The sequence below is a fragment of the Gardnerella sp. DNF01198P genome (assembly GCF_049244165.1).
GTDB classification, from domain to species: Bacteria; Actinomycetota; Actinomycetes; order Actinomycetales; family Bifidobacteriaceae; genus Bifidobacterium; species Bifidobacterium swidsinskii.
Window position 1 is genome coordinate 1,499,454 of sequence record NZ_CP058382.1, and the last position, 57,671, is coordinate 1,557,124.

The 57,671-nt window shown below is 43.6% G+C and carries 38 protein-coding genes, 3 rRNA genes and 1 other RNA gene (2 of these 42 cut by a window edge); 7 read left to right on the forward strand and 35 right to left on the reverse strand.

The window, feature by feature from the left end:
- The 20 genes from HXT44_RS06265 to HXT44_RS06360 form a co-directional block, all read right to left on the reverse strand.
- Positions 1-66: the beginning of an anchored repeat-type ABC transporter permease subunit gene (locus HXT44_RS06265; RefSeq protein WP_064340515.1), read on the reverse strand. Its footprint begins 798 nt before the window's first position; only the first 66 of its 864 coding nucleotides appear in the window; its start codon is at positions 64-66; the stop codon falls past the left edge of the window.
- Positions 66-854 carry an anchored repeat-type ABC transporter ATP-binding subunit gene (locus HXT44_RS06270; protein WP_004109106.1) on the reverse strand — a complete coding sequence of 263 codons (789 nt, stop codon included), beginning with the start codon at positions 852-854 and terminating at the stop codon, positions 66-68. Before HXT44_RS06270 ends, HXT44_RS06265 begins: the two co-directional genes overlap by 1 nt.
- 20 nt (positions 855-874) lie before the next feature.
- On the reverse strand, positions 875-2,623 hold the full coding sequence (locus tag HXT44_RS06275; RefSeq protein ID WP_410309330.1) for an anchored repeat ABC transporter, substrate-binding protein: 1,749 nt from the start codon (positions 2,621-2,623) through the stop codon (positions 875-877).
- A gap of 18 nt (positions 2,624-2,641) precedes the next feature.
- Entirely contained in the window at positions 2,642-4,807 is a 2,166-nt protein-coding gene (locus HXT44_RS06280; RefSeq protein WP_421783223.1) for a choice-of-anchor M domain-containing protein, read from the reverse strand.
- Between the two features lie 13 nt (positions 4,808-4,820).
- The gene (locus HXT44_RS06285; protein WP_421782831.1) at positions 4,821-6,020 is read right to left on the reverse strand and encodes a choice-of-anchor M domain-containing protein; all 1,200 of its coding nucleotides are present in this window, start codon (positions 6,018-6,020) and stop codon (positions 4,821-4,823) included.
- A 34-nt stretch (positions 6,021-6,054) separates the two neighbouring features.
- Complete coding sequence (locus HXT44_RS06290) at positions 6,055-8,373, reverse strand: choice-of-anchor M domain-containing protein (RefSeq protein WP_421782833.1); 2,319 nt, start codon at positions 8,371-8,373, stop codon at positions 6,055-6,057.
- 228 nt (positions 8,374-8,601) lie between these two features.
- Positions 8,602-9,156, reverse strand: coding sequence for a cysteine hydrolase family protein (locus HXT44_RS06295; RefSeq protein WP_004106205.1), 555 nt, complete (start codon positions 9,154-9,156; stop codon positions 8,602-8,604).
- A 594-nt stretch (positions 9,157-9,750) separates the two neighbouring features.
- A 5S ribosomal RNA gene (gene rrf, locus HXT44_RS06300) occupies positions 9,751-9,867 on the reverse strand.
- Between the two features lie 178 nt (positions 9,868-10,045).
- Positions 10,046-13,105: ribosomal RNA gene (locus HXT44_RS06305) — 23S ribosomal RNA — on the reverse strand.
- 376 nt (positions 13,106-13,481) lie between these two features.
- Positions 13,482-15,008 (reverse strand): 16S ribosomal RNA (locus HXT44_RS06310).
- The 16S, 23S and 5S rRNA genes sit together here, the layout of an rRNA operon.
- Positions 15,009-15,200: 192 nt before the next feature.
- A complete protein-coding gene (locus HXT44_RS06315) occupies positions 15,201-15,347 on the reverse strand; it encodes a hypothetical protein (RefSeq protein WP_162720529.1) in 147 nt (48 codons plus the stop codon).
- A gap of 143 nt (positions 15,348-15,490) precedes the next feature.
- Entirely contained in the window at positions 15,491-16,306 is an 816-nt protein-coding gene (locus HXT44_RS06320) for an HD domain-containing protein (RefSeq protein WP_004107986.1), read from the reverse strand.
- A 23-nt stretch (positions 16,307-16,329) separates the two neighbouring features.
- Positions 16,330-18,963, reverse strand: coding sequence for a KUP/HAK/KT family potassium transporter (locus HXT44_RS06325; RefSeq protein WP_415685023.1), 2,634 nt, complete (start codon positions 18,961-18,963; stop codon positions 16,330-16,332).
- A gap of 164 nt (positions 18,964-19,127) precedes the next feature.
- Positions 19,128-20,108, reverse strand: coding sequence for a TatD family hydrolase (locus HXT44_RS06330; RefSeq protein WP_421782835.1), 981 nt, complete (start codon positions 20,106-20,108; stop codon positions 19,128-19,130).
- A 54-nt stretch (positions 20,109-20,162) separates the two neighbouring features.
- Positions 20,163-21,959 (reverse strand): ABC transporter ATP-binding protein, encoded by a 1,797-nt coding sequence (locus HXT44_RS06335; protein WP_421782837.1) that lies wholly within the window; start codon positions 21,957-21,959, stop codon positions 20,163-20,165.
- Between the two features lie 2 nt (positions 21,960-21,961).
- Positions 21,962-23,776: an ABC transporter ATP-binding protein gene (locus tag HXT44_RS06340; RefSeq protein ID WP_033888404.1), complete on the reverse strand. Its 1,815-nt coding sequence runs from the start codon at positions 23,774-23,776 to the stop codon at positions 21,962-21,964.
- A 179-nt stretch (positions 23,777-23,955) separates the two neighbouring features.
- The gene (locus tag HXT44_RS06345; RefSeq protein WP_004107996.1) at positions 23,956-25,698 is read right to left on the reverse strand and encodes an ABC transporter family substrate-binding protein; all 1,743 of its coding nucleotides are present in this window, start codon (positions 25,696-25,698) and stop codon (positions 23,956-23,958) included.
- A 323-nt stretch (positions 25,699-26,021) separates the two neighbouring features.
- Positions 26,022-27,911 carry an ABC transporter ATP-binding protein gene (locus HXT44_RS06350; RefSeq protein WP_064621661.1) on the reverse strand — a complete coding sequence of 630 codons (1,890 nt, stop codon included), beginning with the start codon at positions 27,909-27,911 and terminating at the stop codon, positions 26,022-26,024.
- Between the two features lie 21 nt (positions 27,912-27,932).
- The gene (locus tag HXT44_RS06355) at positions 27,933-28,880 is read right to left on the reverse strand and encodes an ABC transporter permease (protein WP_064621662.1); all 948 of its coding nucleotides are present in this window, start codon (positions 28,878-28,880) and stop codon (positions 27,933-27,935) included.
- 24 nt (positions 28,881-28,904) lie between these two features.
- The gene (locus HXT44_RS06360) at positions 28,905-29,888 is read right to left on the reverse strand and encodes an ABC transporter permease (RefSeq protein ID WP_033888405.1); all 984 of its coding nucleotides are present in this window, start codon (positions 29,886-29,888) and stop codon (positions 28,905-28,907) included.
- 563 nt (positions 29,889-30,451) lie between these two features.
- On the opposite strand from HXT44_RS06360, the gene HXT44_RS06365 reads away from it, so the two are divergent.
- The gene (locus HXT44_RS06365; protein ID WP_102703489.1) at positions 30,452-31,894 is read left to right on the forward strand and encodes an aminopeptidase C; all 1,443 of its coding nucleotides are present in this window, start codon (positions 30,452-30,454) and stop codon (positions 31,892-31,894) included.
- A gap of 332 nt (positions 31,895-32,226) precedes the next feature.
- Here the strand turns inward: HXT44_RS06365 and metG are convergent, their stop codons facing one another.
- Complete coding sequence (gene metG, locus HXT44_RS06370) at positions 32,227-34,098, reverse strand: methionine--tRNA ligase (protein WP_004108005.1); 1,872 nt, start codon at positions 34,096-34,098, stop codon at positions 32,227-32,229.
- Positions 34,099-34,387: 289 nt separating this feature from the next.
- On the opposite strand from metG, the gene HXT44_RS06375 reads away from it, so the two are divergent.
- Positions 34,388-35,014, forward strand: coding sequence for a hypothetical protein (locus tag HXT44_RS06375; RefSeq protein ID WP_012914503.1), 627 nt, complete (start codon positions 34,388-34,390; stop codon positions 35,012-35,014).
- Positions 35,005-35,268: a hypothetical protein gene (locus HXT44_RS06380; protein WP_004108011.1), complete on the forward strand. Its 264-nt coding sequence runs from the start codon at positions 35,005-35,007 to the stop codon at positions 35,266-35,268. Before HXT44_RS06375 ends, HXT44_RS06380 begins: the two co-directional genes overlap by 10 nt.
- Positions 35,269-35,299: 31 nt before the next feature.
- Here the strand turns inward: HXT44_RS06380 and rsmI are convergent, their stop codons facing one another.
- On the reverse strand, positions 35,300-36,202 hold the full coding sequence (gene rsmI, locus HXT44_RS06385; RefSeq protein ID WP_004108018.1) for a 16S rRNA (cytidine(1402)-2'-O)-methyltransferase: 903 nt from the start codon (positions 36,200-36,202) through the stop codon (positions 35,300-35,302).
- A gap of 129 nt (positions 36,203-36,331) precedes the next feature.
- Here rsmI and HXT44_RS06390 point away from each other — a divergent pair, with 129 nt between their 5' ends.
- A complete protein-coding gene (locus HXT44_RS06390; protein WP_410311048.1) occupies positions 36,332-37,174 on the forward strand; it encodes an alpha/beta hydrolase in 843 nt (280 codons plus the stop codon).
- Positions 37,175-37,348: 174 nt separating this feature from the next.
- On the opposite strand, the gene HXT44_RS06395 is transcribed toward HXT44_RS06390, so the two are convergent.
- The 7 genes from HXT44_RS06395 to ptsP form a co-directional block, all read right to left on the reverse strand.
- Positions 37,349-38,866: a formate--tetrahydrofolate ligase gene (locus HXT44_RS06395; RefSeq protein ID WP_004108022.1), complete on the reverse strand. Its 1,518-nt coding sequence runs from the start codon at positions 38,864-38,866 to the stop codon at positions 37,349-37,351.
- A 272-nt stretch (positions 38,867-39,138) separates the two neighbouring features.
- Complete coding sequence (locus HXT44_RS06400; protein ID WP_004108025.1) at positions 39,139-40,746, reverse strand: C69 family dipeptidase; 1,608 nt, start codon at positions 40,744-40,746, stop codon at positions 39,139-39,141.
- Positions 40,747-40,857: 111 nt separating this feature from the next.
- The gene (locus HXT44_RS06405; RefSeq protein WP_004108030.1) at positions 40,858-41,409 is read right to left on the reverse strand and encodes a YbhB/YbcL family Raf kinase inhibitor-like protein; all 552 of its coding nucleotides are present in this window, start codon (positions 41,407-41,409) and stop codon (positions 40,858-40,860) included.
- Positions 41,410-41,631: 222 nt separating this feature from the next.
- Positions 41,632-43,164 (reverse strand): PTS ascorbate transporter subunit IIC, encoded by a 1,533-nt coding sequence (locus HXT44_RS06410; protein WP_421782841.1) that lies wholly within the window; start codon positions 43,162-43,164, stop codon positions 41,632-41,634.
- Between the two features lie 116 nt (positions 43,165-43,280).
- Positions 43,281-43,550 (reverse strand): PTS sugar transporter subunit IIB, encoded by a 270-nt coding sequence (locus HXT44_RS06415; RefSeq protein ID WP_004104746.1) that lies wholly within the window; start codon positions 43,548-43,550, stop codon positions 43,281-43,283.
- 63 nt (positions 43,551-43,613) lie between these two features.
- Positions 43,614-44,063: a PTS sugar transporter subunit IIA gene (locus HXT44_RS06420; protein WP_004108034.1), complete on the reverse strand. Its 450-nt coding sequence runs from the start codon at positions 44,061-44,063 to the stop codon at positions 43,614-43,616.
- 104 nt (positions 44,064-44,167) lie between these two features.
- Positions 44,168-45,826: a phosphoenolpyruvate--protein phosphotransferase gene (gene ptsP, locus HXT44_RS06425; protein ID WP_033888406.1), complete on the reverse strand. Its 1,659-nt coding sequence runs from the start codon at positions 45,824-45,826 to the stop codon at positions 44,168-44,170.
- Between the two features lie 274 nt (positions 45,827-46,100).
- Between ptsP and HXT44_RS06430 the strand changes: the two genes are divergently transcribed.
- Complete coding sequence (locus HXT44_RS06430; protein WP_004108039.1) at positions 46,101-46,367, forward strand: HPr family phosphocarrier protein; 267 nt, start codon at positions 46,101-46,103, stop codon at positions 46,365-46,367.
- A 99-nt stretch (positions 46,368-46,466) separates the two neighbouring features.
- A complete protein-coding gene (locus HXT44_RS06435; RefSeq protein ID WP_004108041.1) occupies positions 46,467-47,546 on the forward strand; it encodes a LacI family DNA-binding transcriptional regulator in 1,080 nt (359 codons plus the stop codon).
- Positions 47,547-47,558: 12 nt separating this feature from the next.
- On the opposite strand, the gene HXT44_RS06440 is transcribed toward HXT44_RS06435, so the two are convergent.
- From HXT44_RS06440 to HXT44_RS06465, 6 genes are all read right to left on the reverse strand, one after another.
- Positions 47,559-48,737, reverse strand: a complete 1,179-nt coding sequence (locus tag HXT44_RS06440; RefSeq protein WP_064621982.1) for a DNA polymerase III subunit delta' — start codon at positions 48,735-48,737, stop codon at positions 47,559-47,561.
- Positions 48,738-48,791: 54 nt separating this feature from the next.
- Entirely contained in the window at positions 48,792-49,496 is a 705-nt protein-coding gene (tmk, locus tag HXT44_RS06445; RefSeq protein WP_421782843.1) for a dTMP kinase, read from the reverse strand.
- Between the two features lie 47 nt (positions 49,497-49,543).
- On the reverse strand, positions 49,544-52,390 hold the full coding sequence (gene topA / locus HXT44_RS06450; RefSeq protein ID WP_116432079.1) for a type I DNA topoisomerase: 2,847 nt from the start codon (positions 52,388-52,390) through the stop codon (positions 49,544-49,546).
- 131 nt (positions 52,391-52,521) lie between these two features.
- Complete coding sequence (locus tag HXT44_RS06455; protein ID WP_004108062.1) at positions 52,522-53,856, reverse strand: phosphatase PAP2 family protein; 1,335 nt, start codon at positions 53,854-53,856, stop codon at positions 52,522-52,524.
- Between the two features lie 45 nt (positions 53,857-53,901).
- Positions 53,902-53,998: signal recognition particle sRNA small type (ffs, locus tag HXT44_RS06460), an RNA gene on the reverse strand.
- Positions 53,999-54,039: 41 nt separating this feature from the next.
- Positions 54,040-55,182 (reverse strand): inositol-3-phosphate synthase, encoded by a 1,143-nt coding sequence (locus HXT44_RS06465; protein ID WP_033888408.1) that lies wholly within the window; start codon positions 55,180-55,182, stop codon positions 54,040-54,042.
- A gap of 172 nt (positions 55,183-55,354) precedes the next feature.
- Here HXT44_RS06465 and HXT44_RS06470 point away from each other — a divergent pair, with 172 nt between their 5' ends.
- A protein-coding gene (locus tag HXT44_RS06470; RefSeq protein ID WP_421782847.1) for a transglycosylase domain-containing protein crosses the window boundary here: on the forward strand, positions 55,355-57,671 show its 5' portion. The gene runs 8 nt beyond the window's last position; the window shows 2,317 of its 2,325 coding nt (coding positions 1-2,317); the start codon lies at positions 55,355-55,357; its stop codon lies off the right edge, out of view.

Here is a 57,671-nt window from a genome sequence, read left to right on the forward strand (position 1 = left end):
TGCTTTTAGCAAAAACCAAAGGTCTGGATTTGTTAAATCTTGTATAAATTCTATTGGAGATAACATTACTCTTTCACCACACTTTCCTTACCAATTACGCGCTCAACTGCTTTAATAAGCGGATTTTGCGGAGCTACGTGGAAGGTTCGTACCCACTGTTCTGTTTGCAAATTTTGCGGATCGTCGTCACCCACAATAGTGCCATCAAATAGCATTATTCTCGAGCATGAGTTAATTGAGCCAATAATATCGTGTGAGCTCATGAGAATTGCTTCACCAGAAGCAGACAATTTTAAGAACAAATCGGTAAGCAGCTCCTGAGTAGGCATATCAAGTCCAGTAAACGGTTCGTCTAGCAAAAGTAAACGCGGCTCTCCAGCCAATGCTCGCGCAACAAGAACGCGTTGCCGCTGACCTCCAGAAAGTTCACCAATCGTGCGATCTTGGAAATCAGCCATTCCTGTGCGTTCAAGCGAGTTTAATGCAATCTCGTAATCTTCTTTTTTAGCGCGACGAACGTAACCAATATGACGAATCCTACCCATCATCACTACATCTAAAACAGAAAGTGGGAAATCCCACGCAATATCGTGACGTTGAGGCACGTATCCAACGTAAGATACGCGAGAATTAAGTTTTGCACCTTCCATATGAGGAGCACGCACTTCGAGTTTTCCAGTATGCGGAATCAAACCCATAATTGCACGAAATAGCGTTGTTTTACCGGCACCGTTTGCACCAAGTAATCCCACGAATTCGCCACTATTAATGGTAAAAGAAACGTCTTTTACAACAGCGCGATTCCCGTACGAAATATTCAAATTTTGTGCGCAAATTACTGCATTTTCTTCCATATTTATTACCTTTAACACTTTCACTTCAAACATTTCGCTAAAGAATCCGCGTTAGCTCGCATCATATCCGCGTAAGTTCGCACATTCGCGTCGAAAGCGTCACCATAAATTGGACAAACTTTCACATGCGCTTCAGATGCAAGCTCTTTAAGCACAGACGAGCGCGAAATTAAATTTGGCTCTAAAAACACTGCAGGGATTTCCAAGTCGTGTAAAATTTGCGAAAGCCTACGCCTATCTTGCACGCTCGGTTCGCTTGAAGGATTGATTGTTACAAATCCCGCAATATTTACGCCATAAGCTTTACCTAAGTATGCAAAAGCGTCATGCGTTGTAACCAAGTTGCGACGCTCTTTTGGAATTGACGCAACTTTTTTACGCATATAAGCGTCTACGTCGAGAAGTTTATTAATATATCGATCCGCATTTGCGCGATATTTGCGAGCATTTTTAGGATCGACTTCGCACAAGCGGTCAGCTATTGTGCGCACATAAGCAATTCCGTTTTTCACTGACTGCCATAAATGCGGATCAATATCTCCGTGAACATGTTTTCCAAGAACAGCTTGAGGAAGTTGATAAATTTTCTGCCTTGCAAATCCAAGGAATCTATAGCCTTGTTCAGCTGGAATTTCTTTTAAAGCATTAGTCGGCACTTCTACTACTACGTCTCGCGGCTCATAGTATACGCGCTTTGGCGCAACTGACCGCTTTTCTTGCAAAGTGTCAACTCTGTACAAAAATCCGCGTTTAGCTAAATCGTAAGCCAAATCTGCATGACCTTGATTCAAAACTACGCTAGCTCCACGCTTTTTCGCTAATTTCTGCGCGTTAATGCCAACAGCAAAACGCATAGTTGCGTTTCCTAAACTTGCAACTCTTTCGTTTTGAGCATTGAGCATATCTGCGTGAAAACCGAGAGTGTATTCTCCTGGCTTACTAAAAGCCCAACTTAAATGCGTGTGCGCGTCCGCAGGCAAATCCACATGATCTTCATCGTTAATTCCGTTTGCTGAATTAACGTAAGTTTCTACGCTTCCAAAAGTGCCAGTAAGGTAAGCAAAAAGCGAACCAGGACCGGTTACTTTAGTTGCAGTTAAGCGGATCCTGTCCGAACGCTTCATGTTGTATGCTTTTGGCTTTATTACAGTAGCGCGTCCTTCTTTCGTTACAGTTGAAGGCGCGTTTGATTGTGAAGATTGAGAAACCTGAGAAGACTGCGACTTATCAGATTTCTCTTGAGATTTTTGTTGCTCTCTAGCACCTTTAGTTTCCTTAACCTGCTGCAAAGTTTGACGTTCTGTAGCAAGACCAAGCCAAATAGTGTCCAACGACACATCTTCGACCATTGGAATAATATCCGCCGCATGTTTCACGCTTTCTTCAGCAAGTTGCACATTTGGCACGCCTTTTCGCAAATTTGCGTCTAAAGCAGTAATAACACCATGCTCCTCAAGCATCATGTAATTACTAAAAGCCACATCCGCATACACAACGTCTCGAATTGAACGCAATCGCGGCTCGTAAGAGTGCGGATCTGCATTATCAGGCACGATTGAACTCACATTTGCGGCATCCCCTGCTACATTCGCCACCATATCGCGCAAAACGCCTGTAGTTGTAACTACATTAATGCGACCATCGCGATGTCCTGCACGATTCCCGTTAGCACTACCACAAGCAGAAAGCGGCAAAATAAGCGCAACGGCTGCAATTACAGCAAGCGAAGAGAACAAAGTTTGCTTTACTTTTTTGGGCTTACGAATCACCCTTACACACTCCTACTACTAATAGCGCAACAGCCAGTTGAAGTTAATAAGTCCGCGCTTGTACAGATACCAAATTCCTGCACCCAAAACGCCAAGCACAGCAATAATTCCACCAGCAAGAAGCGAATAAGCAAGTAAAGGATTTCGCTTAAATAATCCTGTTACACCTTTTGCTTCAGACTTCGCAACATCGTCATTATCGTTCAATTTCTGTCGGTACAAACTTTTAGCGAGTCTCTTGTTACTAATTTTTGAAACAAGACCTTTATGCTTTTTAGCTTTTCTTGGCAATTGTTTTCCAGAGTGTGAATTGTTCAATCCTAAACCACGACCAACAAAAGGATTTCCGCCACCAACGGCACCGTTTCCATGACCGCCATTATTTCCGCCTAAACGAGGCAAATCAGTAGGTTTTGCTGGATTCTGAGGTGTAGAAGAACCATCCTTTTTTCCAGTACTTTCGCCGCCGTCAGCATACCCCATTGGTGTTTCTTGTGGATCTACACCAACAGCAACATGAATATTGCGAGTTACTGTAGAATTTCCGTCGGAAGCTTGGAATTGCAATGTGTAATATCCCGGTTCGTCGAAATCCCAATTCGCATGAGCATGCGTATTTGCAGGTATCGTATAATCTGTTGCTCCTTGAGTGGAGAAAATCTCTTGATCTCCACCGCCCAAACCGCCAAACATCCAAACGCGTACGTTTCCAGGACCTTCAACTCCTGTTAGGCTCAATTGAGTTGGCTTATGCGGATTCATAGACTGATTATTCCAACCCATCCATGGCACACCATCAATTTGTGTTTGCGGTATACGATACACGCCGTTAGTTTTACCAGCATCACCAACTGCGAACACAACTGTATCTGTGTCTCTAAATACGTGACTTCCTGTCACATCTTCTTGCACAGCCATATCAACTTTATTTGAATCGCCAGTATATACAGCAATATCAACATGACCGTGGTCTATAACGAGTTTGTCACCCTTGATGTCTTTGAACTTTGTCGCAGCAGATTGCTGACTTTGAGAATCTTGCTTTCCGCTTTTCGCGTTATGTTCCCCATGAATAAGACCACCGTTATTACTCCCAAAAAGTCCTTGTTGTTGCATTTTTGCTCCAGACCATGGAGTCACATACACAGTGTTGTTGTTACCGTTAATGAAGAAAGATCCGTTACTTTGTTGCACATTAATGCTGTGATCCTCACCTTGAGAATCATCATTATCATCTGAATCTTCTTCGTCATCTTCACCATCTTCATCACCGTCATCACCGTCAAAAGATACGCCATCATAATCAGCAAAATCCCCAGCTGTTACATCATGATTAGTGACGTGGAATGTATAGACTTGCTCAGAACTTTGCTCCTCGTCACCAACGGTAGTAGTAGCCTTCATTTTTAACTTGTACACACCAGGACGGTTAAAAGACCAATACATGTGCGAATGCTTGCCACCAGTCTCAGTGATGTCAACATCTTTCGGCCATCCGTCAACAGAACCAAGCATTTTCTCATAATCGTCACCGCTGCGAGTGTACATAAAAACTTCGCCGTTGTGGGGTGCTTCGATACCAGTTAGCGACAATTTAACTGTTGGATTAACTTTTGTTGTAGAACCAGCTCCCTTATATAACGGTCTAGTATCTAAACCAGGCCATAATGCACCAGTATTTCCAGCTCCAGATTGATCAAAGAACCAGACTACACCTTCGCGAGTTGTTGCGTAGATTTCTTTTATTATCGGATCGTTCTCATCTTTGGAAAACTGCATGATATTTTTAGAACCGACTTCAAAAATAAGCCGATTCGTATCGTAACGAGTGCCATTATGATCTTCACTTTCAAACGCATCTCCCAAGGTTCCTAATACCATGCGCCTGCTTGCACTATCAAAGAAAGTTGCAAAAACATCAGCATGACCTTTATATGCGTGGCACATTGCAACTTTACTATCAGCCGCAGGTTGTGAAGCAGTTTTATCTAATCTAGCAGCAGTACACGCTGCAAAATTGGCTTTTTTTATGGCAGTAAAATCTTTAGAAGATTTCTTTCCGCTTACAACAGTTGCGTCACTGCCATTGTCAGCAAAAGCCGTGGGAGTTCCCATCATCATGCCACACAAGCACACGCCCACCAACAAAGCGCGAGATAATTTCTTTATACTATTACGAACCATTTTCGTCACACCATTATTTCCACTGAGTGCCATCAGATTGCACATTGTCTGATTGAGAATATTGAGAATTATTAATTGGTGACATTACTGTCGTTTCTTGATCACGCACTAGATTTGGCAAGGTATTGTCACCATTTGCATTATTCACAGAATTTGCATTGTTTGCATACTGTTGATTAGCTTGTGCAGAAACTTGCTTAGCAAGCGCAAGATTTCGTGCTTTCTTGCTTTTAACTACAGCTATTAGTACAAAAATCACAATAATTACGGCAATAATAGCCACAAAAATACCTACAATTTGAAGAACTAAAGCTGTATCGTCACTTTTTTCAGATACTCTGTGAGAATGCTTATGCTTGTTGTGAAGGAGTTCGTGATGATGATTAGCTTCATCTTTTTCGGATTCATCGTTATCTTCTTCATCTTGACCCTCTTCGTCGCCCTCGTTGCCACTTGCTCCAGCAGCACCCGCACCTAAAGCAGCATTAGGATCGGTATTATCTCCAACCGCAAAATTAAGAACACGCGTATCGCTTACTGCGCGTCCATTTTTAAGCTTTCCTGAAAAAGTAAGCTTCACATGATAAATTCCAGGCTTAGAAAACACCCAATTCACGTGAGTATGAGCGTTGGCTTCAATCCAGCTGTTTTGCGGATATCCTTTAGTACTATCCCAAAGTTGCTGTGGATTGTTGTTGCCATTTTCTAAGTAAACATGCAGTTTACCCGGGCCGCTTACTCCTTCAAGAGAAAGGTTTGCACCGCGATCGAGCTCGTTAAGCACGCCACCTTCCTGCGTATTCCAACCAAGCCACGGCACATCAGGATTTTGAGTTTGTGGAATTACGTAAAGCTTGGTTCCAGGCTTTTCGCCAATAAAACTGTAGGCAGCATCATCAGGCATAGGAATTATTGAATTGCCACCTAATTTAAATACCACATTTTCTGGGTCTCGCCACACTGGTTCGTCACCAGTATCATCACGAATCTTCAATTTCCATTTGCCGTCGATTAGCGTTGGTCCAAAATCAGCATGACCTGCTTGAATCATAACTGGCTGATTGCCTTCATTAGCATAAGCAGTTTCCTGCATTGGATTTGGTGCACATAAAGATGCAACCAAAGTTACTAAAGAAAATATGAGCGCAAGCAGCGCAGTAGAATATACATGCTTTCGTTTTACTTGCAATGTTTCATTTTGTTTGTAATTCATTATTTAAACTTTCTAGTAATAATACGAATACCATTTACAACAATTTCAATTTAGAACGTATCAATGCTCCGCATGCGCCAGTTATTGTGCATAAGCCGACGCTCGCACCTGAAGCTGCAACCGCAACCCACTTAGTCGAGGAACCATCACCTTTTGTATCATCTGAATCATCTTCATACGCTTCATCAGATTCTTCGTTGTATTGCCTTGCACCTTGCAAAGCATGACGTTCAGTATTCTTAACAAAATCAGAGTTATTGACAGAACTATTTTTAGACTTATTGCCAGAATTATTATCTGTTCTTACGAAATTACGAATAGTCTGTCCACTTTTCTTAGAGCTCTTGTTCTTAGTATGAGTTCCGCCAGAAGTTCGTCGCGATGAATTATGTAACGATGTTCCGCTTGAATTTTCTGTTCTTGTAAAAGAACTAGAACCAGAACTAGCACCACTTTGCGTATTATTTTTAGAATTATTCTTACGATTAGTGCGGTTAGTCTTATTGCGATTCTTCTTTGTGCGCTTGAATTTTCTGTTGGATTTCTTAAAGAAATTAGATTCGAATTGGAATCCACCATTAGAACTAGATCCAAATAGTCCCGAATTTGCAGTGCCGCCGAATACACCTTTCAAAAAGTTCTTTCCACCAACAAAATGCTTAGTCTTATTTTTGCGCTTATTACGACGCTTCTCATGGTGCTTTTTCCCGTGAGAGTTCTCATCATCTTCAGAATCAGAACCACTTTGATCATCATCGCCATCATGGTTATGAGAGTGAGGAACACCTTTCATCTCAATAACATAATCGCAAAACTCATCAAACATTTTATTACGGTAAAGTTCACCGTTCTTTAAAACTAAGGAAGGACGAATCGTTGCACCTTGCATTGACGCATCAAGTTTTAGCTCCAACTTGCTGTTCATGGCACCAGGAATGCGCTTAAATTCGCTTTCTCCTTCCTTTTTTATCAACCAAACATAATCTTTAACAATGGAAGTTACTGGACTTGTCGGATCGTCAATTGGCGCACCGGTAACACCGTCGGTTGCAACATGAGGGTTAAGCAATACTGTTTTCGCGTGTAAAGTATCCCCTGGTTTGAAACGCTTATAAGGAGCAATTGCTTTTACTACAGGATGTCCGTCGGCACCGTGATCTTCAACGGCGATGGTTGCAGACGCAGTATCTTTGCCAACTTGCGTTTCACCTTCAGTTGCGTGAGCATACACTTTCATCTTGTTCATTGCAGGCTCAGCCGGAAGCTGCAATCTCTCAGCAAAAAGAGTGGTTCCATACGCGTCAGGACCTTCGTCAGCACGCACATATCTCCACTCAATACGAGCACCCTTTGGTTTGTTAACTACTTTTAAGTCTAAACCACCATAACCTTCGTATGAATGATAATGCGGATGAGGCCCGGAATCACGAATATTGCCGATGCGCATATCGCCGCCATCGTCTTTATCTGTGTCTTTATGATCTTTGGAAGCTTCGTGCGCTTCTTCATCATCGTCAGGATTAATAAAATCACCACGACGGTGCAAATCAAGCGTTTCCGTAATGCCAGAAGCAGGTACTTCGCCTGAATATGTATCTTCTACTTCAAAAGTGTATTCTGCAGGTTCGGTTGTAATCTGCTTCTTAGTGTTCTTATTTGTAATAGTTGCTGCTACTTTTAGCTTGTAAACGCCAGGCTGCGTAAATCCCCAGTTTGCATGCACGTGGCCAGCAGTATGTTGGTGAATTACGCCAGGTAGCATAAATCGACTGCCATCAGTATCAGGTTCGTCGTCTAAATCATTCTCTTCAAATGATAATTTCTTCGAATTTTTTCCAATGCCATCGGTAGTCCAAAGCAGAATGCGCCCGTTCATTGGTCCAGTAACTTGCTGAATTGCAATATCTGCTGTTGCATCATCTGCGTGAGATGCGCCAACTAAAGATGCAGCATAACCTGTGTCCCAACCCGGGAAAAGAGGGTTTCCTTTTTGATTTCCGGAACTATCGAGATAGTAGTATTCAGTAGCGAGAGCAGGAAGTTGCGATTTTGTAGTGTACGTGCTTTTAGCTACGCGCAAAGTAGTGTTTTCAGGCTTTAAGAAAGTAGCAGCGTCTTTTTCGACGGCCATAATGAATTTACCGTTGTATTGAATTGGGTAAAACACGTCTGTATGGCCGTGACTTAGCACTTCCTTTTTTGTAGGATCGTATTTTTCAGCAGGATTACCATTTTCTAATGCAACTGCCGGTAAAGCTGCACTAAATCCTGATGCGAGCACGGCAATGGCAAGTATTGCAACACTTGCCATTGCAAAAGCACGTTTCACAATATTCCTAATGACCTGAGTCATAATTACTATTTCGCTCTCTACACTTCATCTTCTTATCGTTATATGCGCTCTTCTTTTCGCAAATAATTATGGAAGATTTTTAACAACGTCTATTAATAATAATAATGATTCTCATTAATAGCAAGTCGACACTCCGAATACATAAAAACGCTGGCAGCTTAAAGCGACCAGCGTTTATTATTCTCAATAACTATTGAATACTTATTTAAATATTTTTAGCTAAAATTCTCAGCCTTCCACAATATCAGCATTAAGGCAAGTCTTAAAGTGGCGCAAAGCCCATTCGTGACCTGCAGGATCAAAACTTGCCACGGCATCTTTGTGAACCACAATCTTGAATCCAAGATTATACGCATCGACAGCAGTGTGAAGCACGCAAATATCCGTGCAAACTCCCACCAAATGCAGCTCCTCAATATGGCGTTCGCGAAGCTTAATCAGCAAATCCGTGCCATTAAACGAAGAGTAGCGAGTTTTATGAATGTAATACACGTTGCTTTTATCTTTATTTGCTTCGTAAAAATCACCAAGCGCGCCGTATAACTTCTGGCCGTGAGTTCCTGCGATATTGTGAGGTGGGAAAAGCTTAGTTTCAGGATGATACGGATCATTCAAATGGTGCGTATCAATCGCAAAAACCACAAACTCACCAGCGTCAAGAAATTCCTGCGAAATCTCAGTAATACGCTTTTCAAGCTTTTGCGCAGGCTCACCTACAGTCAGAGAGCCATCGCTTGCCACAAAATCATTCGTATAATCAATGTTAATAAGGGCTTTATTCATACCTACTCCTTGTATGAAATTTACAGAATAATCGCAAATAGCATTACTGCTAACAGCATTATTGCAAATAGCTCTACTGCAATAGCATAATCGCTTTAGTTACAATATTCCGCATTCTTAATTGCTTGATTTTATTTCAATTGATAGCCCAATTATCAACTCAATTGCTGGCCCAATTGCAATCGGCGCAATACCTTAATATTCAAAGAATACTCAAAGCTCACTTGCTTCTGCACCGACTATCATCATTTAATCACTACCTTGCGGCAAATGATGCTACAAAACGTTTGCCGGGAATTTTTCGTTACTGGTGCAGTACAGTTTCTGCGCGCGTGTCTCTGTTGTCTGTTTTTAACTACATTTGCCGTAAGTTTTCCTCGCGTTTGCGCGACGACCTGCTTGAGCGCAGCATTGCGCGCGCGAAAGCAATTCGGAGCGTGAGCTTGCTCAGACGGAAAGTCCAGTGGACTTTCCGTGCAAGCTCAGCAGTGAGCGCTTATAGCGCGAGCGTTGTCCAGAGTTTGGAGGATTACAAAAACAGTAGTATACGAAAATAAAAAAAGCGGGGAGTGAAAACTCCCCGCTAGAAAAATAATGCGGCAGCGTGCTAGTCTCCCACACCCTATCGAGTGCAGTACCCTCGCCGTGTCAGGCCTTAGCTTCCGGGTTCGGAATGGGACCGGGCGTCTCACCTGAGCCATGACCACCGCAAAACTAGATTATACACTCACGAGCTGTGAGTGGCAACACGTGGCGGTTTGGGAACCGGACATGAACGCGAATAAAAACTCTCTTACCAACTGATCGTTAAGCAAAACATTCAGTACTCATTAACGCTAGAAGAATAATACTCACAGAAACTCACCCTCCCCACTCACAAAAGTGAGGAAGAATGTCACCATCGCCCGTTAGTACTAGTCAGCTCCACCCCTTACAGGGCTTCCACATCTAGCCTATCAACCACGTGTTCTACATGGGGGCTCACACACTAAAGTGCAAGGAATGCTTATCTTGGAGCAGGCTTCCCGCTTAGATGCTTTCAGCGGTTATCCCTTCCGAACGTAGCTAACCGGCAGCGCCACTGGCGTGACGACCGGCATACCAGAGGTTCGTCCACCCAGGTCCTCTCGTACTATGGGCAGGTCTCCTCAACATTCCAACGAGCGCAGAGGATAGAGACCAAACTGTCTCACGACGTTCTGAACCCAGCTCGCGTGCCGCTTTAATCGGCGAACAGCCGAACCCTTGGGACCTGCTCCAGCCCCAGGATGCGACGAGCCGACATCGAGGTGCCAAACCATCCCGTCGATATGGACTCTTGGGAATGATCAGCCTGTTATCCCCGGGGTACCTTTTATCCGTTGAGCGATGCCACGTCCGTACGCCGGCACCGGATCACTATCTCCGACTTTCGTCCCTGCTCGACCCGTCAGTCTCACAGTCAAGCCCGCTTGTGCGATTACACTCAACACCCGATTGCCAACCGGGCTGAGCGGACCATTGAGCGCCTCCGTTACTCTTTAGGAGGCAACCGCCCCAGTTAAACTACCCGCCAGGCACTGTCCCTGACACGGATAACGTGTCGAGGTTAGACGCCAGATATGGAAAGAGCGGTATTTCACCTGTCGACTCCACGCAAGCTAGCGCCCACGCTTCACAGCCTCCCGCCTATGCTACACGATCCACACCTAACGACAATACCAAGGTATAGTAAAGGTCCCGGGGTCTTTTCGTCCTTCTGCGCTTAACGAGCATCTTTACTCGTACTGCAATTTCGCCGGGCTCCTGGCCGAGACAGTGGGGAAGTCGTTACGCCATTCGTGCAGGTCGGAACTTACCCGACAAGGAATTTCGCTACCTTAGGATGGTTATAGTTACCACCGCCGTTTACCGGGGCTTAAATTCACCGCTTCACCGAAGCTAACGGATCCTCTTAACCTTCCGGCACCGGGCAGGCGTCAGAGCGTATACAGCGGCTTACGCCTTCGCACGCTCCTGTGTTTTTGGTAAACAGTCGCTACCCCCTAGCTTGTGCCACCCCCAACAGCTCCGCTTGTAAAAAACATCACCATCAGGGGTCTCCCTTATGCCGAAGGCACGGGAGTAATTTGCCGAGTTCCTTGGCCAGGATTCGCCCGATCGCTTCGGTATACTCTACCAGACCACCAGTGTCGGTTTAGGGTACGAGCGGAATCACACCTCACGTTGAAGCTTTTCTTGGCAAGCAGGATCACCGGAATCAGCCTTACAGCCTACCCATCACGCCTCAGCTTTAACATCCCCCGGATTTACCTAGGAGACAGCCCACACGCTTAGCCACGGAAAACCACCTCCGCAGCCGGCTACCTACCCGCGTCACTCCCACGCTAACCTACTACCGATACAGTCCCAACACAAACCAGCCAACAACCCCGAAAGGCAATCAACCAGCAAATGAAGGTTAGTACTCTCAGATTCAGTTCGAACGGTGTAACACCGGTACGGGAATATCAACCCGTTCATCCATTCGACTACGCCTGTCGGCCTCGCCTTAGGACTCGACTCACCCGGGGACGACGAACGTGGCCCCGGAACCCTTAGTCATTCAGCGGACGGGATTCACACCCGTCTCTCGCTACTCATGTCTGCATTCTCACTCCTGTAAAGTCCACGACAAGTTCACACTGCCGCTTCACCCCATACAGGACGCTCTCCTACCCCGCATGAAACAAATCATGCAGCCGCGTCTTCGGTGGCGTGCTTAAGCCCCGCTACATTGTCGGCGCGGAACCACTAGACCAGTGAGCTGTTACGCACTCTTTCAAGGATGGCTGCTTCTGAGCCAACCTCCTGGCTGTCTATGCGACTCCACATCCTTTCCCACTTAGCACGCGCTTCGGGACCTTAGACGACGATCAGGGCTGTTTCCCTTTTGACGACGGAGCTTATCCCCCGCCGACTCACTGCCGTGATAAACCTAACAGGTATTCGGAGTTTGGCTGCTATTGGTACCCGGTATGGGCCCGCAAGCATCCAGTAGCTCTACCCCCTGTAAGCAATAACACGACGCTGCACCTAAATGCATTTCGGAGAGAACCAGCTATCACGGAATTTGATTGGCCTTTCACCCCTAACCCCAAGTCATCCCCCCAGTTTTCAACCTAGGTGGGTTCGGTCCTCCACACGGTCTTACCCGCGCTTCAACCTGCTCAGGGCTAAATCATCCCGCTTCGGGTCCAGGACATGCGACTCAAACGCCTTTTAAAACTCGCTTTCGCTACGGCTCCCCCACCCGGGTTAGCCTCGCCACATACCACTGACTCGCAGACTCATTTTTCGATAGGCACGCCGTCACCCCACAAAGAAGGCTCCGACGGATTGTAAGCGCACGGTTTCAGGAACTATTTCACTCCCCTCCCGGGGTGCTTTTCACCTTTCCCTCACGGTACTAGTACACTATCGGTCAGACAGGAATACTTAGGCTTACCCAACGGTCTGGGCAGATTCACGCGGGATTCCACGAGTCCCGCGCTACTTGGGAATAAACATAAAGAGACATCGCACGACAAGCTACGGGGCCATCACCCTCTACGGCTGGGAATTCAATCCCATTCACCTAGCACGACATTTTATCACTCTCCTCAACCCCGTCAGAGGCTGAACAGTCCATCCCACGACCCCGAATGCGCAACACCTGACGGCTATCACACGCACCCGGTTTAGCCTGATCCGCTTTCGCTCGCCACTACTCACGGAGTATCCTTTCCTGCAGGTACTGAGATGTTTCACTTCCCTGCGTACCCCCCACAAAAACTGTGGTGACCACTCATAACAGTGGCCGGGTCTCCCCATTCGGAAATCCTCGGATCAAAGCCCACTCGGCAGCTCCCCGAGGCATATCGCAGCCCGTCACGTCCTTCATCGGTCCTGTCTACCAAGGCATCCACCATACGCCCTTACCAGTGACAAACACTAAAGTAAGAACCCATCAGCAAAATTCTCTAGACAAAAAATCATCACACTAAACGATCACAAAACGATCAAGCGACTCCAACAAAAGGAGCCGGTTGAAATTGATAAAAGCAAAAAAATCGAAACAAAAAAGTTTCGCATTTTACTCGCGTCCACTATCCAGTTCTCAAACCACCACAACACCACAAAACCCAAGCCAAACACTCAAAAGCATCAACCTGAAATCCTGTGAGTCAAGGACCGCAACCCCAAACAAAGGGGGGTGGCAATCCGGGAACCCAAAAGCATGCCCAACAAACTCATCTAAAAACGTCAACTATTGTTTTCCACACCAGTAACCACACTCAAACCGAGCGTGCACAAAAACTCCGTAGAAAGGAGGTGATCCAGCCGCACCTTCCGGTACGGCTACCTTGTTACGACTTAGTCCCAATCACGAGCCTCACCTTAGACGGCTCCATCCCAAAAGGGTTAGGCCACCGGCTTCGGGTGCTGCCCACTTTCATGACTTGACGGGCGGTGTGTACAAGGCCCGGGAACGCATTCACCGCGACGTTGCTGATTCGCGATTACTAGCGACTCCGCCTTCACGTAGTCGAGTTGCAGACTACGATCCGAACTGAGACCGGTTTTAAGGGATCCGCTCCATGTCACCATGTCGCATCCCGTTGTACCGGCCATTGTAGCATGCGTGAAGCCCTGGACGTAAGGGGCATGATGATCTGACGTCATCCCCACCTTCCTCCGAGTTAACCCCGGCGGTCCCCCGTGAGTTCCCGGCATAACCCGCTGGCAACACAGGGCGAGGGTTGCGCTCGTTGCGGGACTTAACCCAACATCTCACGACACGAGCTGACGACGACCATGCACCACCTGTGAACCTGCCCCGAAGGGAAACCACATCTCTGCAGTCGACAGGCACATGTCAAGCCCAGGTAAGGTTCTTCGCGTTGCATCGAATTAATCCGCATGCTCCGCCGCTTGTGCGGGCCCCCGTCAATTTCTTTGAGTTTTAGCCTTGCGGCCGTACTCCCCAGGCGGGACGCTTAACGCGTTAGCTCCGACACGGAACCCGTGGAATGGGCCCCACATCCAGCGTCCACCGTTTACGGCGTGGACTACCAGGGTATCTAATCCTGTTCGCTCCCCACGCTTTCGCTTCTCAGCGTCAGTAACAGCCCAGAGACCTGCCTTCGCCATTGGTGTTCTTCCCGATATCTACACATTCCACCGTTACACCGGGAATTCCAGTCTCCCCTACTGCACTCTAGCCCGCCCGTACCCGGCGCAGACCCACCGTTAAGCGATGGGCTTTCACACCAGACGCGACGAACCGCCTACAAGCTCTTTACGCCCAATAATTCCGGATAACGCTTGCGCCCTACGTATTACCGCGGCTGCTGGCACGTAGTTAGCCGGCGCTTATTCGAAAGGTACACTCACCCGAAGGCTTGCTCCCAATCAAAAGCGGTTTACAACCCGAAGGCCTTCATCCCGCACGCGGCGTCGCTGCGTCAGGGTTTCCCCCATTGCGCAATATTCCCCACTGCTGCCTCCCGTAGGAGTCTGGGCCGTATCTCAGTCCCAATGTGGCCGTCCGCCCTCTCAGGCCGGCTACCCGTCGAAGCCTAGGTGGGCCATTACCCCGCCTACAAGCTGATAGGACGCGACCCCATCCCATGCCACTAAACACTTTCCCAACAAGACATGCGTCAAGTTGGAGCATCCAGCATTACCACCCGTTTCCAAGAGCTATTCTGGAGCATGGGGCAGGTTGGTCACGCATTACTCACCCGTTCGCCACTCTCACCAACCAGCAAGCTGGTCAGATCCCGTTCGACTTGCATGTGTTAAGCACGCCGCCAGCGTTCATCCTGAGCCAGAATCGAACCCTCCACGAAAAAACTTCAATGAAGAGCCAACAAAAGGCTCCAATATTAAAAAGAAAAAGACGAGACATTCTTTAAGGAAAGAACATCCCAACAAAAACCTCACCACCATTTAACCATCTCTCAGGCACCCTGCAATCTGCAAGGCAGGCAATGAACTGGCAATAATTAACTAATAAGTAGTACAGACACGCTCTTGAGTTCTCAAACCACCACCACACCAGCCGGCCCATCAACCTCAACTGAGGAGAACCAGCCGCGCTGAGCAGCAAGAGATAAACTTACACCAACCCACGCTAAAACGCAAACCCACCAAAAACAAACACCCCAAAACCATTGAAAACAAGCCAAAACACCGGCGTGTCGAAAACCACGAAAAAACACCAAAAAAGCATGCTATCTGATATTGAATCTATAAAAACTTTTTAAAAAATAATAGATTTCTTAAAAAATACACAAAAATAGGATAAAAATACGCAAAAAATCAATAACGCTCACGCATCAACACGCATATTAAAGATTTCTGCCAGACCTGCAATATCTGGCTCACCATATTTCGCAACCAATTGCATCCAACGATTAGCATTGTCTTCACCAAATCGCGCAGCCTTGCGACGATAAGAATCGACTGTCAAAAAACGAGGAGGTATCGATTTGCTGTTATATTTATCCGCAACCATAACAATTTCTTGCTCAACTGTTTGCGGAATATAGTCTTCAGCAGGAAGAGACAAATTTTGCGCAATAACTTGCTCTCGAGTTAAGCCAACTCCAGTATGATTGCGCGCAAATTGCGCAGCATCCTCACTAAAACCATTATCAATTAAATATTTATATCCACGCAAACCATGCAAAATATAATTCGGTCCATCAAAGCGTAATATGCCACCAGCGTTGCTACTGCCATCACTTTCAAGCACAAAATACGTGCCAATATCGTGCAACAATCCACCTATTAAAGCTGCGTATTCATCAATATACTGTTTTGGAGCTAAGCCACCACTAAGCGCAGGTAATATTGCATAACTATCTCCGACAAGCTCCTGAAGGCAATTTTTTGCTATTTCAGCACGCTTACGCAAAGTTTCACTCATTTGAGCAGCACGATTTTCAGCGGACAAAAGCATATTGCAATGATGAGCAATTTGCCAAGCAATTGTTGAGATTACAACACAATGACCGTGAATAAGCTCATAAGCAGCAGAAGATGGTGCAGTTGCACTATGCAATTTCTCTACTTCACCAAAATCAGGTAAATCAGCGAGTTTTATCGAGTTGCAATTAAGTATACTTTCTGCACCATTTTCCATTTTAAGGCTCTTCCTTAAGATTCTTACTTAAGATTATTTTTTGCACTCTTTTCAGTTGCTGCACTCTTTTCAGATTTCACACTATTCGCATCATTGGCACGAGCAGCATCCTCCACAGCCTGCACAACAGCATGCGTTACATTCGCTGCATCGATATTTGCCCCATCTTTATTAAGCTTCTCCACGCTAACTTTTTTTGTCTCTTTAATTGGAACTGGGCTAATTTTCCCAGTATTGGCAAGTTTTTCGTTAGCAAACATCACATTAGCAGCAGCAATATCTCGTGCGTTCATAACAGCAGTCTGCTCAGCATCAGTAGGTCTGATATCTTTCACAACGTGAATATTAGTTTCAAGCGCTGAGGCACCTTGCAAAGATTGAACTGCTCGCTGAGAACAGTCTTCACGCTTCAAACGCGGAGGTCTGCGAGTAGAAATAAACAACGGCTGCACTTCAACAACCGGATTGTAAGGAGCCAAACCAAACCATTTAACAGGCGTACCAGCAACATGTCTAATTGCATATTTCATCTTTAAAGATAACGCTCCACGCACAGAAATATTAGATTCCGGCATCAACGCTTTGTGCAACAGAACATATCGAATTGGTCCAATATCTGGATCTGCATCAACCTTCGGATACACGGATTTTTGCTGAGGAAGTTCGCCCGTGTGCGACAAGTCATGCATAATTTGGTGAAGATACGCTGGTATAGAAGGCGACACTTTAAATCCGAGTTTAATTTTTACGCGGAATAAGTAGTCCGTACCGAAATTCTCTACACAATACTCACGAGTAAACGGAGCGTCATCTGTTTCTACAGAAACAGCCCACCAAGCTCTAGCACGCTTTGGATGGTCGGCAAAAATAGAGAAGAAGATTCCAGTATCGAGACGCTTCATTTCACAATCGGAAGTCAAATACACAATATTGTCAGCGAAATACGGAATACGGAAATCTCCGTGCAACTTATCTAGCACAGGTAGGAAATCTTTCGGTTTCATGTGCAAACGTTGCGAACGCTCAATTTTAGTTCCATCTTTCCAAGTGACCATAATGATCAAAATTGAAACACCGAGCAGCATAGTAAACCAGCCACCGTGCATGAATTTCGCCATGGAAGCCACAAAGAACATCATCTCAATCATGAGGAATACGATTGCAAATATGAAGGCACCAAATCGCTTCTTCTGATACCACATGTGCACTGTAAGCAAAATAGTCGTAGCAAGCATAGTTAGAGTTAAAGCTAAACCGTATGCGCCAGAGATATGTTCAGAATCGCGGAATACTGCAAGAACCGTAATAGTGGCAACACACAGCACAACATTCACAACTGGAATATACAGCTGTCCACGAGTTCTAGCAGGATATCGCACTTGCAAATGTGGCATCCAATTTAGGCTTGTTGCCTCAGAAACCATTGTGTATGCGCCTGTAATCAGCGCTTGAGAAGCAATAATGCCAGCAGTAACCGAAAGAATAACGGCAACATATCGCACATTCGGTTCAAGCATTTGGAAGAACGGGTTCAAACCTTCTATTGACCATAATGCTTTATCGTTTTGATTTTTCAACATCCAAGCGCCTTGCCCAAAGTAATTCAGCAGCAAAGCAATTTTAATAAACGGCCAGGTTGCGTACACATTGCCTCTACCAACATGACCCATATCAGAATATAACGCTTCAGCACCGGTAGTAGAAAGGAAGATCACACCCATAACCGCTAATCCCTGCACATTATGCGTGCTAAACAGGAATTTTATGCCATAAATCGGGTTAAGTGCTTCAAAAATAGTCCAATCTTGGCCAATGTTCATGACACCAACCAGCGCAAGGAAAGCAAACCAAAGCATCACAACAATGCCAAATACTTTGCCAATTCGCTCGGTTCCGCGTTGCTGTACAGAGAAAAGTATGACGATTATAATAACCGTAATCATCATCGACAAATTCTCATTTTCTAAGAATATTGGCTTAAACACTGCAATAGTGCGCAAACCTTCAACTGCTGAAGAGATGGAAACTGCAGGAGTCAGCACAGAATCTGCCAAAAACGCGGCTCCACCAATCATTGCCGGTATTGCAAGCCACGCGCCTTTTTTACGTAGAAGCGAATATAAAGCAAAAATGCCGCCTTCGCCTTTGTTGTCTGTTCTCATTGCAACAAATACGTATTTTACGGTTGTAATTAATGTGATTGACCAGAACAGTAGCGAAAGCATTCCGTAGATAGTCGCGCGATTTATGTTTTGTAAGCCGCCTTGACCTGCTAAAAATGTTTGCGCAGTATAAAGCGGAGAAGTACCAATATCGCCATAGACAACGCCAAGAGCAACAATTGCCATTCCCAATGTAAAACGATCGGAACTGGTTTGCAATTTTGCCCACCATCTACCTAACGGACCTCGTACTGCACTAGCAACAAGCTTTTCTGCTTCTTTTACCTCTTGCGCTTGCTGCTGAGCTATTACTTTGCGCTCTTCGCGTGTTGTCGTTTTTTTTGACACCTGAGGAGCCTTAGTAAACGAGGCAGCTCGCAATATAGCATCCTTAGTACCTTTTAAGGATTTAGTGCTTTTCTCGGAATCTTTCGCGCCGTTGCGAGGATCCTTTGTACTATCGTTTGATGGTACAGTAGTGCGTGACTTAGTCATGCTTAATTGTTCCTCCATATATGAGGTTTCTTCTTGATGCCAACAAGAAGTCGCATAAACCTCACACCTCACAGTTTTATTTCCGTACTTGGATATTGTATACAACAATAGTGCATCGCGCAAAAAATATTAAAAAATCCTTGAAAATTAAGGATTTTATATTCCTAAAATTCGTAAATTTTTCGCGTATTTTCGCGTGTAACTTTCGCTGCTTGCAATAACGATATATTTAGAACTTCAGAAAGTGTTTCTAGCGTATAAGGAACCATATAAGGCGCGTTTGGCCGTCCACGATACGGCATTGGCGTTAAATAAGGCGCATCCGTTTCAACAGTTATATGGTCTTCGCCAATAATTCGCGCAGATTCGCGTAATTCATCATTGCCTTTGTAACTTATAGTTCCAGAAAAACTTGCGTACCAACCGTGCTCTTTCAATATTTCGGCTAAATCCACACCACCAGCATAACTGTGAAATACTGTTCGCTCAGGAGCGCCATCTTTTAGTAAGACTTTTACTACGTCTTCATGCGCATCACGATCGTGAATTTGTAAAGGTAAATTCAGCTCTTTTGCGAGCGCAATATGGTCGCGAAAAGCCTCTATTTGTGCTTCTCGCGCAGGCTCTCCCGTACGAAAGTAGTCTAAGCCAGTTTCGCCTATTGCCACTACTTCTTTTGGATGAGCAATTACTAGCGAGCGCAAATGTTGCATAGCTTCGTCAAATGGAATATCGTGATACGGCTTGTAAACTATTGGCAATCCGTCAGGACCTTTAGCTCCTTTGTGACCGTGTAATACTGCTTCGTTTGGGTGTATTGCTATTGCTGCGCGAACTGAATTTTCATGCGTTTGAGCAAACTTAATCGTCGGCTCCCAATCTGGATATTCACATCCGACTTCTAGCATGTGCGAAACGCCTGATGATTTTGCTTGAGCAACTAAGTCGTCTACAGTAGGTTCCGCTATTACATCGCGGCCTTTTTCTGCTAATCCTTGATTTAGATTATGCGCAAAATCCACAACGCTAAGCATGTGCGTATGATCGTCTGCAATTGTTATTCCTTCTTGTAGCAGATTTTCCCATACTGCAGATTGCGTTGCTAAAGCCGGCGCCCAATTATGTTCGCGATGATGTTTACTCATATTTTTAAGTCTACTCGCAAACTCAACTGTCAATTTTTATTGAATGATAAGTATTTATAAAACTGCTTTGCGAATTGCATCATATTGCGATTTTACAAGACGATAATACGCTCCTCTTGCCTCCATAAGCTCGTTATGAGTGCCTTTTTCAACAATTTCTCCATGATCGATTACACAAATCAAATCCGCATTCTCAATCGTCGAAAGCCTATGCGCTATTACAAAAGATGTGCGATTTTTAAGTAATTGAGCTAATCCTGCTTGTAATGCTTCTTCTGTACGAGTATCAATATTACTTGTTGCCTCATCTAGAATAAGAATTCGCGGATTCGCAAGCAATACTCGCGCAAACGATATAAGCTGACGCTGACCTGCAGAAAGAGTGGCTCCGCGCTCTTCAATTTCAGTATCGTATCCGTTCGGTAATCCTTCAATAAATTCGTGAGCATGAACTGCACGCGCTGCAATCTCAATTTCTTCATCAGTGGCATCGAGCTTTCCATAACGGATGTTCTCGCGTACGGTTCCACTGAAAATAAAACTATCTTGCAACATTACGCCCATTTGTTTTCTAAGAGATGCGAGCGTTACTGAACGTACATCGTACCCGTCTATAGTAATCGAGCCTTCTGAAACGTCGTAGAATCTAGAAAGAAGACTTACGAGAGTTGTTTTTCCTGCACCAGTAGGTCCCACAAGAGCTACAGTAGTGCCAGGATTAACATGCAAATCAACCAAGTTTAATATTGGCCTTCCATCTTCTTCGTAACGGAAAACAACGTCGTTTACGTCTACTTTTCCTTCGATTTGAGGCAATTGAATAGCATCTGGCTTATCTACGATATTTGGCTTAATTCGTAGAGTTTCAAAAATTCGTTCCAAATAAACTGAGCACGTTACAAGTTGCGTATAGAAGTTTCCAATATTTACTACTGGATCCCAGAAAGTAGTCGAATACCAAACAAATGCTATAAGTGTTCCCGTGCTCACGTTCATTGCACCTAAGTTTGCTATGCCAGAGTAATACAAAAGCGCTATTGCTGCAGTCTCAATAATTGAAGCACCAGGCCAAAGTAACATTTGCACTCTAACGTTTCGCATCCAAGCACTTCTTACTTCTGCTTGTTGCTCTTGGAAAGTAGCGTATGCTGTAGCTTCTCGCGCAAAAGTTTGCGTTGTTTTTACTCCTGCGATTGATTCGTGCAAATACGCATTTAAATTACTTTGTTTATTTGATAATTTTTTAGACGCTTTTCTTTGCAAAATTTGTAAAGTTCGCGTCCAAATTATAAATATTGGGAATAGCGCTAAGCTCCACAAAGCCATTCGCCAATCTATAACAAACATTGTTATTAATGTAATAATAAGCACAAAAACGTCGGAAAATACGTTAATTAAACCAGACGAAAGCGTGTCAGAAAGCGTATTGATGTAGTTTACGATGCGAATCAGAATTTTCCCATGCGGACGCGAATCAAAATAATCAAAAGATAATGATTGAACATGCGTAAAAATATCGCGTCGCATGTCTTTGATTATCATCTGGCCGATGCGCGTAATTGCTAAAGTTCTGTACGCTAAACCAAGCTCATACAATATAATGAGCAGTGCGAATACGGCAATAATTGTATATAAATAATTGACGTTTTTCTGAGACAATACAACGTCGATTAGCGTTTTCGTAATCATTGGCATCGCTGTCATAATGATGCTGCCGCTAATAACTACCATAATTACGAATAGAAGTTTAGTAGCATACGGCTTCATATATTTTCTAACGCGCATAAGTTCGTGCACGTTTATGTGTTCTTCTTGACCTTCGTTTTCACGATAAGTATTACGTTGTGCCATTTCTACTCCCCCTTCGTTTCGAATCCTGCAGACCTGCCAGTTTTAAAGCCAAGTTGCTTTCTATAGATCTCCCAATACCTCCCGTGCGCTGCAACAAGCTGAGCATGCGTGCCGCGTTCAATAATTTTCCCGTGATCTAGCACAACAATCATGTCTGCATCTTTAACGGATGAGATTCTGTGCGCAATAGTGATTATTGTGCGCGTGCCATCAAGCTTTTTCAGCTCCTGCTGAATATGCTCTTCCGTTTCCATATCTACAGCAGAAGTTGTATCGTCCATAATCAAGATTGCAGGATTATTTGCCAACGCTCTAGCTAAGCTCAAACGCTGCTTTTGCCCACCAGAAAGACCTACCCCACGCTCGCCTACTACTGTTTCATAGCCTTCTGGCATATCCATAATAAAATCGTCTGCTGCAGCAATTGTTGCCATCGTGCGAATGGTATTATCTAATTCCTTACAATTTTCTTTAGTTTGAGGTAATCCAAAACTAATATTTCCTGCAATAGTGTCCGAAAATAGGAATGTTTCCTGCGCAACTATGCTAACTTGGTTACGAACAGTTTCTAACGGCCATTCGCGCACGTCTTTTCCGTCAATTAAAACACGACCACGCGTAGGATCATAGAATCTTGCTATAAGACTTACGAGAGTTGATTTGCCGGAACCAGTTTCACCAAGAATACCCAGTTTGCTTCCAGCAGGAACGTCTAAATCAATATCTTTTAAGATTGGAGAGTCTTGATCGTCTGGGAATGAAAAATCAACATGCTCAAAAGTAATTTTACCTCTAATTTTAACGGTTTCGTCCGCTTCTTTTGGATGTCTAATATGCGATTCTTGCGTAAGAAGTTTGCGAATATTCACGCATCCTGCGTTAAAACGCTGCCAATCATTAATAAGCCAGCCCACCATTCGTACAGGCATGTGTAGCATCCAAAGGAAGCTATTAAAAGTGACGAATGCACCTAAAGTCATGTTGCCATTCAAAACAAGCCATCCGCCGAAACCAACTGTTATAAGCTCAAGCACAAAACCCATGCCATCGAGCCAAGGCATGTATTTTTGAGTATTTTTTGCAAGCGTAATATTGCAATTAAAGTAGTCTTCGTTGCACTTATCGAATTTCTTAGTTTCGTAATCCTCACGCACGAAAGCTTTTACTACGCGATTCCCCTCGATATTTTCTTCCACCATTGAATTCATGCGCGCAAAGGATTCACGAATTGCAAGGAATTTCGGTCTAGCTTTTTTGCCCATAATTTTTGCGAGCAGAAACAAAAATGGCGTAATTGACATAAGTGCTAAAGCGAGCTTCCACTGAATTGAAAACATTATAACCAGCGCTAGCACGAACATTACTACACAATCTAACGCCATATACGAAACCCAACTTAAAATATGACGAATCGCGTCAGTATCCGATGTCATACGACTCATAATGTCGCCTGTGCGCGTGTGATTAAAGTACGTAAAATCGAGAGAATGAAGCTTTTCGTACTCGTCGCTCACCAGGCGATACACGGCATTTTGACCAAACTTTTCCATTAAAAGCTGGTAAATATACCTTGAGCCAACGCGAACAATCATCATTGCTACCATCAAAACGCATACGCTTATAAGCAAATTATGCTGTTTGCCAATAATGATTTTGTCTACAATAAAGCCCGAAAGCAACGGCATTGTCATTGCCATCGTGTCATTGATAATAAATAGAAAAATAGCAAGCCAAACTTTCCACATGTCCGGCTTACAGTATTGCAATACCCAGCGCACGTTACTCGCATCTTTGCGTTTATTCGGATTGACGTACATGCGCCAGCTTCTCCTTTGTTTCCGATTTTGCTTTTTGAGACTTAATTTTAAATTTATACTATTTTCTCACATTAGCATACACAAAAAGATGTGGCGTGTAGCCAAAAGACTACACGCCACATGCTATAAGTTAAGCAATCAGCTTAGTAAACTTGCGCGAATTATCGCTACAAATTTACTTACTTCTGCCAGCCCATATCCTCTGGGTAGGTGCTTGCGTAACCAGCAGGGCCGTTGTTAGCAAAGCCCTTCTTGAACACCTGGTAAATAGGAGGAGCAGAAACTGGAAGAGTTCCGTAGAGTGCGAGAGCTGCAGACTCTGCCTTGTTTGCATAATCAGTCTGTTCCTTGTAATCGTAGGTCTTGCCAATCTTGTTGAGCATAGCATCAATCTTCTTATTGCCAACGAGACCGAGGTTGGAATCGCTATCAGACTTGTAAACCTGGCTTGCTGCAGACAAGAAGCTCAATGGAGATGTGGACTGCCATGCCAATGGAAGCACCTGGTACTCGTGCGAAGCAACAACCTCGGAGAACTTAGCAACAGCATGGTTCACAGTCTTGCACTTAATTCCAGCCTTCTTCATCATGGCCTGGAATGCGTTAGCAAGAGCTGCCTGAGTAGAATCATCGCCGAAGAAGGTGAAGGAAATCTCAAGAGTCTTGCCATTCTTGGCGTAGTAGCCATCCTTGCCCATCTTGTAACCAGCAGCTTCAAGGGTCTTCTTAGCGTTTTCGGTGTTGTACTTGCCGTCAGCAGGAAGATTGTTCTTGTAGCCAGCCTGGAACATGGAGAGAAGCTCAGAACCTGGCTGCTCGCTCTTCCAGTTCATGCCCTGGAACTGAATCTTGTTGTAGGTAGCAACGTCGAATGCCTGAACAACAGCCTTACGAACTGCAAGCTCGTTAAGTGGCTTGGACTTAGCGTTGAAGTTAAGCACGCGAACCTTGGTGCTGTAGCCGTAACGCAGCTGAGCACCCTTAACGCTACGAGCAGACTTGATTGCGTCCTTAGAAGAAATGGTATCGGTTACAGCATCGATTTCACCGTTCTGGAAAGCGTTCAAAGCTGCAGTATCTTCCATACGCTTTACAACAACCTTATCGAGCTTTGCCTTCTTACCCCACCACTTTGGATTGCGGGTGAAAACAACCTGATTTTCGGTTGCGGATTCAATCTGGAATGGACCTGCACCCCACTCGTTGTGAGGATTGTTTACCCAACCCTGGTTGAAGGTCTTAACGTCACCGGCCTTTGGATGAACCAGTGGAGCGAAAAGCATTTCCCATGTTGCGCATGGCTTCTCATAAGTCACTATAACCTGCTTTGGAGTGGAACCTTGTTCAACACTCTTGATGCAGTCATAGCCTTCAGTACTTGGGACGGAGTAATCCTTGTTCTTTCCGTTCAAAGCCTGCCAAGTAGCCTTAAATGCGGTGTAATCAATATCAGTGCCGTCATTCCACTTGGCCTTTGGGTTCAAGTTGTACTGAACAACGAGTGGCTTATCGCTAACCTTCTTGACGGAAGTGATGTAGTCAGGGTTGTACTTAAGCTTTTCACCCTTAACGGTGTCATAAGCCATAAGATTTGGCTGGTAGAAGCCCCACAAAGTATTCATGTAACCAGAGTTACCATCGTTGGAAGCGTAGTTCCAGTTTGGACCGAGAACAGGAAGAGCAACGGTGTAAGTGCCGCCGTCCTTAACGTTGTCACGTGACTGTGGATTATCGTAACGCTTGTTGACATCTGGCATTGGAAGTTCGCCAGTGTAAGAAGTGTCAACACCAGCAGCTGGCTCTTCAGTCATACCTGCTTTACCAGCATTGTTAGTAGCACCGCCGCAAGCGCCGAGCAGCATTGCAACAGAAAGTGCAGCTGCGGCAAATACAGTCAGTTTACCTGCATTTGTATTTTTCATGATTCCTCTCATTCCCCGGATGATGTCCGTCTTCCGGTATGTTGTATGAGTATATACAACTCTATGACATTCGACAAATCGTTTTCACAAAATATTGATTTTTTTCTTTTCAACTTTATGAAAATTAGGCAAAAAAGAATAATTTATTATCTATAATGAGCAAAACAGAAAATTTTTTAGTTTATTTTGGCTAAAAAACAAAATATATTACGTTTTTTAAATTTATGTTACACAATAAAAAATCGCGCATGTTGTAATAAACATGCGCGACTAAGTAATTTATTCAGATTGATGAAGATTAACTAAAATCAACAAGTCATGAATTACCTAACATCGTCAAAATTATCTTCTTCAGAAAGAATAATACGCTTACGGTTCTTCTCAATTGTAGGATCCGGAATTGGCACAGCGCTAATCAAAGCCTGAGTGTAAGGGTGCTTTGGATTATCAAACACCTCATCCGTTTCACCAGATTCAACAATTCGACCGTGATACATAACAGCAATACGGCTAGAAATGTGACGAACCACAGCCATGTTGTGAGCCACGAACAAGTAAGCAACACCCAACTTGTCTTGCAAATCTTCAAGCAAGTTAATAATTCCAGCCTGAATAGAAACATCCAAAGCCGAAACTGGCTCATCAAGAAGCAAAAGCTTAGGATTCACAGCCAAAGCGCGAGCAATAGCGATACGCTGACGCTGACCGCCGGAGAACTGCGTTGGGAAGCGATCAACTTGATCAGGATTCAACTCAACCAATTGCATAAGCTCAGCAATACGCTGGCGAATTTCTTCCTTCGACTTCTTTTGCACGAGCAAAGGCTCGGCCAAAATATCGTAAACAAGCATACGAGGATCAAGCGAGCTCATTGGGTCCTGGAACACGTACTGAATCTTAGAACGAAGTTCGCGACGCTGCTCACGAGTCAACTTATCGTTCAACTCAGTACCAAAAACTGTAATAGAACCAGACTCAGGCTTCTTCAAGCCCATAATCTCCATCAAAGTCGTGGACTTACCAGAACCAGACTCGCCAACCAAAGCCACAGTTTCGCCTTCACGAACCTCAATACTCACACCATCAACCGCGCGAACTTCGCCAACCTTGCGTCGCAAGAAGCCACCGCTAGTAATTGGGAATGTTTTAACCAAGTTCTTAACATCCAAAACAACTTTTCGTTGTTCACGAGGAATGCCTTCAAACATTGGCTTAATTGGCTTTTCGGTTTCCGCATGAAGCAACGAGCGAACAGTTTCGCTTTCAGCTTCAAGACCCATCATTGTGCTGTCGTCGCCGCTTTCTTCTTCAGCCATAAGCATATCCATAGTCGGCTTAGAAATTGGAGTCAAACGACGAGTGCGCTTTTGATCAACGCGAGGAACAGCACCCAACAAGCCAATAGTGTACGGCTGAGTTGGGTGAGCAAAAATCTCTTCAACGCTATTATGCTCAACCAAATGACCCGCATACATAACAATAACTTCGTCTGCAACGCCAGCAATTACGCCCAAATCGTGAGTAATAAAAATCATTGCAGCGCCGGTTTCGCGCTGAGCTTTCTTCAAAACTTCCAAAACCTGAGCCTGAATAGTCACATCCAAAGCGGTAGTAGGCTCGTCGGCAATAATAATGTCAGGATTATTGGCAATAGCCATAGCAATCATCACGCGCTGGCGCATACCACCAGAAAACTCGTGAGGGAAAGCCTTCAAACGCTCAGCCGGCTTAGTAATACCAACCAAATCAAGCAATTCAATAGAACGCTCGCGAATCTGCTCTTCAGTCATGTCAGGATTATGAATAACCAAAGCTTCCTTAAGCTGATCACCAATAGAGAAAACTGGAGTTAAAGCAGAAAGAGGATCCTGGAACACCATAGCAATATTCTTGCCACGAATCTTACTCATTTCTGCATCAGACTTAGTTAAAAGCTCCTCGCCCTTATACTTTACAGAGCCTTTAACGCTAGCGTTTTTATCCAGCAAGCCCATAACAGCCAAGGACGTAACCGACTTACCAGAACCAGATTCGCCAACGATACCAATAGTCTTTCCGCGGTACAAATCAAAATTCATTCCGCGCACAGCATGCACAGTACCAGCTTCAGAAGCGAAGCTAATTTGCAAGTCGCGTACTGAAAGCAACGGTTCGTTGTTTTGATCTTCCATCGTGGTTTCTTCCTTAATAGCGTTATTTGCAATATCAGTCATGTTTATCACTCCAAACGCTCGTTAGTCGGCCTTACCAACAGACCTAGAATATGGATCAATGGCATCACGCAAACCGTCACCAATAAGCTGCACGGAGAAGGTTAGCAAAACAAGCACTGCAGACGGCACCAAAAGCACCCACGGAGAAGTCTGCACAACGCTTTGGCCAGCATTAAGCAAAGTACCAAGAGAAGTATCCGGAGCCTTAATACCAAGGCCCAAGAAGCTCAAAGCAGTTTCGCCGTTAATCGCACCAATAACACCAAGAACCGTGTTAATAATCAATACAGAACCCAAGTTTGGAACCAAGTGGCGCACAATAATGCGGAACGAAGAAACGCCCTCGAACTTAGCTGCACGAACATACTCACGTTCGCGCAAGCTCAAAGTCAACGTACGAAGAGTACGAGCGTAACCAATCCAACCAAAAGCTGTTAAGCCAAATGCCAACCACAGCCAATCGCTACCACCACTAGAAGCACTAATGATTAAAGCAATCAGCAGGAAGGAAGGAACAATCAGCAGCATGTCCAAAAGCCACATACCAACCTGCTCAAACCATCCTTCGAAGTAAGAAATAGCAGTACCAACCAAAGCAGCAATAACTGTAATGGTAATAGAGCTAACAATACCAATGGAAAGTGAACGACCAAGTCCGCGCACAACCATTGCGTACATGTCTGAACCGCCTGGCGTAGTTCCCAGCCAATGCTCTGCAGAAGGAGGAGTTGCTAGAGAAGAAAAGTCTGGTTCGTCGTAGCTCCACTTTGAAATCTTTGAGCCAAACAAAGCAAAAAGAATCAAAATTACGAACATAACCAAGCCCACAACTGCAGACGGGCGACGGAAGAATCGACGCGTATAAAGCGTCATCTTACCAGTGCGCTTAAAGTTGCCCCAGGCACCAGCAGTAGCTTTTCTATCTGCAGCAGATTCTTGAGGTTTTGAAGATACATCTTTTTTATTCATATCAAATTCACCTACACTGTTCTGCTAGTTCAAACGAATACGTGGGTCGAGCCAAGCAGAGAAGATATCTGCAAGCAGAGCACCAACTAAGGTACATACAGCACCAAACGCTGCAATAGCAACAGAACCGTTAATATCGTTCTGCATAATGGTCTGAACGAAGTAGCTACCAAGGCCGTTAATAGCAAACACGGTTTCAGTAATCACAGCACCCGTAAACACGCCTGCAATAGAGAAGGCGACGTCAACAGCTGTTGGAATCAAAGAAGTACGCAAAGCGTGGCGGCGAATAGCCAAATTCAAAGGTAAGCCCTTAGCGCGAGCCGTACGAACGTAATCAGCATTCATAGTATCGAGAAGATACGTGCGCTGCGTTAAATGATACCCAACCATGCCAGGAATTGTCATAACAATCGTCGGCAAAATCAAATGCTGAAGGAAGTCAAGAAGGAACATGAACGGGTCAGAACCTTGGTAAGAGTGCAAACCAGTAACGTAGAAAAGTCGCACGCCTGTTGCGTGGTTAATGCTAATAGCAGCAAGCACAACCATCAAACCCAAAACTGCTGCAGGAACAACCAACAGGAAGGTTGCGGTGGAATTAAGAACTCTATCTTGCCACTTGTACTGACGGATAGCAGTGTAAACACCAACGCTAACACCGAGAACAATGCCAAGAATTGTAGCGCCTGTAACCAGCTGAACAGATGCGCCAATACGAGACATAATTGCCGGACCAACTGGAGCTTGATCTGGGCTCAATCCCCAATCCCACTTAGTAAAAATGTTGTAAATCCAACGGCAATAACGAGTAAACACTGGAGTCTGGTCGTTAATATTTGCCAAATCCAAAGAACGGTTGATTGATGCAATAGGTGGATGCGGATGCCTAGACATGTAGTTCGAACGCGGTCTCATAAAAGCACTTGTCAAGAAATACGTCATGGATACGGCAACAAACAACATCACCACATAATTCAGGCATCGTTTAACGATGTATCGTATCATTGTGACTCTTTTCTACGACTAGCCATTTTTTACCTCCATTCGGCATCCATAAATCTTGTGATTTACAGTATTGCCGATCTAACACTCGACCTTGAAAAGGGCGTGTTTGAATCAACCCTTGTCAATCCGGGACACATAATTAGTATATTTTTAGCCAAGCTATGTACAAAGAGACAAACAGAAAATATTTTTGCACAACACTTTTCTCAATACCCAAGGGAAAAATTTCGTATATATAAGTTACATTATACATATCTAAACATGCAAAAAAACGCAAAATATCAGTGATTTCTAGCTATATTTTTACACAAAGACATGTATTTTAAAATCAAAAAAGTATTTTTATACATACAAAATACGTTTTATAAGCAAATATAATAAATTCAAAATTTAATTACAAAAACTGAATATTTACCGAAAAAATTGTAGTTTTACTAAAATAATTAATAGTATTCAAGCAAATGCCGAAAATAGGCATAGACAAGAAACACACGCGAGACATTGAGCAGTATACAATATTTTTTATTCGTATTTTCAACTCTAAAAGGAGAATGAATAAGCTCATGGCTGAAAACGTCAAAGCCGTAACTCTGGAACATGTAAAAAATTATTCCAAACATTTTAACGAACAGCGCGCAAATCTTCTCGCCGCGAATGCAGCAGTAACAAATGGTGTGCTTAAAGCCGCAACAAGCTACCAAGGCAAGCGTGCTCTTCCTCGCGAATTCTCAATAGAATTAAAACAAGGCAGCATTACCAATCAGAAGCGCTCCGGACGCTGCTGGATGTTCGCCTCACTTAATACTTTGCGATACGAAGTAATGCATAAGTGGAATTTAGACGACTTTGAGTTTTCAGAAAGCTACCTATTCTTCTGGGACAAGATTGAAAAAGCAAACGCTTATTTGGAAAATGTGCTTTCAACACTTGATGAAGATGTTAATAGCCGACTTTTTGAGAGCATTAACTATGGTCCAATCGATGACGGCGGCTGGTGGCAAATGTTCGTCAACTTGGTAAACAAGTACGGACTTATGCCAAAGAGTGCATATCCAGATTCACAGAACTCAGTCGACTCTGATGCATTCGTACAATACATCAATACCAAGTTGCGCGAGTTTGCATACGAATTGCGTGAAGCTCATAAGAACGGAACTTCTTTGGAAGAATTGCGCGAAATGAAAGTTCGCGATTTGGAAACCGTTTATCGTATGACAACTATTGCCCTGGGTGAACCACCTGCACAGTTTGACTTCTTCGCACGAACTAAAGATGACGATGACGATAAGAAGGACGGCGAAAAAGACGAAACCAAGAAAGATGGCGAGAAAACCGGCAAAGCTGACAAGCCAAAAACCGGCAAAGATGAGCGTCCAATGATTTGTGAATACGGAATTACTCCACTTGAGTTCGCAAAGAAGTACGTTCCAGTTGACGTAAACGACTTCGTAACAATATGCAACGCACCTATGGAACGCACACCATTCAACAAGCTCTACCAATTTAAGTACAGCACCAACGTAGCTGAAACAAAGGAAATGGAATTTGTTAATGTGCCTCTCGATGTATTCAAAAAAGCAGCTGTAGACCAATTAAAAGATGGTCATCCAATCTGGTTTGCATGCGATTGCACGCAGTTCTCCTTGCGTGACAGTGGATTCTTCGATCCTGCAGTTGTGCGCGTAGATGAATTGTTTGACGTGAAGTTTACATTCGATAAAGCTCACGGCTTGGAATATATGGATTGCCCAGGAAATCACGCAATGACATTCACTGGCGTGAATCTTAACAAAGATGGCGAGCCAGATCGCTGGAAGATCGAGAACAGCTGGGGCAAGGATGCTGGCGAAGATGGCTATTATGTTGGCTCAGCAGAGTGGTTCGATCGTTATGTGAACGAAATAATCATCAACAAAAAGTACCTTGACAAAGAAACTTTAGCTGTATTGGATCAAGAACCAGTAATGCTTGAACCGTGGGCGCCACTTTCGAAGCGTTGCCGTTAAATCGTTACCATTAAAATTAAGTTTGGTAACTATGTGAGCGCAGATTGTTTTTGCAGTCTGCGCTTTTATTGTTGTTTTACTTTTTTCACAAATTAAAAAGAAGCCCGGCGGGAAGAGAAACCCGCCGGGGCAGAGAGAAAGAGAGAAGAAGGTTTCAATTATGGGGTTCGAAAACGAACCTCGCTAATGGCGAACCATTAACATATGTTAGTATAGCTAAACATTCGTCCAAAGAAAAGAGTTTTTCCTTAAAATTTCCTTAAAATATTTTCTTTTAGAGAACCATTTGCTATGTTCTTTAATTTTACAATTTATTTATTGAGAATTTCAACCTATTTCTCACTATTTTCCAAAGATTTTTTTGCTGCAGCAAGTCTTTCCGCCTCGACACGCTGACGCTCGGACAAAGCAGATGCAAAACGCTCAAGCTCCTCCTCAACTGCTTCTTTTGGAATCTTGGCAAAAATAGGACTTGGCTTAGGCACAGGCGTACCTGCTACCAACTCCTCACTCTCCCAAGGATGAACAGTTTCCCCCAAGCGATAATCGCCCGTAATAATCGGATACTTGAAGTCTGGATTATCCAAATCTTCAACTTCTTCAATATGAGGCAAAGGCGAGAATACGCCAGTGCCACCAAGTGCTTCCCAAACTTTTTGAGCTGCATGAGGCAAGAATGGCGCAAGCAGATGATTAGCATCCGAAACAGCCTGAGCTGCAACATGCAACACAGTACCAAGGCGATCCTCATCATCTTTAATTTTCCAAGGCTCAGTTGCAGAAATATATTTATTAATATCCGCAACTACTCGCATTGCTTCAGTAAGAGCATTCTTCTGACGATGACGCTCAATCAAACTACCAACCAAAGCAAAAGCATCAGAAGTTTGATCGAGAAGAGCGCGATCCATTGCAGTCATAGAATCTTCATCAAGAGGAGGAATTGCACCAAAGTTCTTATTAATAAGATTTGCCACACGATTGACAAGATTACCCCAGCTTGCAGCAAGTTCTTCGTTATTGTGACGAGCAAACTCAGCCCAAGTAAAATCAGCATCAGAATTTTCTGGACCCGCAATAGAAATGTAGTAACGCACAGCATCTACAGGGTAACGTGCCAAAATATCCTTCACATAAATCACGATTCCGCGCGAAGAGCTGAACTTCTTGCCTTCCATAGTCATGAACTCAGAAGCAACAACCTGTTCAGGCATGTTCAATGGGCCATAAATGCCAGCCTCACCACCTTTAGAACCAGCACCGTTGTAGGCAAGCATTTCCGAAGGCCAAATCTGAGAATGGAAAGTAATGTTATCTTTGCCCATGAAGTAGTATCCAGGAGACTTAGGATCACACCACCAATCACGCCAAGCGTCTGGCTTGCCTTGTCGACGAGCCCATTCAATAGATGCAGACAAGTAGCCAATAACAGCATCAAACCAAACATATAAACGCTTATTTGGATTATCAATCCATCCTTCAACAGGAACAGGAATGCCCCAATCAATATCGCGCGTAATAGCTCGCGGCTTTACTTCATTAAATAATCCAAGCGAGAAATTAATAACATTCGTGCGCCAACCTTCGCGAGAATGAAGCCAGTTAACATTCGCTTCAGCCAAAGCAGGCAAATCTAGGAAATAATGTTCAGTTTCTTCAAAGCGCGGAGTTTCACCATTAATTTTAGAAACTGGATTAATAAGCTCATCCGGATCAAGCTCGTTTCCACAAGCATCACATTGATCGCCACGAGCACCATCTGCGCCACACAATGGGCATGTGCCTTCAATATAACGATCTGGCAAAGTACGACCAGTGGAAGGAGAAATAGCAACCTTCTGAGTGCCCTTGTAAATATAGCCGTTCTTTAAGCACTGACGGAACATTTCTTGCACAACATGCTCGTGATTTGCAGTGGTAGTACGCGTGAACAAATCGTAGCTCAAACCTAAATCGCACAAATCCTTAGTAATCACACGATTATAACGATTAGCAAGCTCTTGTGCAGAAACGCCTTCCTTATCTGCTTCAACCAAAATAGGTGTACCGTGCTCATCCGTGCCAGACACCATTAATACGTCATTACCTTTCATGCGCTCGTAACGCGCATATACGTCTGATGGGACCCCGAAGCCTGCGACGTGACCAATATGACGAGGGCCGTTAGCATACGGCCAAGCAACATTCACCAAAATATGACTCATAGACAATTATTATCTTGTTCAACGCGGACAGTACATAAGAACATTGCAAAAAGAATCCCAAATATACGAGAAAAACACGCTGGATAACAAGCCTCACACGAGTTCATCCACATATCCACAAGTTATAAAACCAGCCTGGAATTGAAGCAAATATAAACATAATCTCAACTTATGCACTACGAAACTAATGCACTAGAAAACATGCACTAAAAAACAACAATATGCACAATACGAATCGTAAATAATCGCGCTGAAAAATAAATATGCAAAAAGAAAGGATTAAAGAAAATTGAAAAACCAACAAAATATGCGCAATTTATTGGATATTTGCGAAGAAACACAAACGCAATTCCCAGAATTACTTGACGACAACCATTTACCAGGTCCAATGTGCATGAAAAAACTTTCTCAAATTGGTGTATTCAATAGGCTTGATTTAAATGCAGGATATTCAAATAAGGCAGCTATTTCCACTCAAGGAAGAAGCAATATTGTGAGCAATCTTATGCCTACAGAAAGCATAGCCTGTTTATTTACTGCAGCATGGGTTTGGATAGGGGGTCATTTTCCTGAAAATATAGATGTTATTGATTATGGGCACAGAAGAAAAAAGCCGCACGGTCATGCGATTCGCGCATTTCGAAGACACTTAAACAATGAAGAATACGTAATACTTGGAAAAATTAGAATAACAACGCCAGAACGAACAATTTGCGATTTAGCGTACACTCCAAGCGAAAACGAAGAGCACGAACCTTATAGAAAAGATATTGCTCACCTATTGATATCTAAATACAGCATTGACTTGCGAAAATGCAAACGTACTATTGACGGAAACCCATATTTCCCAGGCTCAATACATGCAAGAAATTGGATACGAAACATTGCGAAAGAAGCAAACAAACCATGGAAATGAAGAACTCTTATGCAACTAAAACAAACAGCCCTCCAAAACCACCTATAATACTCACGCCATCTGTTGCTATCGACCCTGCAACAAAAATGGAAGTGCTATGGTACATCGCGCAAAAAATACCGGAACTTCGAAAATGGATTATTGCAAACCCTTCAGCAGACGCGCAAATTTTAGAATATATTTCTCAACAAGGTGGACCTGACGTTCGTTACAGTTTTGAAGTGCTATTTTCTGCGTATGACAGCAATGAATAGAAAGCAAAAAATAGTAGCAAAAGCAGAAATCTTATTTTTGATCAGGTTTATGCTCAAGACAAGACGCATAAACTTGCTTACGATTAGCAAAAGATCCGTCAGCAAACGGATGCTCTTTTACTACTTTTGTAATTGCTTCTTTTATGCGCAAACCTTCGGATTCTGCACATTCAAGCGAAAGCTTTGCAAGAGCATCAATGCTTAAATCTGTGCTTTCAGACTGCACTTCTTCATCACTTGCACCACCGATAACTAAAACTATTTCACCTCGAGGAGGATCCGCTAAAACACCATCGTGAATACTTTGCACAGTTCCACGACGAATTTCCTCAAAATCTTTTGTAAGTTCACGGCATAACGCCATTGGACGATTAGAACCAAGTACTGCCAATATGTCTTCCATTGCTTCTGCAATACGATGTGGAGCCTCATAAAATACTATTGTTCGTCGCTCGGCTTTAAGTGAGCGCAAATGCTGTTGACGCTCACCAGATTTACGAGGCAAAAAGCCTTCATAACAGAAGCGATCGGTTGGCAATCCAGAAAGAGCAAGCGCATCTAAAACTGCACTAGGACCAGGCGCGCAAGTAACAGGCAAATCTCGCTCTATTGCACGTCGAACAACAGCAAGACCCGGGTCGTTAATGGTAGGCATACCTGCGTCTGAAACAACAAGAACAGTGCTACCCTGCTCAACTTTGTCTAGCAAGCCATCTGCCTTATTTCGCTCATTATGATCGTGGTATGCGATTACGCTACCAGAAACATGTACACCAAGGCGATTCGCTAAATCATAAAGCCTACGCGTGTCTTCAGCAGCAACAATATCAGCAGTTTCAAGAAGATTAATTAATCGTGCAGAAGCGTCTGCCATATTCCCGATAGGCGTAGCAGCTAAAACAACTTTACCTAAACTATCTTCTTCGTTACACATCTTGAATCTCCTTATAAAACTTCTTAAAACTCTACACGAATTTATAAAAGAACGCACTTACAAAGCGAGGTATTTGATTAGAATTATGCTTAGTGTAATTGCAATATAAGCGAAACGAAAAGAGACACTATGAAGATTATAAATCAGAAAATAAAAAGTATAGATGGAAGCGATGCGCAGCTTATTGGATATATTTTAGACGATAATTTAGATAGCAAAGGCTTGCAAAACCGTCCTGCAATTCTAATTTTGCCAGGCGGAGGCTTCTTGCGCGTATCGAATCGTGAGGCAGAGCCTGTTGCCATGAAGTTTGCTGCAGAAGGATTCCACACTTTTGTGTTGCGATACTCGCTTACTCCAAGCACATACCCAACTCAGCTTTTAGAAGCAGCAGAAGCGATCAGCTTAATTCGCAAAAACGCAAAAGAATGGCACGTAGATGCGCAAAAAGTTGCAATTATTGGATTCTCCGCTGGAGGGCATGTGGCTGCAAACCTTGCAACTAGCGTTAGCGACGAAGTTGAGGAAGCAAACGGGTATGCTGCTGATGACGTGCGCCCAAATGCTCTTATGCTCGCATATCCTGTTATTTCTGCTGGGAAATATGCGCATAAGCCAACGTTCGATCGTCTATTTGGAGAAGTTAGCGACGAAGAGCGAACTGAACTTGTCAATAAACTTTCGCTGGAAAATCACGTGGATCGTAAAACTCCACCTGTATTTGTATGGCAAACCATTACTGATCAAACAGTTCCAGTAGAAAATTCAATAATGTTTGTGAACGCTTGCGTTGAAGCTGGAGTAAGTGTTGAAGCGCACCTGTTCCCTAAAGGACCTCACGGCTTAGCTTTGGCAGTTAAAGAAACAGCAAAACGCGACGAAAACGGAAATGTGCTTACTGAATTTGTTCAGCCAGAAGTTCAGCAGTGGGTTAAGCTTGCTTGCGATTGGTTGCATCGCACTTTTGCGTAATTTAACTTCAACTCTCCCGCGTTTGTTCCCTTTTTAACCCATTTGGTAAACAAAGCAAAAACAAAACGTCGCCCACACACCATGATTGATATGTCGACGACGTTTTGTTACTTGCTATTAATAAGTAATTTTAATTAATCTCAATATTTAAGAGAAAATCACACTATTAATATTTCACACTATTTTTGGCATTGGAGTAGTTAGTGAAGATGTGAGATTTACTTGCACAACTCCAGCTCCAGCGTGAACTTCCACTTTCTTCAATGTCACAGTGCGAGAATCTTCAGGTGCATGATCATCGTCAGTCATAGTTGCTGGCGACTTTACAGCAACAAGCGCGAGGTCATCGAAAACAACTCCAGAATTTGCACACAAATTCTGCGCTTCTTTCAATGAATCAGCAAAACCTGCTTTATCGATCACACGCTCAGTAGGAACACCGTAAGCTTCTGCGCACAGCAAGTTAATTCGCTCCCTAAGCGTCTTTCCACGCCTACTTTCTGGAACTTTCGTTTCAACATCATCAGTTATTGCAGACACAAAATCGTCCAGCTGATTTGCCAAACCATCGCCACCATCGCGGAATAAATTGCCAACAATCGGCTTTCTGAATCCTAAAGACTTAGCTTGTTCCAACAATTCAGGAACTTGATTATCTTCACCTTCCCACAAATTAATCAACGGGAACGTAGGGATATTAAGAGATTCCAAACGAGAAACATGGAATGGGTAACGCCAAGCCAAAGTTTCGTCATCTCGCCAAGTAGTTGCGCGAGTAACTACAACTGCAGCAGCAGGCCACTTTGCACCAAACTCGCGAGCAGCAATATCTAACCACTTTTGAGCACCAGCATCCGTACCATAACCTGCTTCTACAACCACAACATCATGCTCAGCGCAAGCCATTTCAACACTTACAAGGCTTGGAATACCAAGCGAAACGTTCGCAAACGGGCCACAATGAACGTAAATTGGAGAACCATTAATCGTCTCAGTTTTAGCAGGCTTTACAGCGTCGGCAAGAATATTGGTGATTCGCCACAAATCCACAAACTCGCCAAACTGAACAGACTTACCGTCTTTTGTGCCAGCAATCATTGAAGAAACACGATGAGAAATCTCGTCCATACTGCGCGACAACACTACGATTTGCATGAGCTCACAAGTTGGCGTCAAAACGACGCGCTCAGGAACAGTCCCCTTGCCAAAATCAACAGCAATGCTTCGCAAAGATCGCGAAGGAACTTCGCTAACTCGAGGAACTAAAATAGTATCAAGGGCACCCTCGTCGACTGCTTTTTCCGCAAACGACACAAGCAAATTCTGCGCGCAAGCAATAGCAGCCATTTCACCACACAAACCCCAGTCAATCAACTCAGGGTGAGAAAGCGAAGACTTACCGCCACCACTTGCACCACCTTTAGAACCAGCAGCTGTAATGCCCATGCTTGGCTGACGAAGAACTGCAGCTGCGTCCACACCTCGCTCACGCAAAGCATCAACCAACGCAATAGTTGTAGTCGTTTTACCTTCTCCGCGAGAAGCTTTCAAAGGAGTATCAGCAGTAACAAGCAGAACTTTACCGCGCTTCCTAGGCTCCTCTGGATGTTGCTTTAAATAATCCAAGTACCCAAAGGCATCAATTTTTTTAACCAAACCGAATGTTGTAGTGTATGAATCAAGAATGCTCATGTACCCCTCTTTCATAGGCATATTGGCACAACTATGCATGCGGATAATGTTAATTACATGATTCATACTATACGATTGTTTGTTCGCAGCATAGGCACCACACGCAATATCTATACGCGCTATTAGCAACGTCTATAGCAAAATAACAAAAGATAACAAAAATGCCTTCCACATGAAATAAAAAGTTCATTTCTTAGGAAGGCATCTGAGTTATTAAATTATTTTCGTAAGTTTTTCCATATCAATTACGAGAAAACTTATTTAATTGCATTTCAGTGATCAGAACGATTAAAACCATTCTTCATACGCATGCTAGTGATGTACAGCACCGTGTCAAGCAAAGAATCGGTTTCTTTCTTCAACTTTGCCGCCATATCGTCATTTGCTTCAGCCAAAGCCTCACGCACTTTATCGTTGCGAAGCTCGGCAATAATAGCTTCGGGATCGCGAACTAAATCATCGTAATCTTCGCCTTCATCACCTTCACGTTCTGGCTCGTAATCAGCCAAATCAACGCCAAGAATATCTGCCACGGCAGCATCCGTAGACTTGACCATTGCGTGACCAAGGGAACCGACAACTTCTTGGTAGCGCTCAATCGCGTTTGCAGTGTCGTTAAATGCGGCATCCGCAAGAGCAGCAATAATGCGATTCTCCCAATAGAAGTTTTCGCTTGTTACGCGAGTAGTCGTATCTTCCAAATACTTTGGAGTGCGATTTACGTTTGGATAGAACGGAATCAAAGAATTGAAAGGATTAGAACCGTAAGTAATCCACTGAATTGCACGCATTGCTTCCGGCATGTAAGGGCGGATTTGCATTACAGCAAGCTCGCTTTGACGGTTAATGCCGATTGGACGCAGCATATGACGAGTATACTCATCTCCAAGCTTGCCGTAAGGATCATACTCAGTACCCTGATAGTGAGAGCTCAAAACGTACTTAACGTCTTCAATTGTTACCTTGCGCTCAGGCTGGCGAGCCCAAGGAATATCGTTGCTGTCCGGACGATGATCAGCGTCTTTACCATCCCACACTTCGTCATACGGATTCAAGAAGCGCTCCATGAACCATGCGCGAGGAGTGTTGTACACGTGGTCAGCATCCGAATGAGAGCCAAAAGCATCACGAGGGTTAAACGGAGAAGCGTTTTCCACCGACAAATCCAAGTGATTTTCTTCAATAAATTCAAGCAAATCAGCCGAGCACATATGCTCTTCTTGAAGATCAAAAGCATCATCTAAATCGAACTCGTCAATTCCAAGCTGGTTTGGCATAACAACATAAGCTTCATCCGGCACACGCTTAGCAATCCAATGATGACCACCGACAGTTTCAAACCACCAAATCTCGTTCACATCCGAAAATGCAACGCCATTCATCTCATAAGTGCCGTACTTTTCAAGCAATGCGCCCAAACGCTCAACACCTTCGCGAGCGCTACGAATATAAGGCAAAACAAGCGTTAAGAAGTCTTCTTCACCAATTCCACCCGGCACTTCCGGCTTATAGTCAGCATCCCCAACTTTGCCTTGCGCTTTTTGAAGCTCAACCATTGGATCTGCGCCTAACACACGCTCGTTGGATGTAAGCGTTTCAGTTGCGCTCATTGCAACGTTTGCTTCGTTAACGCCAGCTTCTCCCCAAATTCCTTCGCGCAAGTCTGCGTTTGGCACGCTTGTGTATTGCATTGGATTATCCGGCAACTCAACTGTTACGTGGCTAAGAACAGACTTATAAACGCGAGGTTGATCTTCCGGCTTTACTACCACTAAGCGCTTTGGATTAAATTCGCCATTTGCGGAGTCTTCGTTACGCGCAATAAGCGTAGATCCGTCGTAGCTTGCTTTTCGACCAACAAGAATTGTTGTGCATGCCATATTTGCATCCTCTGTTTTTAGATTTTATATTTTATTTTTAGATTTATTACTGTTTGATTCTAACGCTTAGGCGTTAACTGCTGACCTAATTGGTTGCCCTCGTGCTTGCGTTTAGGCTTTACCAGTAAGGAACATGCCATCAGCATCTACACCTGAAGTTACGTTTCTTACTTCACGCAACAATTCATTCATATAGAATCCCGGTTTAAGGTTTGGCAAAGGCTTTTCTGTACCAAAAACTTCAAACATGTATTCGTGATCTTTATCAGGAGGCTGCGGGCCGTTGTAACGCATAGTAATTGCTGGATCAGTGCAACCAATAAATCTGCTTGCTTGCGAGTTACGTCCTTGAAGCGCTTCTGGAATCATAGAAGTCATCGTGCGAGAAAAATCTTCCGGTATTTGCAAAGCGTGAGAATCGTTAAAATCAAACATTAACGCTTCAACAGGCACGTTTGCAGCAGTCCAGTGAATCCACTCAAAACCGCATACCGGTATTGCGTCGTCGTCAACAAAACGCCAATGCAAATAATGCACGAAAGATGGCAATTTATCTATATAAAATGGAAACGAAACTACTGGAATTCCATTGATTTTATTCTGCTCCGGCGCAGCTTTAGAATAATCGTCTGGAACAGTAGTGAAATCTGTAGAAATATTCATAATTTAAGTATCTACCATTACACAACACTAATCAACTGCGCGAGTAACAAATAAACGCAAACGTTCACGTAATTTAATTGTTCAAGCAGATTGTGACGCTCAAGCAAAAAACACTACAGAAACAACGCTAACTGCATAATTTGACGGTCAATATAAAACGTGCGCCCAGAAAAATCTAAACTGGGCGCATTAACTAAAATGTAATTTTTTACCGTACTCTATTTATTTTGTAACAGCCTCCTCATGAGTTTCAGCAGCCTTAGCTGCCATAGCTGCTTTCTTAGCAGCACGCTCTTGCTTCTTAATTTCTTCAATGAACTCAGCATGCTTTACTGCAGGAAGCCAGCCAGTGTTAACAACCTTAACCTGCCATACCCAAGCCAAGGCAAACAGAATAACAGCAACAATAATCAAGCTTATAGCACCAACGCCAGCACCGAGGTGAGCGAAGTTACCCACAACAGTACCAATCCAACCAAAGTCAGCATCGCCGAAGGTGGAGTTTGCCAAGCCGAAGGAACCCATAACAGTAAGCAATACTGCTGGAAGGAATGTAATAATTAAACCGTTAATAAAACCACCGAGAATAGCACCACGACGACCACCGGTTGCATTACCAAACACGCCTGCACCACCACCATCGAAGAAGTGAGGCACCATTCCTGGGAGAATCAATGCCAATCCCCAAGCTGAACCCATCCAAATTGCAATAAGTCCGAGAGCTACAAGACCTCCAACGAAGGAAGACAAGAAGCCAATAAGAGAAGCATTAGCACCGTATGGGAATACGATTGGAATATCCAATGCTGGACGAGCGCCTGGAACGACCTTGTTAGCAATACCCTGGAATGCAGGAACCAATTCACCTAAAATAATACGAACGCCGTAGAGGATGACACTAACACCAATTCCAAATTGCAAAGCCTGAGCAAAAGCCGCCATGTAGAAGGCACTATAGTCCGTAGGATGAGACGCGAAAATCTTGAAGAGTTCCTTTACTGGCAACACAACCGAAGCCCACACTGCGAATACCAAATACAGCACAACCATCAACAAAGTCGTGGAGACCATTGAATCACGCAAGAAGCTCAATCCCTTAGGGAAGTTGATATCTTCAGTAGACTTAGACTTCTTACCAACAGCAGCACCAACAGCACCAGAAACAATGTAACTTAAGGAGTTAAAGTGACCAATCGAGAGCTTATCGCTACCAGTAATACGGTTCATAAAAGGCTGCGCAAAAGCTGGCAGAACAACCATAACCGTTGCCATAATGACAGAGCCGACAATAACAATAAGCAACTGGTTGCTTGCGCCAAAACCAACGGAAAGAACTAGAGCCAAAAGCATAGACATGAACACCATGTGGTGACCAGTCAAGAATATGTACTTCAGAGGAGTAAAGCGTGCAGCAAGAAGCATAAGAACGAAGCTGAGCACAATAATGTACGCAGAAGTAGCACCGTACTGACCTGCAGCCTGAGCAGTAATAACCTCATTTGTAGGTACAACACCATGAGCACCAGTAGACTTCAAAACCAAGTCGCCAAATGGAGCAAGGGCGCCAACAACAACGCCAGCACCTGCACCCAAAATGAGGTAACCCATAGCAGCCTTTAAGCCGCCTGCAATCACCTGTCCTGCACTACGCTTGAGTGCGATAAGACCGATTGCTGCAATAATACCAATCAAATAAGCCGGCACATTCAAAATCTGCTGACTTATGAAATTTAAAACCTGAACTACAATGTTCATCTTATTTCCTTCTTTTTATTTAGAAAAAGCGAATAGCGCATGAAATAACAGTATGACTATGCCAAAGCAGTAAGCACGTAATCAGCATAATCAAACGTTTATTTGTTACACATAATTTATGCGTAACGCTCAAGCACACCCTTCACCTCTTCAACATCCATGAAATTTTCAATTGTTTCTACAGGAGTGGTAGTGCCCTCAAGCTCTGGAGCAAGCTGAGGAGAAGTGAGCACAAGATCATTCATATTGGCAGTACCTTTTGCACTTCCAGCATCGGAAGTAGTAACTGTAACATCAAGACCTAAGTCTGCTGCCGCAGCCTCAACATTGATTTTTAAAAGTACAGACGTGCCAATGCCGTTTCCGCATACACATAGAATATTCATAGATAACCTCTTTCGTTGAGTTGTATTTTTTTAATTTTGCAAAATTAGCTAATTCTTTAGTATTTAACTTTTAAGAATTGCGCGAATTTCTTTAGCGTTTTTTGCTTGCGCAAGTTCTCTAGTCTTCACAGGATTAGACAAAGCTGCAGCAACCGCGGACATAACGCCAATATGCTCATTTTCATCGTGACCTGCAAGACCAATTACTAAAGAGACCGGATCGTTGGCAGTGTTACCAAATTTAACGGGCGTACTTAAACGAATCCAGCTCAAACCACTTTTTAACACTGCTTCCGACGGGCGCGAATGCGCCAAAGCCAAGCCTGGGGCAATAACAATATACGGACCCATTTTTTCAACTGTTTCAATCATCTGATCCGTATATTCATCAGTAGTAAAGCCAGACTCCTTCAAAGCATTGCCCGCAAGACAAATAGCATCACGCCAATCTTTCGCTGCAATATCAAGGTTTACTGCAGAATCCGGGAGAAGCTCATCAATATCAGCACTCATATTTTCTCTTTTCTAAGCATGTTAATTATTCTTGATTATTTCTGATTGGTAATCGAATTTTTAATGTTCTTCGTAACGATCATATTTTGAATTACTCCCTTGGCTTATTCTTGCATGATTGAGTGGTAGAACTTTCCAGCTAAAGCCTCATGAGCTTTAGCTTTAGCTTCATCAAATGTAGTTTGAGCAAGTTCTGCTCGAACATCGTCCAAAGCAACTGGCGTCATAGAAAGCGAGTTAATACCGAGACCTGTAAGAACAATCGCTAAGTCTGGATCTGCTGCAGCTTCTCCACACACTCCGACTGGCATACCATGTGCGTTACCAGCGTCTGCAATCATTTTGATCGCGCGCAACACTGCAGGGTGCCAAGCAGTTTGATAATTAGAAACAGACCCAAGGGTTCTATCTGCTGCAAGAGTGTATTGCGTCAAATCATTCGTTCCGATAGATACAAAATCAGCAACTTGAGCAACCTCCTCGGCAACAAGAGCGATAGAAGGCACCTCTGCCATAATGCCAACCTTTTTAAGACCTTTAGATTTACCAAGTTTTACAAAATATGCTGCTTCATGTTCGTCTGAAACCATTGGAGCCATCACCCATAAGTCAGCATTCGTCACAGCATCAGCACGAGATAATGCCTCCAGCTGACCATCTAGAACATCCATATGCTGTCTTAGAGTACGCAAACCTCGAAGTCCGAGGGCAGGATTTGGTTCATCTTCAGGAGTCAAGAATGGTAACGGTTTATCTGCTCCAGCATCAAGCAATCGAATAACAACTTTCTTGCCTTCAAACTGAGATAGTAACTCTGTATAAGATTCTGTTTGTTCTTCTATACTAGGCGGTTGCTCGTTACCAATAAACAGAAATTCCGTTCGGAATAGACCTACTCCTTCTGCTCCATACTCATGAGCAGTTACGGCATCTGAGGGCTTTCCTACATTTGCCAAAAGAGGAATCAAATGACCATCTTTTGTACTTCCAGGCAATCCACGCAATTCACGAGCGCGGCTTAAACGCTCACGAGACTCTTTAACATGCGCGATCTCTTCTTCACTAGGACTGCTTATAACATGACCATTAACGGCATCTACTACAACAATTTGATGATTCTTCAGCTGAGAGGCATCGTGTGCTCCAACAACAGCAACAATTCCACGAGCACGAGCAAGAATAGCAGTGTGACTTGTAGGACCACCATCAAGAGTGACAATTGCCTGAACCTTGCTTAAATCAAGTGAAGCTGTATCAGCAGGTGAAAGATCCCTAGCAACCAGCACAAAAGGCGAATCACTTTCCGGCACCCCAGGAGCTTCAACACCAATCAAAGATGCAATAACACGCTGGCCAACATCATGCAAATCTCCTGCACGCTCAGCCATGTAACCACCAAGATTACGCAACATGTCTTCAAATTGTGCGAACCCTTCCCAAGTGGCACGTTCCGCTGTTTTCCCCTTATCAATACCAGATTCAATTGCACTTATTAACGCTGGATCCGATGCCATCTGTGCAAGAGCTTGCATAATTGGTGCTGCTTTTCGAGTCCCCTCATCCTTTGCTTCAAGAGCCTCACTTGCACGATGGTTTAGGTCTTTATTTACTTCATTTAAAGCATTTTTAACAGCCTTTTTTGCATCCTCAGCCAACACACTAACAGCACGAGGAGAATCCTCTGGCTCATGCAAAGCAGGTGCCATACACAATACTTCACCATATGCCATCGAGCGCCCAATGCCAACACCAGTGATTACCATACTTAAAACCCTCCTTTAGGTTTAGAAACTTTATTACGGCCGCAACGCCGCATAAGCATTTCTTGTAGGTAAACGTTTCTTACTAATGAAACTATACACCATTAAAAACGTTGTTACAACAAGTGAAAACGTTTTCTGTATTTTTCAATTAATTATGCTACACTTAATGTTGAAAATAGCAAACAAAAAAACCTTAAGAAAAAATATGGTTTGCTTTTATATGAAAAATAAAAATAAAAGCAGAATTTGTTAATTATTATTCAAAGGAGAAAAAATGGCAATTGCAACTCGTACTGTTACTATTGAAGACCCAGTTGGAATACATGCTCGCCCAGCGTCAGAATTTTCTCAAGCCGCGATGTCCTCAAATTGCATTGTAACGATTGCGAAAGGCGAAGGTACCCCTGTAAGTGCGAATAGCATTCTTTCAATTATGGGATTGGGTATTACTAAAGGAGATTCAATCACAATTACCGTTGATGGTGAAGACGCTGAAAATGTAGCTAACAATCTTGTCGATGTAGTCACGAAAGGCGAATAATATAAATAAATAAGTGTACATAAACTGACAAATAAATAATATTCAATTTGCGGTGCTGTTTACCAATAATTACAGCACCGCACTTATTCGGGGGCAAATATGACAAATCAAACTAATCAAAACGCCTCCATAACTCATGTAGCAGCTCTTGCAAAAGTTTCAATTGCAACAGTATCTCGTGTACTTTCTGGTAGACGAGCCAAAGATGACGATATTGCAAAACGCGTAAGAAAAGCTGCAGAGCAGCTTAATTATTCAGTAAATTATGCAGCAAGCGCATTAAGAAGTGACACAACTAATACAATCGGCGTAGTAATAGGCACAAGCAACGTAGATGATTCATTCAGTGTAAATATGCTTTCTGCATTGGATGAAGCAGCTCATGAAATAGATAAAATACTTCTTGTTGGAACTGGAAAAGACGCAGAAGCTCAAGAAGAACGCATAGAAGAGCTTATCGGTCATAATGTTGACAGTCTTATTGTCATGCCATCTAACAATAGTGATTTAACAAAAACACTTGAAAACTACGTTGACAATCTTCCCATTGTGCAAATTGGTGGCACTGCTACTTCATTCCACGTCAATTGGGTTGGCATGGATCAAGAATCAATGATGGAAGCTGCTTTAATACATCTTTCGCATCACGATGCCCATAATATTGCTTATTTAAGTGGAAATGTTGACTCCACACAAAGCGCAAACCTATTTGCCAATTTTCAGACTGCTGCAAGCCGATTAAGTTTACTTTCTGAGCCAGATTGGACAACTTTTGGAGAACTTACTTATCAACGTGGATTCAAGGATACAATGCGGCTTTTTTCTGATTCTACTGCTAAGCAATCTCGCAAACCAGACGCTGTTATTTGCGCAAATGACGCTGTCGCACTTGGAGCACTTCTAGCTTTAGATGAGCTTTCTTTGCAAGTTCCGCAGGATGTTCTCGTAATAGGTTACGGAGATAGCAGACAGGCAGAAATATCTGAACCAAAGCTTTCTTCAATCCGTCCTCCGTACCAGCAAATTGCACGCGAAGCAATCCGCCTAACCGCTGTCAACAAATCAGAGCAACATTGGTTACCTGCACATATGGAGTTTAGACCAGAAATCATGCGACGCGAATCAACAAATTCACCAAGAATAGGCACAAGCGATATGTCACTTCCGTGGAGGATATGATACTTTTGCATTTTATTGACTTTGCAAAAGTGAGCAAAATAGCGCTTCAAAAACAAGAGTTGCGTTACCATTTCTCGAAAGCCGACGACGAGCAGTAGCAATACTGTCAACGCAATCCAAGGCTCTACTTGCTGTCATGCTTTGTGCCAACTGGACAATTCTAGACTTGTATTCCTGATTTATAATTGGCGAAGACTTTTGCGCGTCGTTAATAACAACTAAAACGTCTCTATACACGCTATCGATTGCGTCAAGAGAACGGCATAACACGTCACGGCTTACACGAGTTACTTTACGTTTTACATCATCCTTTTTTCCAATTGCATTGTAGTTTGCGCGCAATTTGGGCGGAATGCGATCCTCATCGCCTAATCCGTTAATTCTGCGAAATTCTTTTTGTTGATCCTCAACATTTCGCTGAACCTCATCTTCTGCTTGTGCTTTTGCATCGTCAATAAGCATTGCAGCAAGCATAATTGCGTCGGCAGCATCATGCATACGAAGCAATCCTGCAACAAGCTCATCTCGCCTACTTAAAGCACGCTCATCGCTTGCGTAAATAAAAGCAGTTGCTATATTTCCTTGAGAAAGCCTGGCTGCACGACTCGCTAGCTTATTATCCGCATCCGTTTTTTTAGTAAGATATTCTGCTATAGACTGCTCGTTTGGAGTAGCTAATTGCACAAGTTGTGTACGCGAACGAATTGTTGGAAGCACATCCATAACACTTGAAGCGCATAAAAGCCAAATCGTATGCTCACTTGGCTCTTCAATCTCTTTAAGAAGAACGTTCGTGCTACGTTCCAACATTCGGTCAACATCTTCAATAATTATGATTCGCCAAGGAGCAGTGCTAGGCATCTGCTCAGAAATCCCAATTGCCTCACGCACATCGTCAATGCTAAGAGTTACGCCTTTTGTTGCAAGCGTATGCACATCAGGATGCGATCCTGCTAAAACTTCTTTGGCAGTTTTACTAAGCTCACCTTCGCCACTAATTCCATCACTGCCTTCTCCATGATCCGGACTTTCGAGAGCTGCAGCGAAAGCGCGCGCAACTTGCGCACTACCGAAGCCAGCAGATCCGCAAATCAGCCAAGATTGCGCTATTTTGCTAGCGTCCGCACAAGCAATGTTTCGCAATCGCGAAACTACCTGTTCTTGCCCAATAACGCTATCCCACACACTCATCGCTTCACCCCCTGCATAGCTTCTCTACTTCTTCACTTTATAAAGTTCGCCATTTTATTTAGTTTCAATTTCTTCAATTAAGTTATGTACGTCTTGCACAATAAGTTCAAATAATGATTTCGCCGAGAACGTTGCGTCTAATACGCGATAACGATCTGCAGACTCCTGCGCTAAATCTAAAAATGCTTCTCTAGTGCGACGAGCGAAATCTATTCCAACTGATTCCATGCGATCTTGCTCGCGATGCAAACGCTTAAAAGCATCTTCCGGTTGCATATCTAGCAAATAAGTGCGATTAGGCCATAGCGAATCCGTTGCCCACTCACTTAAAGTTCGCACATCATTCTTAGTCAATTCGCGACCGCCTGCTTGGTAAGCAAGCGAAGAATCAATATAACGATCCGTTATTACTACTGCACCACGGCTAAGTGCCGGGCGAATCACTTGCGCAACATGCTGTGCACGATCCGCAGCAAAAAGCAAAGCTTCTGTTCTGGCAGATACACTCGTGCCATGCAACAGTATTTCGCGCAAAGTTTTACCCAACTGCGTACCGCCAGGCTCACGCGTCACTACAACTTCTCGCCCCAAAGATTGCAAATAATCCTTAAGAGCCTCAACTTGCGTAGTTTTACCAACGCCATCAATGCCCTCGAAAGAAATAAATAAGCCTTTATTTGCATAAGATTGCTCACTTCTGCAGCCGCAGTTTCCTCCGCAAGCGCAGCCACCAGAAAAATCGTCATTTTTAGATGCCATATTTTTGACTCCATATGCAAGGTTTATTTAATCTTTAGATTTCATTCCTATGCTTTTTTAGCGGTAGATTTCTTTGAAGTAGTCTTCTTTGTAGAAGTTTTCTTTGCGGTAGATTTTTTCGCAGTAGACTTCTTTTCAGAAGATTTTGCAGTGCTCTTAGTCGCGCGCTTTTTGCGTTTTACGGGACCTGCGGCGCGCTTTTGCGCCAAAAGTGCAAACGCATCCTGCGGATCAATCGATTCAGGCGTATACTGCTTTGGCAAAGTGCGATTCGTTTCACCATCAGTAATATAAGCTCCGTAGAAACCATCCTTAATCACTACTGGCTTTCCAGTTTCAGGATCTGCGCCAAGCTCACGAAGAGGCGGCTTGGCGGCACCACGAGTACGCTTAACGTACTTTGGTTGCGCAAATAAATCTTTCGCTTCTTGCAAAGTAACAGTAAAAATAGCATCTTCACTAGAAAGGGATCGCGTATCCGGCTTAGATTCCACAGTTTCTCCAGCAGAAGTATCTACAGCAGAATATGTTTTAGTTAAATATGGACCGTAACGACCATTATTTGCTTCGATACGAGCTAGTTTTACAACGCCTTCGGCATCAACTTCTTCATACTCACCAACCAAACGTGGCAAATTCAAGAGTTGCAACGCTTCTTGCAAAGTCAAAGTCGCTGGATCCATGGTTTTAAACAAAGAAGCCATTTTTGGACGAGCTTTAGAAGCCTTAGAAGACTTAGAATCTTCCGCGTTATCCTGCTCTTCTACCAGTGCCACGTACGGACCAAAACGACCATTGCGCACTTCTACGTTCCCACCCGTTTCTGGATCTACTCCAAGCACACGTGGACCTTCAGCATTATTCTCAAGCAATTCTCGAGCAGCATCAACAGTTAACTCATCTGGAGCTAAAGTTTCTGGCAAAGAAGCATGACGAGGGTTGCCTTCAGCATCAAGATTCTTAATGTCTTCCAAGTACGGACCATAGCGTCCAATACGCACATGCAAACCATCGCCAATGTCTATGGTATTTATTTCACGCGCATCAATTTCACCAAGCTCTGCAACCTGCTGTTGCAAACCAATATGAGCTTCATCAGCAGAATTAGCAGCACCCTCACCGGAACCGAAATAGAATCTAGTTAGCCAATCGCGACCGGTTTCTTCACCATGCGCAATTCTGTCCAAACCATTTTCCATATCAGCAGTAAACGCGTAATCAACATACTTTGGGAAATTCGCTTCCAAAAGTTTAATTACAGCAAAAGCAAGCCAAGAAGGAATTAACGCACGTCCACGCTCATACACGTATCCGCGATCAATAATTGTAGAAATAATCGTTGCGTAAGTAGAAGGGCGTCCTATTTCCTTAGCTTCCAAAGTTTTAACTAAAGAAGCTTCAGTATATCTTGCAGGAGACTGAGTTTCGTGAGAATCCGCACTAACACTTTTAGCTTCAAGAACATCCCCAGCTTGCATTTGAGGAAGTGCCTTATCGCTTTCACCTTCAGTTGCATGAGCATTGCCAAAAACCTTCATAAAACCAGCAAAAGTAATTACTGTTCCAGAAGCTTGGAACAAAGCTTCTCCATATTCTCCAGCAGAAGCATTTAACTTAACAGTTGCTGTAAAACCTGTAGCATCAGCCATTTGTGACGCAAGGGTTCGTTGCCAAATAAGCGTATACAATTTTAGCTGATCCGCAGGTAATTTATCTGCAAGCTCGTCCGGGCTTAAGAAACGCGCTCCAGCAGGGCGAATACATTCATGAGCTTCCTGCGCTCCTGCAGACGTAGTTGCGTACTGCTTAGGAGATTGCGAAACATATTCGTCGCCAAATGCTGCACGAGCAGCACTACGCGCAGCTTCGATAGCTTCTTTGGAAAGCGTTACGGAATCCGTACGCATGTAAGTGATATAGCCGTTTTCGTATAGAGATTGTGCAGCTCGCATAGTTTGGCGAGAGCTCATTGAAAGTCGGTTTCCAGCAGTTTGCTGCAAAGTTGATGTAGTAAAAGGTGGCAAAGGACGACGACGATACGGCTTCGTTTCCATAGAGTCAACTACAAAATCTGAATTCTCAAGAGCTTTAGAAAGCTTAGATGCAAAATCAGCATCAACATGCAAAGCTTTTTGTGATTCATCTTTTGTAGAGACCAACTCACCTTTTGAATTGAAATCTTTAGAACCAGCCAAACGACGACCAGAAAGCTCGCTCATGCGCGCTTCAAAATCAACATTTTCGCCATCTGAGCCTTTAGAACTTAAAACCGCGCTAATATCCCAGTAAGACGCCTTAGTAAACGCCATACGCTCGCGTTCGCGCTCAACAATCAACCTAGTAGCAACAGACTGCACGCGTCCAGCAGAAAGACCAGGACCAACTTTCCTCCACAAAACAGGAGAAAGCTCATATCCATACAAACGGTCTAACACACGACGAGTTTCTTGCGCATCAACCATATTGTCGTCAACATTTCGAGTATTACTAAGCGAGGCTTGAATTGCATCCTTAGTAATCTCATGAAACACCATACGCTTTACTGGCACAGTTGGCTTCAACGCTTCTACCAAGTGCCACGCAATAGCTTCACCTTCGCGATCCTCATCAGTTGCCAGATATAATTCGTCAGCTTTTGCGAGCGCAGACTTTAAATCGGAAACAGTTTTCTTTTTATCTGAGCCAACTACGTAATATGGCGCAAAACCATGATCGACATCTACACCAAACTTGCCAAACGCTGCTTTGCGTGAGGCTGGAACTTGGCTTGGCTGAGCGAGATCGCGAATATGCCCAACTGAAGCCATGACGGTGTAGCCATTTCCTAAATACCCGCCAATTTTTCGCGCTTTCGTGGGAGACTCCACAATGACTAGCTTATTCTGTGCTGCCATATTCGCTCCTTTCCTAACACAATCGAACATATAATTCCGAACTATATGTTTCACGCTAACTGTATCGCAACTTAAGTTATACGTCTATTACATTCCACCTCGGTGGATAAAAGCAGATAGAGTAGACAATATTACTTAGAAGCAGATGGCGGCGTCGGCGGAGCGCCTACTAATCCAAGCCTACTCAACGGCGAAGCTGTAGAGTGACGCATTACCATAATTACGCCAAAAACAAGCAAAGACACGCCTATAATCAGCCAATAAGTTGCTACATAAGATACGCTTGCAGCCCATTGAGCAAAAATATCAACACCAGGAAGAATTTGCCATATTAAATAAAGTGCATACAAACACGCCAACACACCAATCGTAATCATAGAGCTTCCTACAATTTGAACGCTAATTGAGGAACGTCGATAAGCTGGCATATCCATTCCACTACTGCGAGTGCATGCGAGCATAATAAGCGTTACAGCACCAACGATAAGTAATGACATAAGAACGTCAGAAACTCTATGCCAATGCGCTGCAACCAACGAAAGTTCCACAAGAACGCTTATAAAAGCTGCAGCTACCGCTGCCCATGCGCGCCAAACACGCGAAACTGCGCAAATAAGCAACGCACATGATGCAGTAATAAGTAAGGTATGACCTGAAGGTGCTGAATTTGCAGACAAATATTCAATACTTATAAGCATTGGGCGCGGAAGAATTTTTTTCAATGGTTCAGCAGCAGCCGAAAGAATAATAATTCCAGCACATTGACCAAGAAGCCACCAACGTTTACGAATACAAACTACTATGAGTGAAACAAGAGCAATTATTATGCTAGTAACTATAACAACCATAGAAACGCTTATAGGTCGCAAGCAAAATGCAAGCCAAGATGGCGTACCATGAGAACCAAATCCATCAATTACCATTTCTTCATAGCTTTGACCAAGTACTGTTTGCACACTAATAAACCATATGAACGCAGCAGAAGCCAAGAAAACAATTGCAATAGCAACACACCACAATATGGTAGATATTCTAGGACGCTTTATAAGCTGACCAAGCTGATCAATATCATCTGCATCTGATAGAGAATCTTTAGAAGATAACTGATTAGTCGAATACGACAAATCGGACGAGCCAGACAAATCAGACAAATCAGACAAATCAGACAAATCAGATTGACGCTTAGTTTGTTTCACAAACTGTTTTACAGACTGTTTAGAAGATTTTTCTTCATTATTTTCTGGAAATAAAGGCGATATTTTTTCGTCATTATCTTCAGATGAGATTGGAGAAAATGGCGTAATAGTATTAATCGAATCCAAAGGATGCGAATAGTCACCACCTTCACTGTTGCGATTAACATCTTGCGAAGTTCCACCTACCGGCAGCGCATCATTTTTCTCAGCAGAATCATCATGCTGATTGTCAATGCTATTGGATTGAATTCCTGCAAATTCTTCACTCATACTTTAGACTTTACGACAGTATTTACGACCGCGCTAGTTTTACGCATAATAAAACCTCCGCGCACCCACCAGAGGCCACTTACCCTTGCTGCATTTCTGCCCTGGGGGGATTGGGTGACTTAGTGCCACACGGAGGCTCTATCTATATTACACGATTTTCGCTACATGTCGAGTAGTAATAAATTATGCGCGCCACACGCTCTTGCCGTGCTCTTTTGCAAATTCAGTATCTTCATCAAGCTGAGACTCGTTAGCTTCAACATCACCAGCAATATAGCGTTCAACTAATTGACGAGCTTCACTATCTTCATGCTGAACTGCAGGAGACTTCATAAAATATGAACTTGGAGCCAAAACCGGACCAGAAAGCTTGCGATCCAAAGCAATTTTTGCGGCTCGAACAGCATCGATAACAATTCCGGCAGAATTTGGAGAATCCCAAACCTCAAGCTTGTACTCCAAATTCAAAGGAACATCACCAAAAGTAGTACCTTCCAAACGCACGAAAGCAAACTTGCGATCATCCAACCAAGCTACGTAGTCAGAAGGCCCAATATGAACATTATGCTCATCCATTTCATGAGGCACGATTGAAGTTACTGCACGAGTCTTAGAAATCTTTTTAGACTCAAGTCTTGAACGCTGAAGCATGTTCATAAAGTCCATGTTTCCACCAACATTCAGCTGATACGTGCGATCCAAGCGCACACCGCGATCCTCAAAAAGTCGAGCCATAACGCGGTGAGTAATAGTTGCACCTACCTGACTTTTAATGTCATCGCCAATAATAGGAACTCCAGCATCACGGAATTTTTGCGCCCACTCAGGATCAGAAGCAATGAAGACTGGCAGACAGTTTACAAATGCGCATCCAGCTTCCATTGCAGCAGTTGCATAAGCTTTATCGGCTTGCTCAGATCCTACTGGAAGATAAGAAACAAGCACATCCACATGCTTATCTCGCAAAACTTGAGCAACGTCAACAGGTTCAGCTTCGGACTCATCGATCATTTCACGGTAATAATCACCTAAGCCGTCATAAGTTGGACCACGCAATACTTCTACACCCAAATTTGGTACATCAGCAAAACGAATTGTGTTATTTTGTGAAGCGCCAATTGCTTCACTTAAATCATGCCCAACCTTTAGAGAATCAACATCAAACGCCGTAACAAACTCAATATCGCGCACACGATACTGACCAAATACAGCGTGCATCAACCCTGGAATTTTCTCACCGTCATCAGCGTTTTTGTAATATTCAACGCCCTGAACCAGCGACGAAGCACAATTGCCGACACCGGCAATGGCAACGCGGATGCTCATATAGACTCCTTGCCCTGCAAAATAAGCGACATTACATTATGCCGCACCATACACATTTCATAATACTATTGCTTTAACAAATATGTACTAATATTCAATATTTTTAATCTTTTCTAAACAAAAACATGCTGTTTTGTAGAAAAATTCAACACCGGACGCTACGGTGGAATGTATGGTTGCACGTAAAGATGGAAGACGAGCGTTTACTTCGCATGAGAAAGCTACTCGAAGCATATCGTCACAATCACAAAAAAATACGAATATGCCTTCATCTGTCCCACCACGCGGACAAGAATCATATCGTCCAAATTCGTATTCTTTTGAATCAAACAAAAGCAGCCGTAATTCAAGATTCGAACGTTCTCGCGCAGCAACACGCAGAAGGCGTCGTAGAACTTGGCGAGGCAGACATCCTATTATTTTTTGGGCGCTTATCGTTATTTTTGTGCCAATTTTGCTAGGCACAATTGTTTTTGCTTATCTGTATGCAACTACAGACATACCGGCACCAGACAAAGTTGCTATGGCAGATAAGACGAAAGTGTATTATTCAGATGGCAAAACTGAATTAGGTTCGTTCGCTGAGCAAAATCGCGAAATTATCAATTGTTCAGTACTACCTAAATATGTTGGTAAAGCAATAGTTGCTTCAGAAAATCGTTCCTTCTACCACGATGGCGGAATAGATTTTAAAGGAATTGGACGCGCACTACTTCATAACATCACAAAGCACGGGCGTTGGGGCGGCTCAACTATTACGCAACAATATGCGGAAAGATATTATCTCGGTGAAACAAAAACTTATTTTGGAAAACTAAAAGAAGCTATTTTAGCTTTGAAAATTGCGCAAACTCAAGATAAAGATACAGTACTTTGCAATTATATGAATACTATTTACTTGGGTAGAGGAGCATACGGAATTCAAGCTGCAGCCAAAGCATATTTCGGCATAGAAGCAAAAGATTTGTCACTTTCGCAAGCTGCACTTTTAGCAGGTATTATTCCAGCACCAAGTAGCTGGGATCCTGCAATTGGTCCAAAAGAAGCAGGCATTCGTTTTAAGCGCGTGTTACGCATTATGAAAGAAGATGGCTACATTACAGCCTCTCAGGCAGCGCAAGCAAAAATGCCTAAAACTATTACTCAGACGACTCAAAACATTTACGCAGGTCAACAAGGTTACTTATTGCATATGGTTCGCGATGAGTTAACTAGGAATGGTGCTTTTACACAGGAAGATCTCGACAGTGGTGGATATCGCATTATTACTACTATCGATAAAGCTAAGCAAGATTTAATGTTCAAAGTTGCAAGTCCTTCTCAAGATGGACGAGGAATTGTGCCAGAAGGACTGCAAGTTGGCGGAATTTCAATAAATGCAAAAGATGGTTCAATCATTTCCGTTTACGCAGGAGACGATTATCTAAAGAAACAGCTTAATAACGCCACACAAGCGCTTTATGAGCCAGGCTCTACTATGAAGCCTTTTGCGCTTATGGGAGCAATTCAGGCTGGCACTAGCTTGGATACGATGTTCAATGGCAATTCTCCACGCAAGTTTGATGGGATCGATAAACCTGTTGGAAACTTTGCAAACATGAGCTATGGCACCATTAACTTATACAATGCAACTGCAAATTCTGTGAACACAGTGTATATGGATTTGCAAAGTAAACTTGGCGCTAAAAAAGTTGCTCATACCGCAGTTATGGCAGGCTTAAATCCTGAACGAGTCAATGGTGAGAATCCGTTTACTGTGCTCGGAAACGATTCTGTACATGTAAGCGAAATTGCGCGCGCATATGCAACATTTGCAAACCAAGGAAGACGCCCAGATTTGCATATTGTTGCCAGCGTAAAAAATCCCGACGGTAAAGAGTTCTACCGTGCACCAACAGCTGGAAAGCAAGTATTCTCACCAGCCGATGCCGCTTTAGCTACAAAAGCAATGATTGGCGTAGTGCAACATGGTACAGCAACTGAAGCTCGCGCTGTAGGTAGAGAAATTGCAGGAAAGTCTGGAACAGCAAACGATGAAACTGCTGGTAGCTTTGTAGGATTTACGCCAAATATTGTTACCGCATTTGCTATATGGAATCCAGACGCAAAAGGTAGCCCACAAGTAATTAAACCGTTCCACGGATATCTTGGCGGAAGCGACTACCCTGTGCACTTGTTTACAAGATACATGCGTCAAGCGGTAATAGGAACCCCGAATACTAAATTCCCTGAAGCAAAAGACACAGGCAAAATTGGCGGACCTGATGGAAAATGGGGATTAGGCGAACAACACACATTCACGCACGCAAAAACTGAGAATGAAGATAAGGATAAAAACAAGGACAAAGATAAAGACAAGGACAACGACAACGATTTAGACCTTGATAGCCAGCTGTATGGTCGTGACGATTCATCATCGGGCGGCGTTGGCAGCTACGATAATAATTCTGGCGGTCATGGTTATGACAATAACTATGACACAACTGGAG

Coding starts and splice junctions, on each gene's coding strand:
- HXT44_RS06270 (WP_004109106.1), bottom strand. CDS start 854: ATGGAAGAAAATGCAGTAATTTGCGCACAAAATTTGAATATTTCGTAC.
- HXT44_RS06280 (WP_421783223.1), bottom strand. CDS start 4,807: ATGGTTCGTAATAGTATAAAGAAATTATCTCGCGCTTTGTTGGTGGGC.
- HXT44_RS06285 (WP_421782831.1), bottom strand. CDS start 6,020: ATGAATTACAAACAAAATGAAACATTGCAAGTAAAACGAAAGCATGTA.
- HXT44_RS06290 (WP_421782833.1), bottom strand. CDS start 8,373: ATGACTCAGGTCATTAGGAATATTGTGAAACGTGCTTTTGCAATGGCA.
- HXT44_RS06295 (WP_004106205.1), bottom strand. CDS start 9,156: ATGAATAAAGCCCTTATTAACATTGATTATACGAATGATTTTGTGGCA.
- HXT44_RS06320 (WP_004107986.1), bottom strand. CDS start 16,306: ATGGAAAATGGTGCAGAAAGTATACTTAATTGCAACTCGATAAAACTC.
- HXT44_RS06325 (WP_415685023.1), bottom strand. CDS start 18,963: ATGACTAAGTCACGCACTACTGTACCATCAAACGATAGTACAAAGGAT.
- HXT44_RS06330 (WP_421782835.1), bottom strand. CDS start 20,108: ATGAGTAAACATCATCGCGAACATAATTGGGCGCCGGCTTTAGCAACG.
- HXT44_RS06335 (WP_421782837.1), bottom strand. CDS start 21,959: ATGGCACAACGTAATACTTATCGTGAAAACGAAGGTCAAGAAGAACAC.
- HXT44_RS06340 (WP_033888404.1), bottom strand. CDS start 23,776: ATGTACGTCAATCCGAATAAACGCAAAGATGCGAGTAACGTGCGCTGG.
- HXT44_RS06345 (WP_004107996.1), bottom strand. CDS start 25,698: ATGAAAAATACAAATGCAGGTAAACTGACTGTATTTGCCGCAGCTGCA.
- HXT44_RS06350 (WP_064621661.1), bottom strand. CDS start 27,911: ATGACTGATATTGCAAATAACGCTATTAAGGAAGAAACCACGATGGAA.
- HXT44_RS06355 (WP_064621662.1), bottom strand. CDS start 28,880: ATGAATAAAAAAGATGTATCTTCAAAACCTCAAGAATCTGCTGCAGAT.
- HXT44_RS06360 (WP_033888405.1), bottom strand. CDS start 29,888: ATGATACGATACATCGTTAAACGATGCCTGAATTATGTGGTGATGTTG.
- HXT44_RS06365 (WP_102703489.1), top strand. CDS start 30,452: ATGGCTGAAAACGTCAAAGCCGTAACTCTGGAACATGTAAAAAATTAT.
- metG (WP_004108005.1), bottom strand. CDS start 34,098: ATGAGTCATATTTTGGTGAATGTTGCTTGGCCGTATGCTAACGGCCCT.
- HXT44_RS06380 (WP_004108011.1), top strand. CDS start 35,005: ATGGAAATGAAGAACTCTTATGCAACTAAAACAAACAGCCCTCCAAAA.
- rsmI (WP_004108018.1), bottom strand. CDS start 36,202: ATGTGTAACGAAGAAGATAGTTTAGGTAAAGTTGTTTTAGCTGCTACG.
- HXT44_RS06390 (WP_410311048.1), top strand. CDS start 36,332: ATGAAGATTATAAATCAGAAAATAAAAAGTATAGATGGAAGCGATGCG.
- HXT44_RS06395 (WP_004108022.1), bottom strand. CDS start 38,866: ATGAGCATTCTTGATTCATACACTACAACATTCGGTTTGGTTAAAAAA.
- HXT44_RS06400 (WP_004108025.1), bottom strand. CDS start 40,746: ATGGCATGCACAACAATTCTTGTTGGTCGAAAAGCAAGCTACGACGGA.
- HXT44_RS06405 (WP_004108030.1), bottom strand. CDS start 41,409: ATGAATATTTCTACAGATTTCACTACTGTTCCAGACGATTATTCTAAA.
- HXT44_RS06410 (WP_421782841.1), bottom strand. CDS start 43,164: ATGAACATTGTAGTTCAGGTTTTAAATTTCATAAGTCAGCAGATTTTG.
- HXT44_RS06415 (WP_004104746.1), bottom strand. CDS start 43,550: ATGAATATTCTATGTGTATGCGGAAACGGCATTGGCACGTCTGTACTT.
- HXT44_RS06420 (WP_004108034.1), bottom strand. CDS start 44,063: ATGAGTGCTGATATTGATGAGCTTCTCCCGGATTCTGCAGTAAACCTT.
- ptsP (WP_033888406.1), bottom strand. CDS start 45,826: ATGGTAATCACTGGTGTTGGCATTGGGCGCTCGATGGCATATGGTGAA.
- HXT44_RS06430 (WP_004108039.1), top strand. CDS start 46,101: ATGGCAATTGCAACTCGTACTGTTACTATTGAAGACCCAGTTGGAATA.
- HXT44_RS06435 (WP_004108041.1), top strand. CDS start 46,467: ATGACAAATCAAACTAATCAAAACGCCTCCATAACTCATGTAGCAGCT.
- HXT44_RS06440 (WP_064621982.1), bottom strand. CDS start 48,737: ATGAGTGTGTGGGATAGCGTTATTGGGCAAGAACAGGTAGTTTCGCGA.
- tmk (WP_421782843.1), bottom strand. CDS start 49,496: ATGGCATCTAAAAATGACGATTTTTCTGGTGGCTGCGCTTGCGGAGGA.
- topA (WP_116432079.1), bottom strand. CDS start 52,390: ATGGCAGCACAGAATAAGCTAGTCATTGTGGAGTCTCCCACGAAAGCG.
- HXT44_RS06455 (WP_004108062.1), bottom strand. CDS start 53,856: ATGAGTGAAGAATTTGCAGGAATTCAATCCAATAGCATTGACAATCAG.
- HXT44_RS06465 (WP_033888408.1), bottom strand. CDS start 55,182: ATGAGCATCCGCGTTGCCATTGCCGGTGTCGGCAATTGTGCTTCGTCG.